57 protein-coding genes and 1 tRNA gene (2 of these 58 running past the window's edge) are annotated in these 55,472 nt (G+C 64.6%); 28 read left to right on the top strand and 30 right to left on the bottom strand.

Annotated features, from left to right (window positions below):
- From BMY30_RS00800 to BMY30_RS00810, 3 genes are all read left to right on the top strand, one after another.
- On the top strand, positions 1-324 hold the end of the coding sequence (locus BMY30_RS00800) for an inositol monophosphatase family protein (protein ID WP_089709745.1). 495 nt of this gene lie to the left of the window's left edge; the window shows 324 of its 819 coding nt (coding positions 496-819); its start codon lies beyond the left edge, outside the window; the stop codon is at positions 322-324.
- A gap of 133 nt (positions 325-457) precedes the next feature.
- Positions 458-727, top strand: coding sequence for a GrxA family glutaredoxin (locus tag BMY30_RS00805; protein ID WP_089709746.1), 270 nt, complete (start codon positions 458-460; stop codon positions 725-727).
- Positions 728-954: 227 nt separating this feature from the next.
- On the top strand, positions 955-1,722 hold the full coding sequence (locus BMY30_RS00810) for a VOC family protein (protein ID WP_089709747.1): 768 nt from the start codon (positions 955-957) through the stop codon (positions 1,720-1,722).
- Positions 1,723-1,905: 183 nt separating this feature from the next.
- Here BMY30_RS00810 and BMY30_RS00815 read toward each other — a convergent pair whose 3' ends face one another.
- Together BMY30_RS00815 and BMY30_RS00820 are read right to left on the bottom strand one after the other, a co-directional pair.
- Entirely contained in the window at positions 1,906-2,568 is a 663-nt protein-coding gene (locus BMY30_RS00815; protein WP_089709748.1) for a CoA transferase subunit B, read from the bottom strand.
- 52 nt (positions 2,569-2,620) lie between these two features.
- Positions 2,621-3,322 carry a CoA transferase subunit A gene (locus tag BMY30_RS00820; RefSeq protein WP_089709749.1) on the bottom strand — a complete coding sequence of 234 codons (702 nt, stop codon included), beginning with the start codon at positions 3,320-3,322 and terminating at the stop codon, positions 2,621-2,623.
- Between the two features lie 154 nt (positions 3,323-3,476).
- Here BMY30_RS00820 and BMY30_RS00825 point away from each other — a divergent pair, with 154 nt between their 5' ends.
- The 6 genes from BMY30_RS00825 (at position 3,477) to BMY30_RS00850 (ending at position 8,689) form a co-directional block, all read left to right on the top strand.
- Positions 3,477-4,382: a LysR family transcriptional regulator gene (locus BMY30_RS00825; RefSeq protein WP_089709750.1), complete on the top strand. Its 906-nt coding sequence runs from the start codon at positions 3,477-3,479 to the stop codon at positions 4,380-4,382.
- Positions 4,383-4,454: 72 nt separating this feature from the next.
- Entirely contained in the window at positions 4,455-5,327 is an 873-nt protein-coding gene (locus tag BMY30_RS00830) for an acyltransferase (RefSeq protein WP_089709751.1), read from the top strand.
- Complete coding sequence (locus BMY30_RS00835) at positions 5,273-6,193, top strand: LysM peptidoglycan-binding domain-containing protein (protein WP_089709752.1); 921 nt, start codon at positions 5,273-5,275, stop codon at positions 6,191-6,193. The genes BMY30_RS00830 and BMY30_RS00835 overlap by 55 nt, the downstream gene beginning before the upstream one ends.
- 145 nt (positions 6,194-6,338) lie before the next feature.
- Positions 6,339-7,499, top strand: a complete 1,161-nt coding sequence (locus tag BMY30_RS00840; RefSeq protein WP_089709753.1) for a glycosyltransferase family 4 protein — start codon at positions 6,339-6,341, stop codon at positions 7,497-7,499.
- Positions 7,471-8,013: a phosphatase PAP2 family protein gene (locus tag BMY30_RS00845; protein ID WP_089709754.1), complete on the top strand. Its 543-nt coding sequence runs from the start codon at positions 7,471-7,473 to the stop codon at positions 8,011-8,013. The genes BMY30_RS00840 and BMY30_RS00845 overlap by 29 nt, the downstream gene beginning before the upstream one ends.
- A gap of 46 nt (positions 8,014-8,059) precedes the next feature.
- The gene (locus BMY30_RS00850; RefSeq protein ID WP_089709755.1) at positions 8,060-8,689 is read left to right on the top strand and encodes an alpha-ketoglutarate-dependent dioxygenase AlkB family protein; all 630 of its coding nucleotides are present in this window, start codon (positions 8,060-8,062) and stop codon (positions 8,687-8,689) included.
- Between the two features lie 113 nt (positions 8,690-8,802).
- Here BMY30_RS00850 and gcvT read toward each other — a convergent pair whose 3' ends face one another.
- Both gcvT and BMY30_RS00860 read right to left on the bottom strand, forming a co-directional pair.
- A complete protein-coding gene (gene gcvT / locus BMY30_RS00855) occupies positions 8,803-9,912 on the bottom strand; it encodes a glycine cleavage system aminomethyltransferase GcvT (protein ID WP_089709756.1) in 1,110 nt (369 codons plus the stop codon).
- Between the two features lie 78 nt (positions 9,913-9,990).
- On the bottom strand, positions 9,991-11,397 hold the full coding sequence (locus BMY30_RS00860; RefSeq protein WP_089709757.1) for an alanine/glycine:cation symporter family protein: 1,407 nt from the start codon (positions 11,395-11,397) through the stop codon (positions 9,991-9,993).
- A gap of 530 nt (positions 11,398-11,927) precedes the next feature.
- Here BMY30_RS00860 and gcvH point away from each other — a divergent pair.
- The 3 genes from gcvH to ppnN all read left to right on the top strand — a co-directional run bounded on the left by gcvH (position 11,928) and on the right by ppnN (position 16,780).
- The gene (gcvH, locus tag BMY30_RS00865) at positions 11,928-12,320 is read left to right on the top strand and encodes a glycine cleavage system protein GcvH (RefSeq protein ID WP_089709758.1); all 393 of its coding nucleotides are present in this window, start codon (positions 11,928-11,930) and stop codon (positions 12,318-12,320) included.
- 148 nt (positions 12,321-12,468) lie between these two features.
- Positions 12,469-15,363, top strand: a complete 2,895-nt coding sequence (gcvP, locus tag BMY30_RS00870) for an aminomethyl-transferring glycine dehydrogenase (RefSeq protein WP_089709759.1) — start codon at positions 12,469-12,471, stop codon at positions 15,361-15,363.
- 55 nt (positions 15,364-15,418) lie between these two features.
- Positions 15,419-16,780, top strand: a complete 1,362-nt coding sequence (ppnN, locus tag BMY30_RS00875; RefSeq protein WP_089709760.1) for a nucleotide 5'-monophosphate nucleosidase PpnN — start codon at positions 15,419-15,421, stop codon at positions 16,778-16,780.
- Positions 16,781-16,945: 165 nt separating this feature from the next.
- Here ppnN and BMY30_RS00880 read toward each other — a convergent pair whose 3' ends face one another.
- Positions 16,946-17,314 carry a hypothetical protein gene (locus tag BMY30_RS00880; protein WP_089709761.1) on the bottom strand — a complete coding sequence of 123 codons (369 nt, stop codon included), beginning with the start codon at positions 17,312-17,314 and terminating at the stop codon, positions 16,946-16,948.
- Between the two features lies 1 nt (position 17,315).
- Positions 17,316-17,780: a flavodoxin gene (locus tag BMY30_RS00885; RefSeq protein ID WP_089709762.1), complete on the bottom strand. Its 465-nt coding sequence runs from the start codon at positions 17,778-17,780 to the stop codon at positions 17,316-17,318.
- A gap of 133 nt (positions 17,781-17,913) precedes the next feature.
- Here BMY30_RS00885 and BMY30_RS00890 point away from each other — a divergent pair, with 133 nt between their 5' ends.
- Positions 17,914-18,123 carry a DUF2788 domain-containing protein gene (locus tag BMY30_RS00890; RefSeq protein WP_089709763.1) on the top strand — a complete coding sequence of 70 codons (210 nt, stop codon included), beginning with the start codon at positions 17,914-17,916 and terminating at the stop codon, positions 18,121-18,123.
- A 95-nt stretch (positions 18,124-18,218) separates the two neighbouring features.
- On the opposite strand, the gene ihfA is transcribed toward BMY30_RS00890, so the two are convergent.
- The 13 genes from ihfA to BMY30_RS00955 form a co-directional block, all read right to left on the bottom strand.
- Positions 18,219-18,521 (bottom strand): integration host factor subunit alpha, encoded by a 303-nt coding sequence (gene ihfA, locus BMY30_RS00895; protein ID WP_089709861.1) that lies wholly within the window; start codon positions 18,519-18,521, stop codon positions 18,219-18,221.
- Positions 18,522-18,571: 50 nt separating this feature from the next.
- The gene (gene pheT / locus BMY30_RS00900; protein WP_089709764.1) at positions 18,572-20,950 is read right to left on the bottom strand and encodes a phenylalanine--tRNA ligase subunit beta; all 2,379 of its coding nucleotides are present in this window, start codon (positions 20,948-20,950) and stop codon (positions 18,572-18,574) included.
- 34 nt (positions 20,951-20,984) lie between these two features.
- The gene (gene pheS / locus BMY30_RS00905; RefSeq protein ID WP_089709765.1) at positions 20,985-22,004 is read right to left on the bottom strand and encodes a phenylalanine--tRNA ligase subunit alpha; all 1,020 of its coding nucleotides are present in this window, start codon (positions 22,002-22,004) and stop codon (positions 20,985-20,987) included.
- Between the two features lie 124 nt (positions 22,005-22,128).
- On the bottom strand, positions 22,129-22,482 hold the full coding sequence (gene rplT, locus BMY30_RS00910) for a 50S ribosomal protein L20 (protein WP_021817421.1): 354 nt from the start codon (positions 22,480-22,482) through the stop codon (positions 22,129-22,131).
- Positions 22,483-22,519: 37 nt separating this feature from the next.
- Complete coding sequence (gene rpmI, locus BMY30_RS00915) at positions 22,520-22,714, bottom strand: 50S ribosomal protein L35 (protein WP_089709766.1); 195 nt, start codon at positions 22,712-22,714, stop codon at positions 22,520-22,522.
- Between the two features lie 106 nt (positions 22,715-22,820).
- A complete protein-coding gene (gene infC / locus BMY30_RS00920; protein ID WP_089709767.1) occupies positions 22,821-23,363 on the bottom strand; it encodes a translation initiation factor IF-3 in 543 nt (180 codons plus the stop codon).
- 35 nt (positions 23,364-23,398) lie between these two features.
- A complete protein-coding gene (gene thrS, locus BMY30_RS00925) occupies positions 23,399-25,297 on the bottom strand; it encodes a threonine--tRNA ligase (RefSeq protein ID WP_089709768.1) in 1,899 nt (632 codons plus the stop codon).
- 216 nt (positions 25,298-25,513) lie between these two features.
- Entirely contained in the window at positions 25,514-26,320 is an 807-nt protein-coding gene (locus tag BMY30_RS00930; RefSeq protein WP_089709769.1) for an OmpA family protein, read from the bottom strand.
- Positions 26,321-26,621: 301 nt separating this feature from the next.
- The gene (locus BMY30_RS00935) at positions 26,622-27,089 is read right to left on the bottom strand and encodes a DUF2489 domain-containing protein (protein ID WP_089709862.1); all 468 of its coding nucleotides are present in this window, start codon (positions 27,087-27,089) and stop codon (positions 26,622-26,624) included.
- Positions 27,090-27,277: 188 nt separating this feature from the next.
- A complete protein-coding gene (locus BMY30_RS00940) occupies positions 27,278-28,198 on the bottom strand; it encodes a heme o synthase (protein ID WP_089709770.1) in 921 nt (306 codons plus the stop codon).
- The gene (locus tag BMY30_RS00945) at positions 28,191-29,276 is read right to left on the bottom strand and encodes a COX15/CtaA family protein (protein ID WP_089709771.1); all 1,086 of its coding nucleotides are present in this window, start codon (positions 29,274-29,276) and stop codon (positions 28,191-28,193) included. Before BMY30_RS00945 ends, BMY30_RS00940 begins: the two co-directional genes overlap by 8 nt.
- Positions 29,266-29,826, bottom strand: a complete 561-nt coding sequence (locus BMY30_RS00950) for a hypothetical protein (RefSeq protein WP_089709772.1) — start codon at positions 29,824-29,826, stop codon at positions 29,266-29,268. Before BMY30_RS00950 ends, BMY30_RS00945 begins: the two co-directional genes overlap by 11 nt.
- A complete protein-coding gene (locus BMY30_RS00955; protein WP_342027770.1) occupies positions 29,823-30,578 on the bottom strand; it encodes an SURF1 family protein in 756 nt (251 codons plus the stop codon). The genes BMY30_RS00950 and BMY30_RS00955 overlap by 4 nt, the downstream gene beginning before the upstream one ends.
- Here BMY30_RS00955 and BMY30_RS00960 point away from each other — a divergent pair.
- Positions 30,568-30,762 carry a DUF2909 family protein gene (locus BMY30_RS00960; RefSeq protein ID WP_089709863.1) on the top strand — a complete coding sequence of 65 codons (195 nt, stop codon included), beginning with the start codon at positions 30,568-30,570 and terminating at the stop codon, positions 30,760-30,762. The genes BMY30_RS00955 and BMY30_RS00960 overlap by 11 nt on opposite strands.
- A 25-nt stretch (positions 30,763-30,787) precedes the next feature.
- Here the strand turns inward: BMY30_RS00960 and BMY30_RS00965 are convergent, their stop codons facing one another.
- The 5 genes from BMY30_RS00965 to BMY30_RS00985 all read right to left on the bottom strand — a co-directional run bounded on the left by BMY30_RS00965 (position 30,788) and on the right by BMY30_RS00985 (position 35,372).
- The gene (locus BMY30_RS00965; protein ID WP_089709774.1) at positions 30,788-31,651 is read right to left on the bottom strand and encodes a cytochrome c oxidase subunit 3; all 864 of its coding nucleotides are present in this window, start codon (positions 31,649-31,651) and stop codon (positions 30,788-30,790) included.
- Entirely contained in the window at positions 31,648-32,244 is a 597-nt protein-coding gene (locus BMY30_RS00970) for a cytochrome c oxidase assembly protein (protein WP_089709775.1), read from the bottom strand. The genes BMY30_RS00965 and BMY30_RS00970 overlap by 4 nt, the downstream gene beginning before the upstream one ends.
- Before the next feature lie 30 nt (positions 32,245-32,274).
- A complete protein-coding gene (ctaD, locus tag BMY30_RS00975) occupies positions 32,275-33,906 on the bottom strand; it encodes a cytochrome c oxidase subunit I (protein ID WP_089709776.1) in 1,632 nt (543 codons plus the stop codon).
- A gap of 47 nt (positions 33,907-33,953) precedes the next feature.
- A complete protein-coding gene (gene coxB / locus BMY30_RS00980) occupies positions 33,954-35,078 on the bottom strand; it encodes a cytochrome c oxidase subunit II (protein WP_089709777.1) in 1,125 nt (374 codons plus the stop codon).
- Between the two features lie 120 nt (positions 35,079-35,198).
- Entirely contained in the window at positions 35,199-35,372 is a 174-nt protein-coding gene (locus tag BMY30_RS00985) for a DUF2970 domain-containing protein (RefSeq protein WP_089709778.1), read from the bottom strand.
- A 217-nt stretch (positions 35,373-35,589) separates the two neighbouring features.
- Between BMY30_RS00985 and BMY30_RS00990 the strand changes: the two genes are divergently transcribed.
- Entirely contained in the window at positions 35,590-35,946 is a 357-nt protein-coding gene (locus BMY30_RS00990) for a hypothetical protein (RefSeq protein ID WP_089709779.1), read from the top strand.
- A gap of 150 nt (positions 35,947-36,096) precedes the next feature.
- Here BMY30_RS00990 and BMY30_RS00995 read toward each other — a convergent pair whose 3' ends face one another.
- Both BMY30_RS00995 and BMY30_RS01000 read right to left on the bottom strand, forming a co-directional pair.
- On the bottom strand, positions 36,097-36,828 hold the full coding sequence (locus BMY30_RS00995) for an LrgB family protein (RefSeq protein ID WP_089709780.1): 732 nt from the start codon (positions 36,826-36,828) through the stop codon (positions 36,097-36,099).
- Positions 36,825-37,205: a CidA/LrgA family protein gene (locus BMY30_RS01000; RefSeq protein ID WP_089709781.1), complete on the bottom strand. Its 381-nt coding sequence runs from the start codon at positions 37,203-37,205 to the stop codon at positions 36,825-36,827. The genes BMY30_RS00995 and BMY30_RS01000 overlap by 4 nt, the downstream gene beginning before the upstream one ends.
- Before the next feature lie 199 nt (positions 37,206-37,404).
- Here BMY30_RS01000 and BMY30_RS01005 point away from each other — a divergent pair.
- The 8 genes from BMY30_RS01005 (at position 37,405) to BMY30_RS01040 (ending at position 41,933) form a co-directional block, all read left to right on the top strand.
- Positions 37,405-37,481 (top strand) — tRNA-Pro (locus BMY30_RS01005).
- Positions 37,482-37,638: 157 nt separating this feature from the next.
- Positions 37,639-37,887 (top strand): hypothetical protein, encoded by a 249-nt coding sequence (locus BMY30_RS01010; RefSeq protein WP_089709782.1) that lies wholly within the window; start codon positions 37,639-37,641, stop codon positions 37,885-37,887.
- Positions 37,888-38,052: 165 nt separating this feature from the next.
- Positions 38,053-38,256 (top strand): DUF2188 domain-containing protein, encoded by a 204-nt coding sequence (locus BMY30_RS01015; protein ID WP_089709783.1) that lies wholly within the window; start codon positions 38,053-38,055, stop codon positions 38,254-38,256.
- Positions 38,257-38,402: 146 nt separating this feature from the next.
- Positions 38,403-38,891, top strand: coding sequence for a GNAT family N-acetyltransferase (locus tag BMY30_RS01020; RefSeq protein WP_170840034.1), 489 nt, complete (start codon positions 38,403-38,405; stop codon positions 38,889-38,891).
- Between the two features lie 82 nt (positions 38,892-38,973).
- Positions 38,974-39,969 carry a TRAP transporter substrate-binding protein gene (locus BMY30_RS01025; protein ID WP_089709784.1) on the top strand — a complete coding sequence of 332 codons (996 nt, stop codon included), beginning with the start codon at positions 38,974-38,976 and terminating at the stop codon, positions 39,967-39,969.
- Positions 39,970-40,473 (top strand): TRAP transporter small permease, encoded by a 504-nt coding sequence (locus BMY30_RS01030; RefSeq protein WP_244516080.1) that lies wholly within the window; start codon positions 39,970-39,972, stop codon positions 40,471-40,473.
- Entirely contained in the window at positions 40,470-41,729 is a 1,260-nt protein-coding gene (locus BMY30_RS01035) for a TRAP transporter large permease (RefSeq protein WP_089709785.1), read from the top strand. The genes BMY30_RS01030 and BMY30_RS01035 overlap by 4 nt, the downstream gene beginning before the upstream one ends.
- 12 nt (positions 41,730-41,741) lie before the next feature.
- Positions 41,742-41,933 carry a hypothetical protein gene (locus BMY30_RS01040; RefSeq protein ID WP_089709786.1) on the top strand — a complete coding sequence of 64 codons (192 nt, stop codon included), beginning with the start codon at positions 41,742-41,744 and terminating at the stop codon, positions 41,931-41,933.
- Between the two features lie 21 nt (positions 41,934-41,954).
- Here the strand turns inward: BMY30_RS01040 and BMY30_RS01045 are convergent, their stop codons facing one another.
- Together BMY30_RS01045 and rluF are read right to left on the bottom strand one after the other, a co-directional pair.
- Positions 41,955-42,560, bottom strand: coding sequence for a DUF938 domain-containing protein (locus BMY30_RS01045; protein ID WP_089709787.1), 606 nt, complete (start codon positions 42,558-42,560; stop codon positions 41,955-41,957).
- A gap of 33 nt (positions 42,561-42,593) precedes the next feature.
- Positions 42,594-43,616, bottom strand: a complete 1,023-nt coding sequence (gene rluF / locus BMY30_RS01050) for a 23S rRNA pseudouridine(2604) synthase RluF (RefSeq protein ID WP_089709788.1) — start codon at positions 43,614-43,616, stop codon at positions 42,594-42,596.
- A gap of 224 nt (positions 43,617-43,840) precedes the next feature.
- Between rluF and BMY30_RS01055 the strand changes: the two genes are divergently transcribed.
- Positions 43,841-46,609 (top strand): cation-translocating P-type ATPase, encoded by a 2,769-nt coding sequence (locus BMY30_RS01055; RefSeq protein ID WP_089709789.1) that lies wholly within the window; start codon positions 43,841-43,843, stop codon positions 46,607-46,609.
- Between the two features lie 15 nt (positions 46,610-46,624).
- Here BMY30_RS01055 and hrpB read toward each other — a convergent pair whose 3' ends face one another.
- Positions 46,625-49,057, bottom strand: a complete 2,433-nt coding sequence (hrpB, locus tag BMY30_RS01060; protein WP_244516081.1) for an ATP-dependent helicase HrpB — start codon at positions 49,055-49,057, stop codon at positions 46,625-46,627.
- 7 nt (positions 49,058-49,064) lie between these two features.
- Positions 49,065-49,748 carry a TetR/AcrR family transcriptional regulator gene (locus BMY30_RS01065; protein WP_089709791.1) on the bottom strand — a complete coding sequence of 228 codons (684 nt, stop codon included), beginning with the start codon at positions 49,746-49,748 and terminating at the stop codon, positions 49,065-49,067.
- Between the two features lie 206 nt (positions 49,749-49,954).
- On the opposite strand from BMY30_RS01065, the gene xdhA reads away from it, so the two are divergent.
- From xdhA to guaD, 4 genes are all read left to right on the top strand, one after another.
- On the top strand, positions 49,955-51,412 hold the full coding sequence (gene xdhA, locus BMY30_RS01070) for a xanthine dehydrogenase small subunit (RefSeq protein ID WP_089709866.1): 1,458 nt from the start codon (positions 49,955-49,957) through the stop codon (positions 51,410-51,412).
- The gene (gene xdhB, locus BMY30_RS01075; RefSeq protein ID WP_089709792.1) at positions 51,396-53,972 is read left to right on the top strand and encodes a xanthine dehydrogenase molybdopterin binding subunit; all 2,577 of its coding nucleotides are present in this window, start codon (positions 51,396-51,398) and stop codon (positions 53,970-53,972) included. Before xdhA ends, xdhB begins: the two co-directional genes overlap by 17 nt.
- The gene (gene xdhC, locus BMY30_RS01080; protein ID WP_089709793.1) at positions 53,969-54,859 is read left to right on the top strand and encodes a xanthine dehydrogenase accessory protein XdhC; all 891 of its coding nucleotides are present in this window, start codon (positions 53,969-53,971) and stop codon (positions 54,857-54,859) included. The genes xdhB and xdhC overlap by 4 nt, the downstream gene beginning before the upstream one ends.
- An 83-nt stretch (positions 54,860-54,942) precedes the next feature.
- Positions 54,943-55,472, top strand: partial view of a guanine deaminase gene (gene guaD, locus BMY30_RS01085; RefSeq protein ID WP_089709794.1) — the 5' end (the start) only. Its footprint extends 787 nt past the window's final position; the window shows 530 of its 1,317 coding nt (coding positions 1-530); its start codon is at positions 54,943-54,945; its stop codon lies off the right edge, out of view.

Below are 55,472 nucleotides of genomic sequence, written 5' to 3' on the forward strand. Positions count from 1 at the left end.
AGTCGTCTGCCGCTGATGCGTCGCCTCACCGCCGTGCTGGCCCACTGTCAGGACGTGCGCCGCAACGGCTCTGCAGCCCTGGACCTGTGCGATGTGGCCTGTGGTCGGCTGGATGCCTACTACGAGAGTGTCTCTCCTTGGGATTGTGCCGCGGGCTGGCTGATTGCCCGGGAAGCAGGCGCCCGTACCGGTCACCTCTATCGCGGCCCGGCGGGAATTCCCGAAGACCTCTACGGAGAGAACCTGCTGGTGACCAGCCCCGATCTTCATGTCGAGCTCGGCGATCTGCTGCGCCGGGCCGATGCCGGGGATATCGACACCTGAACGCCCCGATAGTGGATTGCCATCACCTTGCAAGGGGACGACTATTGGCGAAACGTCGCATGCTCCGTCACACTAGCGGCCGTTTTTACCCCGGATCCCTCTTCACGCACCCTGCCGTGCAAGGAGTCGCTGCATGTTCGTCGTCATCTTCGGTCGTCCCGCCTGCCCCTTCTGCGACCGTGCCAAGGCCCTAGCTGCCCAGCTCGAAAGTGCCGGTACCATCGAGGGTCACCGCTACGTCGATATCCATGCCGAAGGTATCACCAAGGCCGACCTGGAGAAGACTATCGGCAAGCCGGTTCACACCGTGCCGCAGATCTTCATCGACCAGACGCATGTCGGCGGTTTCACCGAATTCGACCGCTACGTACGTGATCAGGCGCTGTTGACTGTCCCCACCTGAACCAACGTACGTGATCAGGCGCTGTTGACTGTCCCCACCTGAACCACAAGCCTTCTACCGCTACTGATACCGGCGCGCTGGCCTCATCATCCCCGACACCTGCCGCGCCCCGAGGTGCCCCCGCTACGACGAACGTCTTCCCCGCGTTGAATGCCGCTCCCGACCCGCTGCCTATACTGGCGGCGTGCAGGCGCGCACAGGGCATCACGACAGAGGGACAAGGCACGATGCAACGGGAAGAGTTCGTCCAGCAGCTGTGGCTGGACTATATCCACCAGCATCCGGACGTGGGCGGACTGCGGCTATGGCCCGTAGAGGCGCCGGCAGAATACCTGGCGATCCTTACGCTAAACCACGGACCCTGGGCCATGGATGCCCTGCTGCCGACCCTGGCGCGATTCGGGTATCGCCCTCAGCAACGTTACGGCATGGCCGATCGCGGCCTGCTTGCTACCCTGCTCTCTGCACCGGACGACGGGGCTTGGGTACTGCTCGCCGAGCTCCAGCTCGGCACTCTGTCGCGACGCCCCCGTGAGCGCCTCCAGCGGCTGGTCGGCAATGCCGACCCCCACGAGGCCCGCAGCCAGGCTCTGCTCTGTCATGGCCGCCCCTGGCCGATGCCCGACTGGAGCACTTATCAGGCCCTGCATCAAGCCCATCCGTTGGCCGGCTGGCTCTCGGTGATGGGGCCGCGGGTCCATCACGCCGGCTTCGACTGCCAGCGCCTGGATCACGATATCACTGAGCTTGACGACCAGCTCCAGCAGGCTGGTCTCACCGGCAGTAGCGACCGCCATCACGGCCTCTTCCCCGTCTCGCCGCTGCTTGACTACCGCTTCTATGCCACCAGTTCGCGTCGCCTGGCCTTTGCCGATGGCGACGAGCACCGTGTCGGCCTCGGCGGGCTATCCCTCGTCCAGAAACAGGTCAGCGCCAACCAGGAGCGTGCCGCCGAGCTCCTGTTGCCACACCATACCCGCTGCGAGATATCCTGACCCGATCATCCACAGAATCTGTGGATAACGCTGTGAATCATCTCAGCGGGAGGGCGAGCCGGGCGGGACGCCAAAGGGCCTGCCCTGGAATGATCAGTTTTTCGGCAGATCCGCAGCCGATGCCGCGAACGACAGCGGCCCGGACACTGGTCCGGGCCGCATGCCTTGTCGCCATAGAGAAGATCAATTCTCGAAGGTCATCTCCGGGACATGGTCGGGCACCACAAGCTTGCCGGCGGTCAGCGACTTGATCTCCTCCACGGAGACGCCCGGCGCCCGCTCCTTGAGGTGGAAGGCACCATCCTTGATCTCCAGATAAGCGAGGTCGGTCAGCACCCGGTTGATGCAGCCCGCGCCGGTCAGCGGCAGGTTGCAGCTCTCGAGCAGCTTGGACTCGCCATGCTTGGAGGCATGGGTCATGGTGCAGATGATATTCTCGGCGCCGGCCACCAGGTCCATGGCACCACCCATGCCCTTGATCAGCTTGCCGGGAACCATCCAGGACGCGATGTTGCCGTTCTGGTCGACCTCGAAGGCGCCGAGGACTGTCAGGTCGACGTGACCGCCGCGGATCATGGCGAAGGATTCCGCGGAGCTGAAGATCGCCGCGCCTGGCCGAGCGGTGACGGTCTGCTTGCCGGCGTTGATCATGTCGGGGTCGAGCTCTTCCTCGGTGGGAAAACGCCCCATGCCCAGCAGGCCGTTCTCGGACTGCAGCATGACGTCGATGCCGTCGGGGATGTAGTTGGCCACCAGGGTTGGGATGCCGATGCCCAGGTTGACGTAGAAACCGTCTTCGAGTTCGCGCGCCACGCGCATTGCCATCTGTTCGCGAGTCAGTGCCATCTTCTTGCCTCTTGTGTTCGGTGGAGAAGCGGTCGTAAGGAAGCAGCGGGGCTCAGCCCTGGTGTACGGTGCGCTTCTCGATGCGCTTCTCGAAGGTGCCCTGGATGATGCGGTCGACGTAGATGCCGGGGGTGTGGATCTGGTCGGGCTTGAGCTCGCCGGGCTCGACGATCTCCTCCACTTCGACCACGGTGATCCTGCCGGCGGTGGCCGCCATGGGGTTGAAGTTCTGGGCGGTGTCGCGGTAGACGACGTTGCCGTAGCGGTCGGCCTTCCAGCCCTTGATGATGGCGAAGTCCCCCACCACCGACTCCTCGAGGATGTAATGGCGGCCGTTGAACTCGCGGACCTCCTTGCCCTCGCCAATCGGCGTGCCGTAACCGGTGGCGGTATAGAAGGCGGGGATCCCGGCACCACCGGCGCGCATCTTCTCGGCCAGGGTGCCCTGAGGGGTGAGGATGACCTCGATCTCCTCGTCGAGCATCTGTCGTTCGAAGAGCGCGTTCTCGCCGACATAGGAGGCATAGAAACGACGAATCTGCTTATCCTCCAGCAGCAGGCCCAGGCCGAAGCCGTCGACGCCGCAGTTATTGGAGTACACCGTCAGGTCCTTGACGCCGCGGCGCTTGACCTCGGCGATCAGGTTCTCGGGAATGCCGCAGAGTCCGAAGCCGCCGGCGATCACGGTCATGCCGCTCTCGATACCGTCCATTGCCTCTTCGTAGGAGTACACACGCTTGTCGAATCCGGCCATAGTGGCGCCTCGCGTTGTTGTGGAGTGAATAAATCGTTGTGGAGCGAATGAGCAGAATGTCAGTCCAGTGTTGCCGCTGCCAATATATTTGTTAAGTTTGTTTTATTTATTGATTGATTTACTCAGCTCATGAATTTGACCTTGGTAGCATGCCATGACCGTCAAGCAACTGCGCGCCTTCCTCGCCGTGGCCCGGACCCTGAGCTTCACTCAGGCCTGCGAACACCTTCACCTCTCCCAGCCGGCATTGAGCCTGGCGATCAAGGGGCTCGAGGAGAGCCTGGGCGGCCGCCTGCTGATCCGCAGCACCCGCAGCGTTCGGCTTACCCCGGAGGGCGAGTCACTGGTGCCTCTGGCCAAGCGGCTGATCGCCGAATGGGACAATACCGAGGAGTTGCTGCGCCAGCGCTTCACCCTCCAGCTCGGCCGCCTGGCGGTGGCTACTATGCCCTCCTTTGCCAGCAACCTGCTGCCACCGGCCCTGCGGGTGTTCCGCCAGCGCCATCCGCGCGTCAATGTCACGGTCCATGATGTGATCAACGAGCAGGTAATCGAGATGGTGCGTGCTCGCCAGGTCGAGCTGGGGCTGGTGTTCGAGCCGGAAGCCACCGGCAGCCTCTCCTTCACGCCGCTGTTCCGCGATCGCTTCGTCGCCGTGGTGCCGGCCGAGTCACGCCTGGCCGAGCGCTCCCGACTGGGCTGGCCGACGCTGATGACCCGCGACTTCATCACCCTGCAACGCCCCTCCATGGTGCGCCGACTGCTGGAGCAGCAGTTGGAGAGTCGCGGCCTGACCTTGCCCGCCGCCTTCGAGTGCCACCAGCTGGCCACCGTGGGACGCATGGTTGCCAGCGGCCTGGGCGTCAGCGCGGTCCCGTCGCTGTGTATCGCCCAGATGCAGGAGCTCGGCGCCGTCTGCGTACCCCTGGATGACCCAATCATCGAACGCGACGTCGGCGTGCTGACCTGGAACAACCATGAGCTCTCAGTGGCTGCCCTGGCGCTGCAGGAGGTACTCGCCGAGACCATTCGCACGCCTGGTCTGGCACCGGGACGTTGACCCCGGCCGCTGGGCAGCCCGCGGTCGATCCATTAGCATGGACGGCACATGAAACCGGCCGAGGAGACAGGCATGCCGACCCTCAGGGGGCTCGTCAGCATCCTGCTGCTGACATTCACTACCCTCGCCTGGGGGATCCCGCTGATCCTGCTCACCCTGGTCAAGCTGATGACGCCGGGGCGCCGGCTGCGGCGACGAGTACTGACGGCGCTCAACTGGGTGGCCCTCAACTGGGTGGGCAGCAACCTCTGGTGGATGCGCCACTGGCTGAGGCCACGGCTGGAAATAACACTGCCCGAAGGATTGTCCTGCGACCAGTGGTGGCTGGTCATCTCGAACCATCGCAGCTGGACCGATATCTTCCTGCTGTTCTTCGCCCTGCATCGGCGAATTCCCATGCCCCACTTCTTCGTCAAGCGCCAACTGATCTGGATCCCCATTGTCGGCCTGGCCTTCTGGGCCATGGAATTCCCCATGCTGCGCCGCCTGACTCGCGCGCAACGCGAGCGCAACCCGCAGCTGGCACGGCGCGACCGCGAGGCCACCGAGCGCATGTGCCGTCACGCCCGCGAGCGTCCTATCGCCATCTACAACTTTGTCGAGGGCACCCGCTTCACCACTGCCAAGCAGGCCGCTCAGGGCGCCCCCTACCGCCATCTGCTGAGGCCCCGCGCCGGTGGCATCGCCCAGGTGATGGGCCTGCTCGGTGATCGCCTCGGCGGTATACTGGACGTCACCTTGGACTACGAGAATCCCGCCCCCAGTTTCTGGGGCTTCCTCTGTGGCCGTGAGGGACTGGTGCGGCTGAAAGCTCGACACTTAGCGGTTCCTGCCTGGATGCTCGAAGGCGACTATCACGACGACACGGACTACAAGGAACGCTTCCAGTCATGGCTAAACGCCCTGTGGCAGGACAAGGATCGCCGGCTCGACGCCTCGCGCTGACCCTTATGCTGGTCAGTACGCTGCTGGTCGGCTGCGCCGGAGGCGCAGGAGATAGCCGCCCGGACAGGCAAATCGCCGGCCAGTGGATCACCATCCAGCGCGGCGATACCCTAGGCGAGATCGCCAACCGCGCCGACGTGCCCTTGGTGCGCCTGGAACGCTTCAACCCCGGCGTCGATGCTAGGCGTCTGGCCGTCGGCCAGCGCGTGATGGTCCCCGACCGTGACGAGCGCGCCCCTTCCGGCGGCCCCTACCGCTATCGGGTGCGCCCTGGGGACACCTACACTGCCATCGCCCGACGCTTCGGCGGCCGCGCCGACCGGATCCAGGCGGCGAACCCAGGGATTGAGCCCACCAGCCTGAGGGTCGGTCAGTTGATCCAGGTGCCGCTGGGGGGCCGGCAGGCGGCGTCCACGGACGCCAGTGGGGGCAACACCGCGAGCAAGGCTAGCCGGCCGGCAAGCAAGCGCCTGCCAGATCCGGGAAACCTGCCCGCCTCCGCGCGTGGCTGGCCCTGGCCGCTGGACGACTACCGGATCGAGCGTCCCTTTGGCGCCGACGGCCGCGGCACTCTGCAGCCCATGCTGCTGGCCACCAGCCGGGGAAACCGGGCCCGCGTCGTGGCCGACGGCGAGGTGCGCTTTGCCGACAGCATGCGACAGCTGGGCCAAGTGGTCATCGTCCACCATGCTAATAACCTGCAGAGCGTGTATGCCCTCTGTGCGAGGCCGCTGGTGGGCAGCGGGGAGTCGGTCAAGCGTGGGACTCCGGTCTGCGAGGTCGGCCAGCAGGATGGCAGCCCACGGCTGCTCTTCGACATGCGCCATGGTGGCAAGCCCATCGACCCTGCCCGAGTGCTGCGCTGAGGGTGTAGCCGGGCCCCTGTGCCGAGCCTGCCAACCCGACTCGCCGTCATGCGTTGTTCATCGCTGTGTCGCGCGACTGTCATTGCCCCTCGGCATCCTTGCTGGTGTCAGCCCTCTCCGGGCCTGCCACCGCAAGAGGAACCGCATGCGCATCTGCCTGGTCAGCGAAACCTGGTCCCCCGACATCAATGGTGTCGCCCATACCCTCGGTCAGCTCAGTACTGAACTGCACAGGCGAGGTGTGGCCCTTCAATTGATTCGCCCGCGACCGGCTGACAAGACTGTGCCGCGGGCCGAAGGCATGGAAGCGGAACTCAGGGTGCCGGGTCTGGGCCTGCCGGGCTATCGCCAGGTACGCATCGGGCTGCCTGCCACGGCGGCCATCGAATGCCTGTGGAGGCAACAGCGCCCGTCGGCCGTCTACCTGGCCACCCAGGGACCGTTGGGCTGGTCGGCCCTGCGCGCCGCCGAAAGGCTGGGTATTCCGGTGGTCAGCGGCTGGCATACCAACTTCGACCACTACTGCCGTGACTATGGCCTGGCCTGGCTGGCACCGTTTGTACTGCGCCGCTTGCGCCACTTCCATAACCGTACGGCCGCCACCCTGGTACCGACCCACGCCCAGACCGGGGAACTTAGCTACCAGGGCTTCGCCAACGTGCGGGTCATGGCCCGTGGTATCGATGGTGAGCGCTTCTCGCCGGCCCATCGTGACCCGGATCTGCGCACCCGCTGGGGCAGCGACGCTCACCGGCCGGTGGCGCTGCATGTGGGACGCCTGGCCGCAGAGAAGAACCTCGACCTGCTGCGCGACACCTTCACGACGATGCTCGCTGCCCACCCCGATCTCATCCTGGTCGTGGTCGGCGACGGTCCAGGGCGGGACACATTGCAACGCGCCCTGCCCCAGGCCCACTTCACCGGCTTCATCGACCGGGATGCGCTGATTCGCCACTACGCCAGTGCCGATCTCTTCGTCTTCCCCTCGATCTCGGAGACATGGGGCAATGTAGTGCTCGAGGCCATGGCCAGTGGTCTTGCCGTCGTGGCCTTCCGCCATGCTGCCGGCGCAGAGCTGATCGACGACGACCTCAACGGTGTCAGCCTGGCAGTGGGTGACGAAGCCGGCTTCCGGGAGGCTGCCGCGGCCCTCTGCCAACAGCCTGCCCGCTATGCCCGTCTGGGTCGTGCCGCCAGGGAGCGCGCCTTGACATACCGCTGGTCATCGATTGCCGATACCTTCCTCGCCACCCTGGCTCAACCCCGGGAGCATCACGATGAAGCCGCATCCGCCTGCCGTGTTTGAACGTCTCGACCTCATCGAATGGCAGCTCTGCCAACGCCTGGCCGGCTTCAACGTTCACGCGCCTTGGCTGGCCCTGCTGCGCCTTTCCAGCAAGCTGGGGGACTGGCCCCTCTGGGTCGGACTGATCCTCGTCCAGCCGCTGCTCCATACCGCCGGTAGCGGTCAGCGGATGGCCCAGTACACCGCCACGGCCCTGGTGGCAATCGGCATCTACCGGTGGCTCAAGACCCGGCTATGTCGCGAGCGCCCCTTCATCACCTTCAGCGGCATCATCCACTGCAACGAGCCCGCCCGGGACCGCTACAGCTTTCCCAGCGGCCATACCATGCATGCGGTGATGTTCTGCACGCTGACCGCTGCCCATGCCCCCTGGCTGCTACCTTGGTTGGTCCCTGTCTCGCTGCTGATTGCCGTGTCGCGGGTGGGCCTTGGGCTTCACTACATCAGCGATGTCGCGGCCGGGGCCCTGCTCGGCCTGGTCTTTGCCCTGATCAGCCTGCAATTGGCCGGCTGACTGCATACCGTTGGCCGCCACCTGGTCGGGCTGGCATCCTGACCCCATGCGCCCTGGATACGACCCGCAAGGCGAGCCCCTGCTCGACTCGCCTGCCCTGACCCTGTTCAACGGCCTGCTCGGCGAGCCCACCGCGACCCGACTGCTGACGCAACTCGACCAGGCGCTGGCCTGGCAACGGCCGACCCTGCGCCTTTATGGACGCGAGCATCCGATCCCGCGACGCCAGCTGTGGATGGGCGATCCCGATGCCCGTTACCGCTATTCGGGCCGGGACTTCCTGCCCGAGCCGTGGCATCCCGCGGTCTCGACTATTCGTGCAGCCGTCAACCGACGCCTGGCCGATGCCGGCCTCTCGGCCCGTTTCAACAGCGTGCTGCTCAATCGATATGCCGACGGCGAGGAGCGTATGGGCTGGCATAGCGACGACGAGCCGGAGCTTGGCCCGGACCCGCTGATCGCCGCGGTGAGCCTGGGGGCCGAACGCCCGCTGCGCTTCCGCTGGAAGGACCGTTCGGCTGAGGCCTTCAATGTCTGGCTGCCCCACGACAGCCTGCTGGTGATGGGGGCCGGCGTGCAGGACAGGTTGCAACATGCCCTACAGCCCCGTCGACTGCCCGGGATGCGCATCAGCCTGACCTTCCGCCTGGTAAACCCGGGGTCGCCTGTTGCCTGACACGTTATTTCTCGATTTCTCTTCTTGCTATGGGTGACCCAATGACCAACTTGGTCCGGAATAGATGCAAAGCATTAGAAGAGGTGATAACGGTATAAAAAGGAGTATACGTCTCAACCTCGATGGTAGCCGGGGGTGACGAAGGGCATCTTGCTCACCGTCATCGGCAGGCGTTTGCCGCGCACCTCGGCATACACCGTGGTGCCGACCTCGCTGGCCTCGATAGCCACGTAACCCATCGCCACCGGCTGGCCGACACTGGGGGCGAAGCCGCCCGAAGTCACGCGGCCCACATGGTGACCCTCGGTATCATAGAGTTCGGCCCCTTCACGCACCGGGGCACGGCCCTCACCGAGCAGCCCCACCCGCTTGCGGCGATGGTCCTTCTCGGCTACCTGGTGCAGTATCAGGTCGGCACCCGGGAAGCCGCCGGCACGCTCGCCGCCGCGACGACGTGGTTTGCCGATGGCCCATATCAGCCCCGCTTCCACCGGCGTCGTCTCGGTATCGATATCGTGACCATAGAGGCAGAGCCCTGCCTCGAGGCGCAGCGAGTCACGAGCGCCCAGGCCGATCGCCTCGACCTCGTCTTCTTTTAACAGGCGGCGCGCCAGCGCTTCGGTATCTTCGGCAGCCACCGAGATCTCGAAGCCGTCCTCGCCGGTATAACCGCTGCGGCTGACCCAGACGTCGATGCCCTCGAGGGTAAAATGGCCATGCTGCATGAAGACCATCTCGCAGGCCTCGGGGCACAGTCGCTGCATCACCTCGGCTGCCTTCGGGCCCTGCAGCGCCAGCAGGCCTCGGTCGACCACTTCCACCTCGTAGTCGAGCAGGCCACGGCGCAAGTGGGCGGCATCCTGTTCCCGGCAGGCGGCGTTGACTACCAGATAGAGGTGATCCCCGGCATTGACCACCATCAGGTCGTCGAGGATGCCGCCTTCCTCGGCAGTGAACAGCGCATAGCGCTGCATGCCCTCGGGGAGCCCGACGATGTCCGCCGGCACCAGGGTTTCCAGTGCCTCGGCGGGATTCGGGCCGCTCAGCAGGATCTGTCCCATATGGGAGACATCGAAAAGCCCGCAGGCGCGACGGGTATGCTCGTGCTCGCGCTTGACCCCCAGCGGGTACTGCACCGGCATCTCATAGCCGGCGAAGGGCACCATCTTGGCCCCCAGCTCCACGTGCAGGGTGTGCAAGGGGGTATGCTTGAGTTCACTCATGTCGTCATCTCCCATGAATTGGGGACCAACGCAAGAGAGGTGCCCTGCAGGGCACCTCTCGTCGGCCTGAATCATCGATCAATGCTGATCGTGGTCGAGTTCTTCACCCGGCAGGATATCCTTGCCGTCAAAGTAGTCACGGGCCAGCTTGAAGACCACCGGCGACAGCAGCGCCAGGGCGATCAGATTGGGAATGGCCATCATGGCATTGAAGGTATCGGCCATCAGCCAGATGAAGCCCAGTTGTGCCATGGCACCCAGCGGGATCGCCAGCACGAACAGCACCCGGTAGAGCGTGATAGAGCGGGTACCGAACAGGAACTGGAAGCATTTCTCGCCGTAGAAGGACCAACCCAGGATGGTAGTAAAGGCGAACACCGCCAGCGCCAGCGATACGATCTCGTTACCCATGCCCGGCAGGGCCGCATCGAAGGAGAGCGCGGTCAGTGACGCTCCCGCTTCGCCGGTCTCCCAGACGCCTGACGTCAGGATGACCAAGGCAGTAATGGAGCAGACGATGATGGTATCGATGAAGGTGCCCAGCATGGCGATCAGACCCTGACGAACCGGGTTCTTGGTCTGTGCTGCCGCATGGGCAATAGGCGCGCTACCCAGGCCAGCCTCGTTCGAGAAGATGCCGCGCGCCACGCCGAAGCGGATCGCCGCCATCACCGCCGCACCGGCGAAGCCACCCATCGCCGCATGGGGGTTGAAGGCATAGTAGAAGATCATGCTGAACGCCGCACCGATCTGATCGGCGTTGATAACAAGTACGACCAGGCCGGCCAGCACGTAGAGGATGCCCATGATCGGCACCAGTTTGCCCGCCACCTTGGCGATACGCTTGATGCCCCCGAGGATCACGGCACCGGCCAGCACCATGATCACCACCCCGGTGATCCAATGAGGAAAGCCGAAGGTGGAGTCCAGGGCATCCGCCACGGAGTTCGACTGCACCGTGTTACCGATACCGAAGGCGGCCACTGCGCCGAAGAAGGCGAAGGCACCGCCCAGCCACAGCCACTTCTTGCCCAGGCCGTTCTTGATGTAGAACATCGGGCCACCGACATGGTAGCCGGTACTGTCGGTTTCGCGGTACCGCACTGCCAGCACTGCCTCGGCGAACTTTGTCGCCATCCCCACCAGGGCCGTGATCCACATCCAGAACACTGCACCCGGGCCACCCAGGGCGATTGCCGTGGCCACGCCGGCAATGTTGCCGGTGCCGATGGTGGCGGACAGTGCCGTCATCAGGGCATTGAAGGGCGAGATCTCGCCATCTTCTTCCTTCGTCTTCTTCTCGCCCGGCGCCAGTTTGCGATCACGCCCCTGCCACATCAGCTTGAAGCCGGTGCCGAGCTTGCGGATCGGCATCAGCTTCAGGCCGAGCTGAAGGTAAAGGCCCACCCCCAGCAGCAGGATCAGCATCAAAGGCCCCCACACCACGCCATTGATGGCACCGAAGATACTGTTCAAGGTTTCCACGAGAATCTCCCTTATTCACGCTTGTGGTTGAGACCCGGTATGCGCTCACAATGTCGCCTTACTTTCAGAAAGGCGAAATGGCATGGGCGGGCCAGGCTTCGACGAAAGATCGGCAGGCCGAACGCCTTAACGATAGCGGATCCTGCCATGGATGCACCAGCCCGATGCGCCAGCCGACACACCACTGCGGCACCTCGGGCGGTGTCGCTCCCTATTTACGATCGGAAACGCGGCAAGCCTACTGTCGACAACGCTAGGGAGCAAGGATGGGTAACGCCAGGTATCGCGACCACCTGCGCCGCCGGGGCCCGACCGTGATATGCCACGCTGCCCGTCGACAAAAGGACCGCTACAGAGAGCAGCACATACCCTGCAAGGCGGGCACTGGACGAACCGGACACGGCGAACCACCCTGTGAACGGGCCGAGGAGCGCCATGTGCGCCCTCGGCCCGCCGGGAAGACTCGCCAAATGCCGCCAATGGCGTTAGCATCCGCGAATCTGAAAACCTTTTTCGTATAGGAAATCACGATGAGCTCTATCCCCGCCAACCTGCGCTATGCCGAAAGCCATGAATGGGTCCTCGACAATGGCGACGGCACCGTGACCATCGGCATCACCGATCATGCCCAGGAAGCGTTGGGCGACGTGGTCTTCGTCGAGCTTCCCGAGGTGGGTCGTACCCTGGCCGTGGGCGACGAGTTCGGCGTCATCGAGTCGGTCAAGGCCGCTTCCGACCTCTACGCACCGGTGGCCGGCGAGATCCTAGAGGTCAACGAGACCCTCGAGGACGCCCCCGAAACCGTCAACGAGTCGCCCTACGAGGATGGTTGGCTCATGAAGGTTCGCCTGGAAGAAGCCAGCGCCCTCGATGATTTGCTCGACGCGGATGCCTATCAGGCAGTGGCCGCCGCTGAAGAGTGATCCTCACCCGTGACGTCCTCGTCGAGACCGGCCAGGTCGAGCCAGGCCGTTGATGCGACGAGGCAACACGCCCGGCCCCGCCCATGACGGGGCCGTCCTCTTTCAACGATCCCCGGGGCGAGGCCCCGTCACGCACACAGGGTGTTCAATGGCTTTCGACAACCGCCGCCTGGCCGATCTGGCCGCTCATGATGCCTTCCTTAAACGCCACAACGGACTGGCCGGCACCGACGTGGACGACATGCTCGCCACCCTGGGCATGGAGAGCCTGCCTGCGCTGATCGAAGCCACCGTCCCCGCCGGCATCCGGCTGGGTCGAGAGCTGGACCTCGACCCGCCGAAGAGTGAGGCCGAGGCCCTGGACTACCTGCAGCGCCTGGCCCGCCAGAACCGGGTCGTCAAGAGCTACATCGGTCAGGGCTACTATGACACCCACCTGCCGACGGTGATCCAACGTAACGTGCTGGAGAACCCCGGCTGGTACACCGCTTATACGCCCTATCAACCGGAGATCTCCCAGGGTCGCCTGGAGGGCCTGCTCAACTTCCAGCAGACGGTCATGGACCTCACCGGCATGGAGCTGGCCAACGCCTCGCTGCTCGACGAGGCGACAGCCGCCGCCGAGGCCATGGCGCTCTGCAAGCGCGCCAACAAGAAGGCCAGCAGCGACACCTTCTTCGTCGCCGAGGATGTCTTCCCCCAGACCCTCGATGTGGTGCGCACCCGCGCCGCCTGGTTCGGCTTCGAGCTGGTGGTAGGCCCGGCTGAGGAACTCGCCAAGCATGAGGTTTTTGGCGCCCTGCTGCAGTACCCGGGCGACAGCGGACGAGTCGGCGACCTGGCGCCGCTGCTCGCTATGGCTCGAGAGCGCGGCGTGATGACCTGCGTGGCTGCCGATCTCATGGGCCTGGTGCTGCTCAAGGAGCCGGGGGCCCTCGGGGCCGACATGGTGGTGGGCTCCTCGCAGCGCTTCGGCGTGCCCATGGGCTACGGCGGCCCGCATGCCGCCTTCTTCGCCACCACCGAAAAGCTCAAGCGCTCGATTCCCGGGCGCATCATCGGCGTCTCGAAGGACAGCCGCGGCAACACGGCGCTGCGCATGGCCATGCAGACCCGCGAGCAGCACATCCGTCGCGAGAAGGCCACCTCCAACATCTGCACCGCCCAGGCGCTGCTGGCCAACATCGCCGGCTTCTACGCCGTCTACCATGGCGCCGAGGGCTTGCGCACCATCGCCTCGCGCATCCACCGCCTGACCACGATCCTCGCCGAGGGGCTCAAGGCCAAGGGTGTCGCCATGGTCCACGACAGCTGGTTCGACACCCTGCGCCTGACTGGCGTGGATGCCGGCAAGCTCCACGGCCGGGCCATGACCCACGACCTCAACCTGCGCTACTTTGAGGGTGGCGACGTGGGCCTGAGCCTCGACGAGACCACCACCGCCCATGATGTGGACGTGCTGTTCGATGTGCTGCTCGGCGAGGAACACGGCCTCTCGGTTCGCGAGCTCGACGAGAGCGTGATCGCGGCCGGCACCAGCGGCATCCCGGCAGCCTGCCGGCGCGAGTCGGACTTCCTGACCCATCCGACCTTCAGCCGCTACCACAGCGAAACGGAGATGCTGCGTTACCTAAAGCGCCTCGAGAACAAGGACCTGTCGCTGGTCCACGCGATGATCCCGCTAGGCTCGTGCACCATGAAGCTAAACGCCACCAGCGAGATGATCCCCATCTCATGGCCGGAGTTCGCACGCATCCACCCCTTCGCGCCCCGCGACCAGGTGGCCGGCTACCGGCAGATGATCGACGAGCTGGCCGCCTTCCTGGTGGAAGTCACCGGCTACGACCACATCTCCATGCAGCCCAACTCTGGCGCCCAGGGCGAGTATGCCGGCCTGGTGGCGATCCGTCGTTATCAGGCCGCCGAGGGCGAGGGGCACCGCGACGTCTGCCTGATCCCCAGCTCGGCCCACGGCACCAACCCGGCTTCCGCCGCCATGGCGCGGATGAAGGTCGTAGTGGTGGAGTGTGACAGCGACGGCAACATCGACCTCGGCGACCTGCGTGCCAAGTCCGAGAAGCACAGCGACGCCCTCTCGGCGATCATGATCACCTACCCCTCTACCCACGGGGTCTTCGAGGAGAGTGTGCGCGAGGTGTGCGACATCGTGCATGAGCACGGCGGCCAGGTGTATATCGACGGCGCCAACATGAATGCCAAGGTGGGCCTGACCCGCCCCGGCGATTTCGGCGGCGATGTATCGCATCTCAACCTGCACAAGACTTTCTGTATTCCCCACGGCGGCGGCGGCCCGGGCATGGGACCGATCGGCGTCAAGGCTCATCTGGCACCTTTCGTCGCCAACCACGTGGTGATCCCCTTGGACGGTGTCGAGGCGAGCAGTGGTGCGGTCTCGGCGGCGCCCTTCGGCTCGGCATCGATCCTGCCGATCTCCTGGGCCTACATCAAGATGATGGGTGCGCGCGGACTGCGCGAGGCCACCGAGCTGGCGATCCTCAACGCCAACTACATCGCTCGCCGGCTCGAGGAACACTACCCGGTTCTCTTCAAGGGCAGGAACGGCACCGTGGCCCACGAGTGCATCATTGACATCCGCCCGCTCAAGGCCGAGTCCGGCGTCAGCGAGGAGGACATCGCCAAGCGCCTGATGGACTACGGCTTCCACGCCCCGACCATGTCCTTCCCGGTACCCGGCACGCTGATGATCGAGCCTACGGAGTCGGAATCGCGCTACGAGATCGACCGCTTCTGCGACGCCATGATCCGTATCCGCGAGGAGGTCGCGTGCGTACAGCGCGGCGACTGGCCAGCGGACGACAACCCGCTGGTCAATGCCCCGCACACCATGGCCGACCTGAGGGACGACAGCTGGGCGCGTCCCTATAGCCGCGAGCTCGGCGCCTTCCCCTCCGAGGCGGTCAAGTCCGCCAAGGTCTGGCCGGCGGTGAACCGGGTCGACAACGTCTTCGGCGACCGCCAGCTGATCTGCTCCTGCCCGAGCATCGACGAGTATCGTGACTGATGGGCACGCCGCATCGCCAGCGTGCGCAGAGGCAATACAACAGGGAACCCCAAGGATGCCCGATACCATTTCCACCACCATCTCGCCGGAAGGCAGCCTCGAGATCCTCTCGCAGCAGGAGGTCGAGCGTCTCCACGACACATCGAGGAGCGGCCTGCACGACCTGCTGCGCAACTGCTCGCTGGCGGTACTCAACTGCGGCAACCTAACCGATGATGGCCTGGCCCTGCTCGAGACCTATCCGGACTTCGACATCGAGGTGCTGCAACAGGACCGCGGCGTGCGTCTCAAGATCACCAATGCCCCCGCCGAGGCCTTCGTCGACGGCAAGATGATTCGCGGCATCCGCGAGCACCTCTCCGCGGTGCTGCGCGACATCGTCTACGTCTACAACGAGATCCAGACCCGCCATCGCTTCGACCTACAGACCGCAGAAGGCACCACCAACGCGGTCTTCCATATCCTGCGCAAGGCCGGGACCCTAAAACCGGGACGCGACCCCAGCCTGGTCGTCTGCTGGGGCGGCCACTCGATCTCCCGCGAGGAGTACGACTATACCAAGTCCGTCGGCTACCACATGGGGCTTCGCGAGCTGGATATCTGCACCGGCTGCGGGCCCGGCGCCATGAAGGGGCCCATGAAGGGCGCCAATGTGGCCCATGCCAAGCAGCGCCGAACCCAAGGGCGCTACCTGGGGGTCTCGGAACCCGGGATCATCGCGGCCGAAGCACCCAATCCCATCGTCAACGAACTGGTGGTGATGCCCGACATCGAAAAGCGCCTGGAGGCATTTGTAAGACTGGGACACGGTATCCTGGTATTCCCGGGCGGTGTGGGTACCGCCGAGGAAATCCTCTACCTGCTGGGAATCCTGCTGCACCCCGACAATGCCGACATGGAGCTGCCGGTGATCTTCACCGGACCCGCCGACTCGGCTGACTACTTCAAGCGCATCGACGAGTTCCTGGTCTACACCCTTGGCGAGGAGGTACGCCAGCTCTACCGCATCATCGTCGACGACGCCGTTGAGGTCGCGCGTACCATGCGCAAGAACATCGATACGGTGACCGAGTATCGCCGCAACCGTCAGGACGCCTTCTACTACAACTGGCGCCTGACCGTGGCCCGGAATTTCCAGGAGCCCTTCGAGCCCACTCATGAGGCCATGGCCGGCCTGGCACTGCACCGTGACCAGCCGGTCCACGAACTGGCCGCCAATCTGCGCCGGGCCTTCTCGGGCATCGTCGCGGGTAACGTCAAGGAAAGGGGCATCCGCGCGATCGAGGCCCATGGCCCCTTCCGGCTGCATGCCGAACCGGAGCTGATGGCCCGCCTCGACGAGCTGCTGGCCTCTTTCGTGGTCCAGGGGCGTATGAAGCTCGCCGGGGACTACGTGCCCTGCTATACGCTGGGATAGCGCCGAGCGCCGAGCGCCGAGCGCCGAGCGCCGAGCGCCGAGCGCCGCAGGATGATGGCGCTTTCATGCCCGGTAGCGAAAAGAAACCCGCCAATTGGCGGGTTTCTGCGTCTCACCCGCGGCATCATCCGCGCGACCGCCGGAGGTGGCTCCGGGCACTTTCCGCTAGGCGCTAGGTGTCTTTTTCCATAGCCAGAGCGCATGCAGCAGCAACCCCAGGGTGGCGCCATGGGAGACCAGCAGCTCCCAGCCGAAGAAGTCGCTGGTCAGGGTGTGCCAGACTGCCATCATGACCAGTCCCGCGCCCAGGCTGACTCCCAGCAGACGCAGCAGCCCGGGCAGGCGCGACCGCGCCTCGTCGGAGAGCAGTCGCCACTGCAGCACGATCACCACGGCCACTACCGCCAGCGCCATGAGCATCACCGACAGGCGTGTCTCGTGCCCCCCCACCAGGTAGCGTGGCAGGGTCGCCAGCATTAGCAACCCGAGCCCCAGCAGCAGGCTGAGGCGCTCCGGTGTCGGCGTTGCCCCCACGTCAGGCTACCTTCAGTTGCTGGGCATCGATCCACTGCTCGACCCAGGGCAGGGCCTCGTCATCCGCCATGAAGGTCTCCATGGCATCCACCTCGAGGCGTTCACCAAGTCGCTGAGCTCCCTGCCCCTCGAGCAAGGCGTCAAGGTGGCGCCCGGCACCACAGAAGGTATCGCCGTAGGAGCTGTCGCCCAGGGCAATGAGACCATAGCGAAGCCCGTCGAGGCCGGGGCTCTTCTCCTCGAGATCACGGGCGAAGGGCACGATGTTGCCAGGCAGGTCGCCGCTGCCGGTGGTCGAGACGCAGAACAGCGCCAGATCGGTAGGCGAGCCGATGAGGTCGTCGAGGATCGGCTGATCGAAGATGGCGACCTCATAGCCGGCCTCCTCGAACAGCGGCTTGACCTGCTCGGCGACATCCAGAGCACCGCCATACATGGTACCTACAAAAATCTTGAGCATGGGCATGTCATGGAATTACCTGGAAATTTCGGTCGAATATTAGCATGGGGGTGCGGCATGGGGCCACGCCCTTACGCCTGCAGCATCCCCAAGGCCTGAGTATAATGTCGGCTTTCCCCGAGGCGTGCACGGAGGCATCATGCAGCAGACCTTCGAGACTTGGATCACTCCGATCATGATCGGCGGCCTGATCCTCTTCATGGGCTTCATCATCTGGGACCTGGCGAAGAAGTCCCAGGCCGGCCGCTTCGGCACCATCATGCTGTTCGTAGTGCTGGGCGCCGGGATGCTAGGCTATATCCTGAAGGTGGTCATCACCTGGATACTCGAGAGCGGCAACGGCGTCTGACGACACCTCGAATTCCGACGATAGACTATCGAAGACCGAAAAACGCCACTCATTGGAGTGGCGTTTTGCATGGTCGACAACAGAATCCAGCAGGATCAGTGTACTTCGCCAGGGTATTCTTCAACCTGGCTCTTGAGCTTCTGACCGGGTCGGAATGTCACCACTCGCCGCGCGGAGATCGGGATCTCCTCGCCGGTCTTGGGGTTGCGTCCGGGTCGTTCACGCTTGTCACGCAGGTCGAAATTGCCGAAGCCCGAGAGCTTGACCTGCTCGTTCTCGCGCAGGCAGCCGCGTATCTCCTCGAAGAAGGCCTCCACCATGGACTTGGCCTCGCGCTTGGAGAGGCCAAGTTCGGCGTGCAGATGTTCGGCCAGTTCCGCCTTGGTCAACGCACCCATGTTGTCGTCCTCATGGCGCTGGTCCTGCCGATCGACGAGACAATCGGGCCTCATGCACGCAACTCCGCCCCCAGGTGCTGACGTGACTCCGTGACGATGGCATCAACCAACTGATTGATTTCCTCGTCATTAAGCGTGCGCGATGGATGCTGCCAGGTCAAGCCCAGGGCCACGCTCTTGAAACCTTCCGGCACCCCCCTGCCCTGGTAGACATCGAACAGGTGGGATTCCACCAGCCACTCGCCGGCCTGGGCCCGGATGGTGTCGAGCAGCGACTGCACCGGCAGCTCCTCGTCGACCAAAAAGGCCAGATCACGGCGCACCTCGGGATGGCGCGACAGCGGCGTAAAAGCCGGAACCCGGCCCTGAGTCAACGCATCGAGGCGCACCTCGAAGAGCAGCGCGTCGACCTTGAGACCGAGCCTGGCGCGCACTGCCGGGTGCAGGGTGCCGATCCAGCCCGCTTCCTCGCCACGATGCAGGATGCGGGCGCACTGCCCGGGATGCAGGGCCGAATGCTCACCGGGTTCGAAGCGCCAGGCCTGCGGCTCGCCGAGTGCCAGCAGGCTCTCCAGGTCGCCCTTGAGGTCAAAGAAGTCGACCGGCTCACGGACGCCTGCCCAGCCCTCCGGTTCGCGAGGCCCGCAGACCAGGGCCCCGAGCATCGGGGTCTGGTGCAGGTGGTCGAGTTCGCCACGGAAGGTGAGGCCCGTTTCGAACAGGCGCACACGGCTCTGCTGGCGATTGAGGTTATGCTGCAGGGCGCGCACAAGGCCGGGAAAGAGACTCGCGCGCATCACAGAAAGATCGCTGGAGATGGGGTTGGCCAGCGTCGGCGACAGCGCTTCGGGATGCAGTACCTGCTGCAACTCGGGGGCGACGAAGCTGTAGGTCACGGCCTCCTGATAGCCACGCGCGACCATCTGCTGACGCAGCCGTGCCAGGGGCGTATGTGCTTCATGGGACGGCCGCAAGGCGAGGCGAACCTGGGGACGGCGCACCGGCAGGCGATTGTAGCCGTGGATGCGCGCCACCTCCTCGATCAGGTCCTCCTCGATGGAGATATCGAAGCGCCAACTGGGGACCTGCACATGCCAGCCCTGAGCGGAGGACTCGACCACCAGGCCCAGGCGTTCGAGGATCTCGGTCACCTCGTCACGAGGCAACGACTTGCCCAGCGCCTGTTCCAGACGCGACGACCGCAGGCTCGCCTCGCGGCCGTGCGGCAGGTGCGGCTCGCTTGCCACTTCTAGCAGCGGCCCGGGTTCGCCGCCGGTGATCTCCAGCAGCAGGGCGGTGGCCCGTTCGGCGGCCTCACGGGGCAGCCTAGGGTCGACACCACGCTCGAAGCGGTGCGAGGCGTCGGTATGCAAGCCATAGGAGCGCGCCTGGCCGGCGACCGCCAGCGGGGAGAAGAAGGCCGACTCGAGGAAGATGTCACGGGTCTCGGCGCTCACGCCGGAGTGCTCGCCACCCATGACGCCGGCGATGGCTAGCGGGCCTCGCTCGTCGGCAATGACCAGGGTGGCGCCGTCCAGAGTAATCTCCTGGCCGTCAAGCAGCACCAGGCACTCGCCCTCTCGTGCCAGCCGCACGACCACGCTGCCATGCAGGTTGGCGAGATCGAAGGCGTGTAGTGGCTGGCCGAGCTCGAGCATCACGTAGTTGGTGACATCCACCACCGGATCGATGGAGCGGATGCCGCCACGCCGCAAGCGCTCGACCATCCACAGCGGTGTTTTGGCGGTGACGTCGACGCCCTTGATGAGGCGTCCGATGTAGCGCGGACAGCGCTCACCATCCTCGACGCGCACCGGGAAGGTCTCGTCGTGAGTGGGGCCCACGGGAACCAGATCGGGCCCCTCGATGGTCAGGCGGTTGAGTACTCCGACCTCGCGTGCCAACCCCTTGAGGCTCAAGCAGTCGCCGCGGTTCGGTGTCAGATCCACCTCAATGGTGTGGTCGTCCAAGCCCATGAAGTCACGAAACCCCTCGCCGACCGGCGCGCTGGCCGGCAGCACGAGGATCCCCGTGGAGGTCTCCTCCTCGAGGCCCAACTCGGACGCCGAGCAGATCATTCCGCGAGACTCGACGCCACGCAGCCGAGCCTGCTTGATCGTGAAGTCACCGGGCAGCACCGCCCCGACTCGGGCGAAGGGCACCTTCTGTCCCACGGCCACATTGGGCGCTCCACACACCACCGGGACGGGCTCGCCACTGCCATCATCGACCCGACAGACGTTGAGCTTATCGGCATCGGGATGGGGCTCCTTGCCGACCACCTCAGCCACCACGACATCGCTGAAGGCGGCGGCCACCGCTTCCACGCCATCGACTTCCAGGCCTGCCATGGTGATCTGGTCGGCCAGCGCCTGGGTAGATAGCGCCGGCGACACCCAGTCACGCAGCCACTGTTCGGAAAATTTCATGACAAATCCTGTGTTCTGCTTATCCGGTGGTCAATCAGGCGAACTGCCGCAAGAAGCGCAGGTCGTTGTCAAAGAACAGCCGCAGATCGTTGACGCCGTAGCGCAGCATGGCGAGGCGCTCGGCGCCCATGCCGAAAGCAAAGCCCGTGTAGCGCTCGGCATCGATGCCGGAGTGGCGAAACACTTCGGGATGCACCATCCCGCAGCCCATCACTTCCAGCCAGCCACTATGGGAGCAGACCCGGCAGCCATCGCCGCTACACATCACGCACTGGATGTCGACCTCCGCCGAGGGCTCGGTGAAGGGGAAGTAGGAGGGCCGAAAGCGCACCGAGAGGTCATCACGCTCGAAGAAGGCGTGCAGGAAGTCCTGGATGGTGCCCTTGAGGTCGGCGAAGCTGACGTCCTCGTCGACCAATAACCCTTCGACCTGATGAAACATGGGGGTATGAGTCAGGTCGGAATCGCTGCGGTAGACGCGCCCGGGACAGACGATGCGGATCGGCGGATCGGCCTCCTTCATGGTCCGCACCTGCACCGGCGAGGTATGGGTCCTCAGCAGCCGGGTGGCATCGAAATAGAAGGTATCGGCCATGCCCCGTGCTGGATGGTGGGCGGGGATATTGAGGGCCTCGAAGTTGTGGTAGTCGTCCTCGATCTCGGGGCCGACCGCTACGTCATAGCCAATGCGGGTGAAGAGTCCCTCGATGCGCTCCAGCGTCAGGGTCACCGGGTGCAGGCCACCGCTGGGCTGCCCGCGCCCCGGCAGGGTCACGTCGAGCCGCTCGGCGGCCAGGCGCGCCTCGAGGACCGCCTTTTCCAGCGCCTGACGCCGCTCGTCCAGCTCCTGGCCCAGGGCCTGCTTGGCCTGGTTGATGCGCTCGCCCGCGGCAGGGCGCTCCTCGGCGGGCAGCTTACCGAGCCCCTTGAGCAGCGCGGTGATCTCGCCCTTCTTGCCGAGATAGCGAACGCGCAGTTCGTCCAATGCGGCCAGACTGTCGGCAGCGTGGATGGCGTCGCGGGCCTCGGCAACCAGAGTGGGAAGATGGTCCATCCGTTGAACTCCGAAGTCTTTCAAAAAGCGGTCATAAAAAAAACAGGGGAAGAGCGGCTGCTCTTCCCCTGCGACGATCATGGTCCGGCGACGTATACCGCGGCCGAACAAGGGTCGACGTCCCTTACTGGGCAGCCTTGGCCTTCTCGACGATGGCGGCAAACGCCGCCTTCTCGTGAACGGCCAGATCGGCCAGCACCTTGCGGTCGATCTCGATGCCGGCCTTCTTCAGGCCACCGACGAAGCGGCTGTAGGACAGGCCGTGCTGACGGGCACCGGCATTGATGCGCTGGATCCACAGGGCACGGAACTGGCGCTTGCGTTGGCGGCGGTCACGGTAAGCGTACTGACCGGCCTTGATGACGGCCTGCTTGGCCACGCGGAAGACGCGTGAACGGGCACCGTAGTAACCCTTGGCCTGCTTGAGAATCTTCTTGTGACGACGACGTGCGACGACACCACGCTTGACGCGAGTCATGGCTTTCTCCTGACGTTAGAGGGGTTCACCCGGGGCGTTACAGATTCGGCAGCATGCGCTGCACGAGCTGCTTGTCGGCGTCGTGGACCTGCTTCATCCCACGCAGATGACGCTTACGCTTGGTGGACTTCTTGGTCAGGATGTGACTGCGAAACGACTGCTTGTGCTTGAAGCCGTTGGCCGTCTTCTTGAAGCGCTTGGCAGCGCCGCTGTTGCTCTTGATTTTCGGCATGAGGTCAACTCCGCTCGAGGTTTCTTCAGAAAACCCGTGGCCGACGGAAGACATTGCAGCCTCCCGACCGTTGGACTGGCCGTCGGATCACTTCTTCTATTGCTGCTTACTGCTTCTTCTTGGGGGCAATGATCATGGTCATCTGGCGTCCTTCCATCTTGGGGAAGGACTCCACGGTCCCGATCTCCTCGAGATCGGAGGCGATCCGCTCCATCAGCTTGCGACCGATGTCCTGGTGTGCCATTTCACGACCGCGGAAACGCAGCGTGACCTTGCCCTTGTCGCCACCTTCGAGAAAACGGATCAGGTTCTTCATCTTGACCTGATAGTCGCCCTCGTCGGTGCCAGGCCGGAACTTCACTTCCTTGACCTGGATCTGCTTCGTCTTCTTCTTCTGAGCAGCTTTCTGCTTCTTCTGCTCGAAGACGAACTTGCCGTAATCCATGATCTTGCAGACGATCGGATCGGCATTTGAGATCTGCACAAGGTCCATACCGGCCGATTCGGCTCGCTCCAGCGCTTCGCTGGTGGGCACGATGCCCAACTGCTCGCCGTCGCTGTCGATCAGGCGAACCTGATCCTCGGTAATCCGCTCGTTCATGGGGGGGCGCTTGTCTTGAACGCGCCCTCTTGGGTTGCTTCGCTTGATGGTTCCGTCTCCACTTCAGCTTTGGGAAGATGTCGCTATTGCCGCTCGGCCCGAACACGGTCGATGAAGGCATCCACCCCCATCGTACCAAGATTCTCGCCACTGCGTGTACGCACGGCCACCGAGTCGGACTCGACTTCCTTATCTCCCACCACCAGGAGATAGGGGACCTTCTGCAACGTATGCTCGCGGATTTTAAAGCCGATCTTCTCGTTCCTCAAGTCCGACTTGACGCGCAGACCGACTTTCTGCAGCCGCTTCACCAATGACACGGCATAGTCGCGCTGTGCATCGGTGATGGTCATGACTACCATCTGCTGGGGAGCCAGCCAGAGTGGCATGGCCCCGGCATAGTGCTCGATGAGGATGCCGAGGAAGCGCTCGAAGGATCCGAGGATCGCCCGATGCAGCATTACCGGCGTCTTGCGGACACCATCCTCGTCGACGAACTGAGCTCCCAGCCGCCCTGGCAGGTTGAAGTCGAGCTGCAGGGTACCGCACTGCCAGACCCGGTTAAGACAGTCGCGCAGCGAAAACTCGATCTTGGGCCCATAGAAGGCACCCTCGCCCGGCTGCAAATCCCAATCCAGGCCGGTAGCATCAAGCGCGGCCTCGAGGCCTGCCTCGGCGCGGTCCCAGAGCTCCGGCTCGCCCATAAATCCTTCGGGGCGAGTGGAGAGCTTGAGTTCCACGTCTTCGAAGCCGAGCTCCCGATAGACCTCGAGGGTAAGGGCAATGAAGGCCTCGGCCTCGGACTGGATCTGCCCCTCGGTGCAGAAGATATGCGCATCGTCCTGGGTGAAACCGCGCACCCGCATCAGTCCATGCAGGGAGCCGGAGGGCTCGTTGCGGTGGCAGCTGCCAAACTCGGCCAGGCGCAGCGGCAGGTCGCGGTAACTCTTCAGGCCCTGGTTGAACACCTGCACGTGACAGGGACAGTTCATCGGCTTGACAGCATACTCGCGCTTTTCCGACTCGGTGGTGAACATCAGGTCGCTGTAGTGCCCCCAGTGGCCGGAGGCCTTCCACAGCGAGAGGTCTACCACCTGGGGCGTCTTGATCTCCTGGTAGCCGTTCTCGACCTGAACCCGGCGCATGTACTGCTCCAGGGTCTGATAGATGGTCCAGCCATTGGGGTGCCAGAAGACCATGCCCGGCGCCTCCTCCTGGAGGTGGAAGAGATCCATCTTCTTCGCCAGCTTGCGATGGTCGCGCTTCTCGGCCTCTTCGAGACGCTTCAGATAGGCCTTGAGCTGCTTCCTGTCGGGCCAGGCCGTGCCGTAGATGCGTGTCAGCATCGGGTTCTCGGCGTTGCCACGCCAGTAGGCACCGGCCAGCTTGGTCAGCTTGAAGGCTTTCAGGTGCCGGGTGTTGGGCACATGCGGCCCCCGGCACATGTCCACGTACTCCTCGTGGTGGTAGAGACGGATGGTCTCGCCCTCGGGGATCTCGCGCACGATCTCCTGCTTGTAGGGCTCCTCGCGGTGCAGGAAGGCCAGCATCGCCTGGTCGCGGTCCACGTACTCGCGCACCACATCGTACTCGTGGTCGATCAGCGCCTTCATGCGAGCCTCGATTATCTCGAGGTCATCGGGGGTCACCGAACGCCCGAAATCGACGTCGTAGTAGAAGCCATCCTCGATCACCGGTCCGATGGCCATCTTGGCCTCGGGATAGAGTTGCTTGACGGCGTGGCCGATAAGGTGGGCGCAGGAATGCCGGATGACCTCCAGCCCTTCTGAATCACGGGCGGTGAGGATTGCCACTTCGGCGTCGCGGTCGATGACATCGGCGGCGTCCACCGCTACGCCGTCGATCTTGCCGGCCACGCAGGCCTTGGCGAGACCGGGGCCGATGCTCTCGGCCAGTTGCATCACGGTGAGGGGGGCGTCGAAGGATCTCTGACTGCCGTCGGGCAGGGTCACGATGGGCATGAAGGGTCCCTTGTGCGCAGTGGTGATCCATACCAGGGATCACGTGTCGCCAGAAGAATGGTCGTGGAAAAATCGACGCCTAGACTAGCAGAAGCACACCCTGCGGCGCCATGGCGGGCGAGGCCCCCACACGACAGAAGGCGCCCGAAGGCGCCTTCTGTCGTTCTACCGTCAGCCCCGGAACTCTTCCGGGGCCATGGTTGAGTCAGGTGAGGATCACTCCCACTCGCCCAGTTCCACGCGACGGTTCATGGCACGACCCGCTTCGGTGTCGTTGGTGGCCACCGGCTGAGATTCACCGTAGCCGATAGTGCGCATGCGCTCCATGTCGACACCCTGGCGGGCCAGGAAGTCAGCCACAGAGTCAGCGCGACGCTGGGACAGATCCTGGTTGTAGGCCTCGCTGCCCCTGGAGTCGGTATGACCCTCGATGCGCACGCGAACGTTCTCGTTGGAACGCAGCTTCTGGGCCACGTCGGCGAGGATCTGCTCGGCACCCATGGTCAGGGTCGCGGAGTCGAACTCGAAGTTGACGTCACGCAGCACCAGGTCCTCTTCGCAACCCAGAGCGTTGACCTCGACACCGGCCGGCGTCCCCGGACACTGGTCCTGGAAGTCCGGCACGCCGTCGTTATCGGAGTCCAGCGGGCAGCCCACGGCGTCCACTGCAACACCGGCCGGCGTGCCCGGGCACTGGTCATTGGCATCGTTGACGCCATCACCATCGGTGTCACGCGGCGCCGGCTCGACAGGTGCCGGTGAGGTGTCGGCGCACAGCATAGCACCGATGGTGGCACCCGCCGTGGTGCCGATAGCAGCACCGGTATCCTCATCGGAATCACCGCCAGCTGCGTACCCTAGGCCACCACCGATCAAGCCGCCGGCCAGACCGCAAACGAACGGGTGCATGGAACTATCGGACGTCGCACCACCGCCACCGGATTGAGAAGCAGAGCTGGCACAGCCTGAAAGGCCAACTACCAGCGCGGAACCGAGCAACAAGCCAGTCGTGGATGTTTTCATGTAAAACTCCTTCTTATTGACTACATCCCGGTGTGACAGGTCAACGCCTTGATCACCCAGGGTTCCGAGGAATGACCCGAGGGAAGCGGTCCCCGATCCGCTTCCTGCACCTATCAAGAAAGCACGAAAGTGCCTTCTAGGCCAGTGCGGTCCTCTAATGGCCATGGACTCAAGCCATAAATCAGCCATCTACGAGACTCGACAAGCTTGCAGTACAGACCGGGAGGTTGCAATCAAAGGGTGGTGCCAATCGCAAGAAACATCGTCACACCATGGAGCAAAGCACGTGTCAGCGTAGCGTTCAGTGCAGACTGCCCGGCCAACCACGGCGAAATTCCATCACCGCCGCCGCTGCCTTGAGCACAGGCTCGCGGAACTCCTCCTCCACGGCCAGGCGCTCGCGATCCTCGCGAATGCGGTCGCGAGGGGTCAGCGCCTGTCGAGCGGAATGGGTATGCAGGTGGCGGGTGCGACGGTGCACCTCATCGAAAGCCTTAAAATCGGGTCGCTCGGTGAGTGTCTCATCGAGTATCTCCAGCAGCACCTTGCAGCGCCAGCTGCCTTCGGTGATATCAACCTGATCCTGCGCCAGTGCCGAAGCAACTATCTCAAGGTTCTCCAGACAGTTGCGATGAGCGCGGTATAGCTCCTCCTCGCGGAAGCCCTTGCGCCGCTGTACCTCCTTCCAGAGGGTGTAGGCATAGGCCCCTAGGCCGGCGATGATGGCCAGGGCAAGGCCGAGAAGTATCAGTGCCAGGGTATTGGTCATGGGGATGTCCCAGCGGGTTCGTGGCATGTATAGCCATTGTACACATTGCCACCTCCCTCTCGAAATGGCCTATTTTCTGATCATCACGCTGTAGTGAGCGGTCGACAACGACCATGACGCAAGGAGCCCGGCCACTCAGCGGGGCTCCTTGCCTGTAAAGAAAATGGTACAGCGTCTTCAGCAAGGCCTCAGGCAACCAGCATCCAGGCAGTGCCATAATGGTCCAGCAGCAATACGCCGAACACGCCCAGGATGTAGCGGATGGAGAACCAGAAGGCCGCCAGGGGGGCCGACGGATCATGGCCTCTCCAGACTCGCCAGTTCCATACCATGAAGCGCAGATTGAGCGCCATCACCCCCAGCAGGTAAAGTTCCCCGCTCATGCCGATGGTGAAGGGCAACAGGGTCACCGCTACGGTCAGCCAGCCATATAGCCACACCTGCAGTCGCGTGAAGGCCTCGCCGTGTGTGACTGGCAGCATCGGCACCCCGGCGCGTGCATATTCGTCGCGCTTGTGGATCGCCAGCGCCCAGAAGTGCGGCGGCGTCCAGGCGAAGATGATCAGCATCAGCAGCAGAGGTTCAGGGCCCAGCTGACCCGTGACCGCCGTCCAGCCCAGCAGTGGCGGCGCGGCCCCCGCCACCCCACCAATGACGATGTTCTGTGGCGTGGCATGCTTGAGGAAGGCGGTATAGATCAGCGCGTAGCCGATCAGCGACCCCAGGGTCAACCAGGCCGTCAGCGTGTTGACCTGCCAGGCCAGCAGCCCGATGCCACAAACCGAGAGCAGCGTAGCCCAGACCAGGGCCAGCGGTGTGGGCATGCGCTGGGTGGCCAAAGGGCGGCGAGCAGTACGCAGCATCAGCGCATCCAGACGGCGGTCGACCACATGGTTGAAGGCCGCGGCGCCACCCGCGGCCAGGCCGATGCCGATCAGGCCGAATATCACGGCCCCAGGGTCCGGCAGTGGCGCCGCCAGCAGCATGCCAACCAGGGTACAGACCAGCATCACCGCCACGACCCGGGGCTTGCACAGCGTATAGAGGTCTCGCCAACCCCAGCCGGCGAGGTGACCGACCGTCACACGCTCCATCATGGCGTCAGACATTAGCTAACTCCCCTTTCATCCTATTATTCCCCGAGCTCGGCAGCGCGAAAGCTGCCGGAATCTTCGACCAGCGCCAGTGCCAAAGGGCAAGAGTCATGGCAACCACCAGCAACACCGCCCCGGCAGTATGCAGCAGGGCCAGCCACAGGGGCAGCCAGGCCAGCACGTTGGCGATGCCGATCACCACCTGAAACGCATAGGTTCCGACCAACAGCGCCAGCCAGGAGCGCATGCCAGCTTCCCGCAGGTAGCGAATGGCAAGCACTAGCAGACTCAAGCCCAGGGCCAAGGCACCTAGCCGATGCCCGACCTGGATGGCGCTGCGCGCCTCGGCATGCAATTGGCCGTGAAGATAATTGGGACCCACCGTTTGAGTCAGGTGGAAGCCCTCACTCCAGTCCAATGTCGGCCACCACTGGCCGTTGCAGGTGGGAAAGCCCTGACAGGCGATTCCTGCATAGTTGCTCGACGTCCAGCCACCCAGCGCCAGTTGCCCCACCAGCAACAATATAGCCCCCCCCCATAGCGGGGTCAGGCGCCGAGGGGGTGGTGCCGCCCTGCCCGCACCGGATGAAAATCGACGCAGCCGCAGATGTAGCCAGAGGAACAGCACCATCACCGTCAAGCCACCCAGCAAATGCAGGGTCACCACCTGGGGCCATAGCTTCAGAGTCACCGTGAAGGCCCCGAAAGCGCCCTGCAAGAGGATCACCGCCAGCAGTGCCAGGCTGGTGACCCAGGGATACCCCACTTCCCGCCGCCAGCGAGCGCCTAATACCACCAGAGCGATGACCACCAGTCCCAGGGTCGAGGCCAGATAGCGGTGAATCATCTCCACCCAGGCCTTGGCAGACTCCAGCGGCACTTCAGGGGAGTGCGCCAGGGCGCGGTCGGCATCCGGCACCACCAAGGCACCGTAGCAACCTGGCCAGTCGGGACATCCCAGGCCGGCATCCACCAGCCGTGTCCAGGCCCCCACCAGCACCACTACGGCGGTGAAGACGACCCCAGCCAGACTGAGCCTCACCAGCCAGCGAAGGCGACTATCCTCGCCTGCTGCCAACGCGCTACTCGCCATCGCCAGTGCCCCCTACCACGGTCGAGGGGCTTTCGTACCGCGCCGAAGGTGGCTCGGGGTTCATGCGCAGCAGGCGCCGCAGGTCATCGAGCACGTCAGCGGTCGCAACATTCGGAGCATAGCCGAGCACGGGACGCCCCTCGGGATCTAGGATCCAGAGGCGGTGGGGGGAGCGCCAGTCGGCTTCACCCGTCCACTGTGCCAGGGACGCACCGGGAAGTGGCTCGCCACCACCGCCAATGCGCAAGCGGCTGACACGGTCAGCCTCGCGACCCAGGGCGCGATGCAGGCGCCACCAGCGATCGGCATTGGCACCACATGCCTCGGGGCAATCGAATGCCAGCAGCCAGTCGCCTTCCCCCTGCTTCTCCACGTCCGTCAACGGCCACTGCGAAAGCTCGGGAAGCGAGGGTTGCAACTCGCCATGGGCGGTGCGTCCCTCGGGAATCCCGATGCGCCATTCCACCATGCCCCAGGCAACGGCCACCGGCAGGGCAAAGATCGCAAAGAATGCCAATAGCTTGAGGCGTTGACGTCCAGCATGCGTCATCGGGGAGTCTCCTTGCTCGGGAGGGACATAGGGTTGGAGCGGTGCGTCTGGCGCCGTGCGCCCACCAGCATGATCACCAGAGCCGCCAGGGCCAACCCCCACCACTGAAAGGCATAGCCCAGATGACGTTCCGGCAACACCACGCTGGGCTGCCACCAGGAGTCAAGATGGCCTGGCCCTTGCTCGAGGTGCAACCAGCCGGGGTAGGCAAATGTCGGCTCGAGACCCCAGGCCGAGAGGTCGATGCGCTGCAGGCGCGTACCCTCCCGGTTGGGACCGAACAGCGGCGCTGCCTCGCCGGACGTTTGCCAGCGACCTTCCAGGGTCACCACCCCGGTGGGCGTCTCGACCGTTGGGGCCGCTCGGCTGGGGCCGGTCGCCAGGAAGCCACGCTGCACCAGCCACAGGCGTCCGTTGACGTCGAGAAACGGTGTCAATGGCGCTACCCCGAGGCGACCCTCATGAGTGCGATTGTCGAGGAACAGGGTCTGTTCGGCGAGATACTCACCCTGCACGACCAGCTGCGCACCGGCTGGCGGGGCGGTCGCCGGCGCCTCGATCCGCGGTGCGGCCGCCAGGCGAGCCAGATAGTCGCGCTTGTCGGCAGCACGCTCCCACTGCCATAGTCCCAGTGCGAGGCCAAGCACCACCAGGCAGGACCAGAACCCCCACCAGCCGATCCGACGTGCCGCTGAAAAACCGCGACGCCCACCGGACGTCGCGCCATTCTTGGAGCCGTGAATGTTACTCAAGATATTGATTGCCCTTGTCTTCCTGGCCATGGTCACGAGCCTGGCAATGGGTGCCGGTTTCCTGATCCGGGACGGCAGCCGCTCACGGCGCGTGCTGGTTTCCCTCAAGGTCCGCGTGGCCCTGGCCGCCCTGTTGCTCGCCCTGCTTGGCTACGGGTTTACCCTGGGTGGCCTCGGCAGCTGACAGGAGTTGGCGCTGATCGCAGCGCTCAGAACACATAGACGAAAATGAACAGCCCGATCCATACCACGTCGACGAAGTGCCAGTACCAGGCCGCCGCTTCAAAGCCGAAGTGGTCGTCGGCCGTGAAGTGCCCACGAAACACCCGCCACAACATGACCGCCAGGATGATGGTACCAATGATCACGTGCAGCCCGTGGAAACCGGTGAGCAGGAAGAAGGTGGCACCATAGATGCCTGCCTGCAACGTGATGCCGTAATGGGCATAGGCCTCGTAGTACTCGACCCCCTGAATGGTGATGAAGCACAAACCCAGCAAGACGGTTACCGTTAGCCAGAAGCGGGCACTGTCGCGAAACCCCTCCTTCAGACCCTCGTGGGCGATGGTCAGGGTGATGCTCGATGACACCAGGATCAGGGTATTGACCAGCGGCAGGTGCCAGGGACTGAGGGTCTCACTAGGCCCTTCGATGGAAGCTCCCGGCGGGTTGAGCAGCGGCCAGCTGGCGGTGAAGTCCGGCCACAGCAGGGACGCCACTCCCTTGGCGCCCTCCCCGTCGAGCCAAGGCAGCGCAAAGGTCCGTACGTAGAAGAGCGCCCCGAAGAACGCAGCGAAGAACATCACCTCCGAGAAGATGAACCAGGCCATCCCCCAGCGGAAGGAGCGGTCCATCTGGTCATCGTAGAGGCCGCCCCGCGACTCGAGCACCACATCGCGGAACCACAGGGCCATCACCGCCAGCACGCCGACCAGGCCGAGCGCCATGACCGGCATGCCCGCCGAGCCATGCACCAGCACAGTGCCAGTGCCGATCATCATCGCCCCCAGCGCCAGCGACGCCAGGATGGGCCACTTGCTGGACTCGGGAACATAGTAGCTGCCACCGCTCATGCGCTATCTCCTTCTTCGATCGGCCCGCGTGGCGACACTGCTGCCTGCGCCGGCTGCACGGGATAGAGGGTGTAGACCAGGGTAACTGTCTTGATGTCGGCCGGCAGATCCCGGGTCAGTTGAAAGACCAGCGGGGCCTCCAGGCGCTCGCCACCCGCCAGACGCTGCTCCTGAAAACAGAAGCAGCTGAGCTTGCGCAGATGCACCGAAGCCTCAGAGGGGGAAACACTGGGCACTGCCTTGGCGTGGCTGGCCTCGCCACCCCGGTTACGGAAGGTGAAGGACACCTCGTTGCTCTGCCCCGGATGAACCCGGACCTGGCGTGTCTCCACATCCAGTTCCCAGGGCAGGCCTGCGCTGGCACGGGTAATGAACTGCACCGTCACCATCCGCGAGGTGTCGACTTCCTCATGCACCAGCATCTGGGCTGTGTTGCTGGTCTTGCCGTTTAGACCGGTAACTTCGCAGAAGACGTCGTAGAGCGGCACCAGCGCGAAGGCGAAGGCGAACATCCCCGCCAGCACCACCAGGGTACGGGTCACGGTCCGTCGCACGCCGTCCCTGTTGGTTGCCTGCTCGTCATGGTGGGACATCCCTGCCTCCCGCGTCTCTGCCGACGTCACTCAGTGCTGATGGGGATGAAAGTCCGGGGGCGTTTCGAAGGTGTGAAGCGGTGCCGGGCTAGGCACGCTCCACTCCAGATCCTCGGCCCCCTCCCAGGCCTTGGCCGGCGCCTTTTCGCCACCGCGCACACACTTGATGATCACCAGCACGAAGAGCAGCTGGGAGGCGCCGAACAGGAAGGCGCCCATGCTCGCGGCCAGGTTGAAGTCGGCGAACTGCAGGGCATAGTCGGGGATGCGTCGCGGCATGCCGGCGAGCCCCGAGAAGTGCATCGGGAAGAAGGTCAGGTTGACGCCGATCACGGATAGCCAGAAGTGCCATTGGGACAGCCGCAGGTTTGGATAATGGCCGGTCCACTTGGGTAGCCAGTAGTAGGCCCCGGCCAGGATCGCGAAGAGCGCACCGGGCACGAGCACATAGTGGAAGTGCGCCACCACGAAGTAGGTGTCGTGATACTGGAAATCGGCCGGCGAGATAGCCAGCATCAGCCCCGAGAAGCCACCGACAGTAAACTGCACCACGAAGGCCAACGCGAAAAGCATCGGTGGCTCGAAGCTGATCGAGCCACGGAACATCGTCGCCACCCAGTTGAAGATCTTCACCCCTGTGGGGACCGCGATCAGCATGGTGGTGTACATGAAGAACAGCTCGGCCACCAGCGGCAGGCCCACCACGAACATGTGATGCGCCCAGACCAGGAAAGAAAGGAGGGCGATGGCCGCCGTGGCGTAGACCATGGAGGCGTAGCCGAACAGCCGCTTGCGGGAGAAGGTCGGGATGATCGCCGAGACGATGCCGAAGGCCGGCAGGATCATGATGTAGACCTCGGGGTGCCCGAAGAACCAGAACAGATGCTGGAACAGTACCGGATCACCGCCGCCGGCCGCATTGAAGAAGCTGGTGCCGAAATTGATGTCCATCAGCATCATGGTGATCACCCCGGCAAGCACCGGCATCACCGCGATCAACAGGAAGGCGGTGATGAGCCAGGTCCAGACGAACAGCGGCATGTCCATCATACGCATCCCCGGGGCGCGCAGGTTGAGGATGGTGGCAATGATGTTGATGGCACCGAGGATCGAACTGATACCCGCGATGTGCAGCGAGAGGATGAAGAAGGTGGTGGACGGCGGCGCATAGGTGGTCGAGAGCGGCGCATAGAAAGTCCAGCCGAAATTGGGCCCGCCACCCGGCATCAGCAGGGTGCTGAGCAGCAGGGCGAAGGCCACCGGCAGCAGCCAGAAGCTGAAGTTGTTCAAGCGCGGCAAGGCCATGTCCGGGGCACCGATCTGCAGCGGTACCATCCAGTTGGCGAGCCCCACGAAGGCAGGCATGATCGCCCCGAACACCATGATAAGGCCATGCATGGTGGTCATCTGGTTGAAGAATTCGGGCCGCACCAGTTGCAAGCCGGGTTGGAACAGCTCGGCGCGCACCACCAGGGCGAAGATCCCCCCGATGAAGAACATCGTCAGCGAGAAGATCAGGTAAAGGCTACCGATCTCCTTGTGGTTGGTGGTCAACAGCCAGCGCATCAGCCCACGGGGCCGGGCATGTCCGGCCTCGGCCATGCCACCGGCGGTGGCCGTGCTGTGCTGCGGTGTCGGCTTGGGTGGCAGGTGGGAAGCCATCGGAAATCTCCCTGTTGGGCATCACGAAAGAGAAACGGAAAGGCCGGTCACTCACCCTGATCGGCGAGACGCTCGGCGATTTCCGACGGTTGTACGCTATCGCCGGACTCATTGCCCCAGGCGTTGCGTTCGTAGGTGACCACGGCAGCGATCTCCACCGCACTGAGGGTGTTGCGGAAGGACGCCATGGCGGTCCCCGACACGCCATTCACGACGCGATCGATGTGCCAGTCCACGTCGTCGAGCATGGCCTCATTGCCGGCCAGTGCCGGAAAATTGCCAATCCCTTGACCATCCTCCTGATGGCAGGAGGCGCAAAGAGAGCCATAGACCTGCTGGCCACGCTCCATCAGCTCGTCCATTGCCCACTCGCGATCGGCACTGGATGCCTCCTGTGCGGCGGCTTCCTTGCGCTCGGCCAGCCACTCGTCGAAGCGCTCCGGTTTCACGGCCTCGACCACCACCGGCATGAAGGCGTGGTCCTTGCCACAAAGCTCGGTGCACTGGCCACGATAGATGCCGGGCTCCTCGATGCGTACCCAGTTCTCGTTGACGAAACCGGGAATGGCGTCCTGCTTGACCGCCAGATCGGGAACCCACCAGGAATGGATGACGTCATCGGATGTCAGCAGCAGACGGACTTTTTGTCCCACCGGCAGCACCAGCGGCTCGTCTACCTCGAGCAGGTAGTACTCCCCTTTCTCGCCAGTGCCGTTGATCTGCTCGCGAGGCGTACCAAGGTTGGAGGTGAAGGCGACATCCTCCCCGAGATACTCGTATCGCCAGCGCCACTGCTGGCCGGTGACCATGATGTCGAGATCGGCTTCGGAGGTGTCATACATGTTCTTGAGGGTGGCGGTGGCAGGCACTGCCATACCGACCAGGATCAGCAACGGAATCGCCGTCCAGATCACCTCCACGCTGGTATGTTCGTGAAAGGTAGCGGCCTTGGCACCACGGGAATGGCGATAGCGGAAGAGCGAATAGAACATCGCCCCGAAGACGATGACGCCGATGACCACGCAGATCCAGAAAATGATCATGTGCAGGGAATAGATATCACGGCTGATTGCGGTGACCCCGACAGGCATGTTCCAGCCATCGGCCAGCGCAACCGGGGTCAAGACTACGGAGGTCAGCCCTCCCGCTATCCACGCGAGCAACGTGCGCATCGGCTCCTCCTCAGGATCAACGTTGTATTAGCTAGCGCCTGCAGCAGTATAGGGTAGTGCGACAGTTCGTCACCTCTGTCACCGCCGGCCAGGTAAACGGGATAGTCAACGCAGGGGCGGTCATCGAGCGGCGAGCACCGCCACGAATGCCACCAGCAACACGAATACCAGTCCCACAAGCAACCCCGCCGCGATGAAGGTACCAGGGCGGTTGGAAGCGAAGTCCTCGCGCCTTCGTGCATCCTTCTGCACGCCCAGAAAGGCCGCCAGCACCGATTTGATTGCCTGCCACATCCCTGCCAACCTCCATGCATTACCGTAGACTTGCGTCGACTCTAGACCATATCGTCAGTGCCGACCCGTGAACGCATTCCACGCCTGGGCAGGAATGGCATACCACTTTCGCTGCAACGCGTTAAGCCGCATCCATCTTCTATACTCAAGGTGACAGCTGAAAAGGATCCAGCATATTGCCTGAGCCTATGACATGAGACCATGAAGGAGACCGACCATGAGCAACCAAAAAGACTCCAAGACCAATCCCGCCATGAGTGCGACTGAGCCGATGATGGAGTGGTGGCAGAAACAGTTCACTCAGGGGGCCACCCCAATGACTCGGATGCAACTGGCCTGGATGCAGAGCATCGCCGATACCATGCAGTTCGAGGCCCAGTTCCTCCGGACGTTGGCCGAGAGTGGCCAGAGGATTGCTCAGACCCTGGGTGGCGATACACCGCAGACACCAGCTGAAATGCAGGAACGTTACCAGAAGCTCATCTCCGAAGTCACAGAAGCCCAGATGGAACGGATGAAGAAGGCTACCGAGCTCTCCAATGATTTCCGGCGCCGCGTCTGGGAAGAAGTATGAAACGTCCTGTAGGTGTGGGGAAACCAGCCCGCTAAGGAGAACCCATAAGAGGAGCAAGGGCCGGCAGGTGCGGTGCGCACCTGCCGGCCCTTCTGTCATATCGTGTAACCCACGCCTCGTACCGCCTCGGAGCATTCGTGACCGCGAGGCTCAGCCAAAACCGAAGAGTCGGGTAATCAGGGGCAACAGGAAGGCGGTCAGCAGGCCCGTCAACCCCATGGCCAGCCCGGAAAAGGCACCGGCCACGGCTCCCAGTCGAGCAAAGGCGTGCGCGGTGCCGAAGCCATGGGCCGCCAGCCCCAGGGTGAAGCCCTGTACCTCCGGATCCCTGATCCTCAACAAGCGGAAGATCCAGGGACCCAAGGCGCAGCCGATCGAGCCGGTCAGCAACACCAGGCCGGCGGCCAGCGAGGGTATGCCGCCGATCTGCTCGGCGATACCCATGGCGATCGGTGAGGTGACAGAGCGCGGCGCCAGGGAAAGCAGTGTCTCAGTGCGTGCGCCGAGCAGCATGGCTAGCCCCAGGGTGGAGGCTACCGCGGTGAAGATCCCCACTCCGCACGCCAGCAGCAGCGGCCAAAGCAGCCGACGCACCCGCTCTCGATGATCATAAAGGGGTATGGCCAGAGCCACTGTGGCCGGCCCCAGCAGGAAGTGGATGAACTGGGCCCCCTCGAAGTAGGTACGGTACTCCATGTCCGCCAGCAACAGCAGGGCAATCAGCATGGCGATGGAGAGCGTAACCGGATGCAGCAACGGCGTACCGCCCAAGGTGCGGTTGATCCTCACCGCCAGAGTAAAGACCAGCAGGGTCACCAGCAGCGATAGCAGCGGATTGCCCGAGAGATAGACCCACAGCTGGTCGAGAGTGGCGACATTCATGCCTTGCCTCCCGACGACCGGCCGTTGCGCCGAGCATGGCCACGTTGCAGGCGTTGCAGCACCCAGGCCGTCGCCCCCAGCGTCACTGCCGTGGACGCCACCAGGGTCACCACGATCGGCCAGAGGTCGGCACCGATCAACTCGAAGTGCACCATCAGCCCTACTCCGGCTGGCACGAACAGCAGCGTCAGGTAGCGCAGCAGCCCTTCACCTGTCAGGCGCAGGCTCGATGGAACCTTGCCGCGGATCATCAACGCCACCAGCAGGATCACCATGCCGATCACCGGCCCCGGGATCGGCAGCGTGAGTCCCTTGGCCACCAGCTCACCGGCAAACTGGCAGACCAGTAACATGCTCATTCCCATGATCAACGGCATATCCGCCCTCCTCTCGGCAAGCAAGTTCTCAATGCAGACAGTGTGACAGAAGCAGCAGGATCCTGGGCCTCGCCGAGACAACCGGCCAAGCAATTGAAACGGAAGCGCAAAAGGGACTTTTCATTTACCCCGCTACGCGCTAGTATACGCCTCGTTCTCGGGGCCAGGATCAACAAGCCAGGTATCCCGAAAGCCGCATCGGAGCGTGGCGCAGCTTGGTAGCGCGTTGCAATGGGGTTGCAAAGGTCGCAGGTTCGAATCCTGTCGCTCCGACCAGAAACATCAAGAAAAACCGCCACTTACGGATCATGCCGGGTGGCGGTTTTTCATTGTATTCCCGTCAGAGCTGTCACGGCCATGGCCGAAGATGTTGGAAGACACGCAACGGCGACGGCTAGAATGTCACGAAGCTTCCCTAACCAAGGTGTCTCCTGTGTCCCGCAACGAGAGAACCATCCTGGCCTTCGACTCGGCCGGCAACGAGTACTTCATTGACATGTTCGTCAGCGTCCGGGACCTCAGCGACCTGCAGCACACCGGCCCTGTCAGCGACGGCCCCTCCTCCTTTCGGACCCGAGAGGGCCACTCGGTCACCCACCTCGGGGGTGGCGAATTCGCCGTGACGGTACCCGGCGAGGAAGAGGCGATTACCGTCAGGACGGATGACCCGGAGTTCGTGTGAGGTTTCCCCTACCCCGACATGGCCAGATCCCCCTTGGGTATCGCCCTTGCATGACCATGACTTGAGTCATGCAAGGGCAGCGAAATCACCTGCCCTTTAGGCGAGAGCGCTATAATGCAGAAAGCGCCATCCGGCAGCGCCCACCGCAGATGAGGGACAACGACCATGAACCGCACGACGCATCACGTAGTGCCGAATGCCAAGGGTGGCTGGGACGTACATAGAGGCGGCTCCCGAAGAGCCAGCCGGCATTTCGCCACCAAGACGGCTGCCGAGGCCTACGGCCGGCAGGTCAGCTTCAACCAGAAGACCGTCCTCGTCGTCCACCGCGAAGATGGGACATCCCCCGCCTCCAACGCTCAGGACTAGGCCTCCAATCACCGACAGAGGGAATCTGGATCTGGCTCGATAGCGCCGCTGATGAGATCATCAGGCCGGATCATGACCTCGCCATGTTTTTGCGCGCGCAGCAGGCCGCGCAACGCCTGATTCCGCTTTCGGCAAGGAGCCACCGAATGATCCGCATCAGACCCTATCAGCCCGAGGACTGGCCGGCCCTGTGGGCCATTCTCGTACCGGTCTTCCGCGCCGGCGAGACCTATGCGCTACCCCGCGACATCAGCGAGCAGGACGCTCACCGCACCTGGATCGAACTGCCCCGGGCCGTGCGCGTGGCCATCGATGACAACGGCGAGTTGCAGGGCACCTACTTTCTCAAGGCCAACCAGGCGGGCCCCGGAGACCATGTGGCGAACTGCGGCTATATCGTCGCCCCTGCGGCCCGCGGCCACGGCGTAGCCGGGCAGATGTGCCAGCACTCCCTGGCCCTGGCGCGTGAGCTGGGATTCGTCGCCATGCAGTACAACCTGGTGGTGGCCAGCAACGAAGTGGCTATCCGGCTGTGGCAGATGCACGACTTCACGATCATCGGCACCCTACCCCGGGCCTTCCGTCATCCTGCGCTGGGCATGACGGATGCCCATGTGATGTACCGGTTGCTATGAGCCACGCCCATGCTCCAATTGACCGCCGGCACCGGCCTCGGGCATGCTCACCAAGTGACTGACTCACCGAAGGAAAATTACAATGAAACGTTTCACACGCAGCACGCTGGCACTCTCCGTCTCCCTTGCAGTGGTCGCCGGCGCCCAGGCCAGTGACTTCGCCGACATGGACCCCGTGACGCTGCGTCTGGCCCACGTGGTCAACGAGCAAGATGGCTTCCATATCGCCGCCGAGAAGTTCGAGGAACTAGTCGAGGAGCGCACCGAGGGCAAGGTGGATATCGAGATCTACCCCAACGCCAGCCTCGGCGACGAGCGCACCCTGCTCGAGGGCATGCAGATCGGCACCGTGGACATGGGTGTGATCACCAATGGTCCTGTGGCCAATTTTCTGGAAGAGATGGCGGTCTTCGAACTGCCCTTCCTGTTCCCCTCTCCCGAGGCGGCCTACGCGGTGCTCGATGGCGAGATCGGCCAGGAACTGCTCGACCGCCTGTCCGAGGTCAACCTCAAGGGCCTGGCCTACGCCGAGCGCGGCTTTCGCAACCTGACCAACAGCGAACGCCCGGTGGAAAGCCCAGCGGACATCGACGGCCTGCGTATTCGCGTGATGGAGAACCCGGTCTACGTGGATACCTTCCGCGAACTGGGTGCCAACGCCGTGCCCATGGCCTGGACAGAGGCGCTGACGGCCATGCAGCAGGGCACCATCGATGGCCAGGAGAACCCGGTCAACGTCATCCACTCCTTCAAGCTCTACGAGACCCAGGATCACATGACGCTGTCGCGGCATACCTATGCGCCGGCGATCTTCGTGATGGGCATGCCGGTCTGGAATGATCTGCCTGAAGCCGCCCAACAGGTAATGGAGGAGGCCGCCCAGGAAGCCGCCGAGCACGAGCGCCAGGTCAACGCCGAGATGCAGGCCAAGCAGTTGGCGGAGCTGCGCGAGGCCGGCATGCAGATCGTCGAGGAACCCGACATTGCCGCCTTCCAGAGCGCCGTGGCCCCGGTCTACGAGAAATATGGTGAGCAATTCGGCGACTACCTACCGCGCATCCAGGAGGCGCTGGAGTAAGTGACCTCTATCGCCCATTCCCTGCTGCGACCGCTGCGGTGGAGTGAGCGCGCCCTCGACGTCGTCATCGCCCCCGTCGTCTTCACGGCGATGGCGGCGTTGATCGGAGTGATAACCCTGCAGGTCGTCTCGCGGGTGTTCTTCACTGCGGTGGGCTGGACCGAGGAGGTGGCCCGCTTCCTGCTGGTGTGGATCACCTTCCTCGGCGCCACCCTGGCCTTCCGCCGAAGCCGGCATATCGCCGTAACCTTCGTCGTCGACGCCCTGCCCGACCTGCCCCGCCGCCTGGTGCGCATCGCCGCGCTGATGGTGGCCCTGGGTTTCCTGGCCGCCCTGGTCGCGATCGGCATCGAATACATGCAGGTGCAGAGCTTCCAGAAGTCGGCCTCGCTGCGCATCTCCATGACCTGGATCTACCTGGTAATCCCGTTCTCCGCGGCGATCATGGCCTGGTGTGCGCTGGTCGACCTACTGGAGCTGATCATCGAGGAACCTCCCCCGTGACGGCCTTGCTGTTCGTGCTGTTTTTTATCTTCATGCTGCTGGGAGTACCCATCGCCCTGGCCATCGGCGCCAGCACCCTGCTGGCCCTCAATGCCCAGGGCGTCCCGCTGATGGTAGTCACCCAGCAGATGTTCCAGGGCATCAATTCCTTCGCCCTGGTGGCGGTTCCCATGTTCATCCTGGCAGGCGACCTGATGGCCCAGGGCAAGGTGAGCGAGAAACTGGTCGACTTCGCCGATTCGCTGTTCGGCTTCCTCAAGGGCGGTCTCTCCATCGTCTCGGTGGGCGCCGGCATGTTCTTCGCTGCCATCTCCGGCTCAGGTGCCGCGACCACCGCCGCAGTGGGCTCGAGCCTGGTGCCGGAGCTGCGCAAGAAGGGCTACGAGCCGGCCTCGGCGGCGAGCCTGATCGCCGCCAGCGGCACCATCGGCGTGGTGATCCCACCCTCGGTGCCGATGATCATCTACGCGGTGATCGCCCAGCAGTCGGTCTCGAAGCTCTTCCTCAGCGGCATCATCCCCGGTATCGCCATGGGCCTGGGGCTTGCCTCCATCGCCATCGTCCAGGCCTATCGGCGCAACTACCCCCGTGGCACGGCCTTATCGCCGGCCACCATCTGGCGGACCTTCAGGAGCGCGAGCTGGGGCCTGGCGACGCCGGTGATCATCCTCGGCGGCATCTTCTCGGGCGTGTTTACCCCTAGCGAAGCGGCCGTGGTGGCCGTCAACTATGCACTGCTGGTGTCGCTGTTCGTCTACCGTGATCTAAGCCTCGCCGACATCTACCGCGTCCTGATCCGCTCGGCGATCACTACCTCGGTGATCATGCTGGTGATCGCCACCTCGGCGGTACTGAGCTGGACGCTCTCCAGTTGGCAGGTGCCCGGCGCCATCGCCCAGGCGGTACTGTCACTGTCCACCAATCCCTTTGTGATCATGCTGCTGGTGGTGGCGGTGATCCTGCTCACCGGGGTGTTCATCGAGACGGCCAGTGCCCTGATCATCCTGACACCGGTGCTGCTGCCGCTGGTGACCCAGTTGGGCATCGATCCGATCCACTTCGGTCTGATCATCGTGGTGGGGCTGGCCATCGGCATGATCACCCCGCCGGTGGCGATCAACCTCTACGTGGCATCCTCGGTCACCCAATTACCGCTGGAGCAGATCACTCGTGCCATCATTCCCTACCTATTGGGACTGATCGCGGTACTGCTGCTGGTGGTCTATGTCCCGATACTGCTGGGTCTTTCCGGCTAGGAGAATTTCCCGATGCATCGATTGATAATACCTGTCGCCGGCTTGCTCGCCATGGCCCTGCTGGCCAGTTGCACCACCTACACCTGGGAGGACGGCCGCCGTGAAACCGTGTGGGGTGTGCCTGCCGAGGACGAGACCAAGACACGCGAGGAACGCCAGGCCGAGGGTGTCGAATACCGCAAGCCCGGCGAGCTCCCCGAGTGACGACCATGGCCTGTTTCGATTCTATGCCCTGCGAAACACCACGCTGAGGTTATTGGCCGGCATGGCCACCACCCGTTCGAGGCCGAGACCGCATCGCTCTGCCTCGGCCGTTACTGCCGTCAGGTCACGGATCCCCCAACGCGGGTCGCGGGCCCGGAGATCAGCATCGAAGGCTTCATTACTGGGCGCGGTGTGTTGTCCGTCGCGGCGAAAGGGACCGTAGAGATAGAGCACCCCGCCCGGTACCAGAGAGTCTCCGGCGCTCGCCATCAGTGCCTCGCTGACCGCCCAGGGCGAGATATGGATCAGGTTGATGGCCACGATCGCCTCGAAGGAGCCCTTGGGCCAGCTGTCGTGATCGGTGACATCGAGCCGGATCGGCGCGGCCAGGTTGGGTTGCCCGGTTCCCTCGCGCCATGCGTCGATGGAAGCCAACGCCCGGGGGTTGGGGTCGCTGGGCTGCCAAGCCCAGCCGGGCCTGGCACCGGCAAGGTACACGGCATGTTCTCCACTACCGCTGGCCACCTCCAGCACTCGCGCCCTCACAGGCAGGACGTTCTGCAGCACCTCGAGGATCGGCTGGCGGTTACGCGCCACGGCAGGGCTCTTCAAGCGTGGGTCGTTCATGGTACTCCTCATGGCTGATGTTTCGGGAGATGGCTATTTCCGGCCCCTGGGCTTGCGGGACGGACCTGCGGTCGGGCGGCGTGGTCCTTTTCCCGGCTTACTCCCCGGCTTTCGTGAGCCGGACGTCTTGCCATCCGGCGGTGGCTTCCCTGCTTGAGCCTTTGCGCCATGAGTCTTGCCGGCTGCCTTGCGTCTTGCCGGCTTGCCGGCGGCGGGCTTGCCACCATCGCCCCGCCGAGGCGTGCCCCGCTTCTGCGTACCCTGCTTGCCGATATCGGCCTTGCGGCCCTTGTTCCTGGCGGATCGGCGGCCATTGCCCTGAACCTCGGAGGAGGAGTGCTCGGTCAGGGAGAGAATCTTTGCCACTTCGGCCGGCGTCAGGTCCCGCCACTCACCCGGCGCCAGCCCCTTGAGCGAGACGTTCATGATGCGGATCCGCTCGAGCTTCACCACGTCATAGCCGAACACCTCGCACATGCGGCGGATCTGGCGGTTGAGCCCCTGGACCAGGGTGATGTTGAAGACGAAACGGGACTCCTTGACCACTCGGCACTTGCGGGTGACCTCGCCGAGGATCGGTACGCCCCTGCCCATGCCGGTGATGAACTCATCGGTGATCGGCTTGTTGACGGTGACCCGATACTCTTTCTCGTGCTGATTGCTCGCCCGCAGGATGCGATTGACCAGATCGCCGTTGTTAGTCAGGAAGATCAATCCCTGGGAATCCTTGTCCAGACGACCGACGGGAAAGATCCTGGCACCATGCTTCACGAAGTCGACGATATTGGCCTTCTCGCCGGGATCCGTGGTGCTGACGATACCCACCGGCTTGTTGAGGGCAATGAATACCAGGTCCTCTTCTTCCAGCGCCAGGGGCTCGACGACCTGGCCATTGACCTTCACCACGCTACCCGGGAAGACCTGGTCACCGGGGGTGGCGCGCCGGCCGTCGATATGGACACTGCCCTGCTCGATGTAACGGTCCGCCTCTCGACGAGAGCAAAGGCCGCTCTCGCTGATGTACTTGTTGATCCGTTTCGAGAGGGTCTGAGACATGTAACGCGTCCGGGACGAAGACAAGGAAGAGCCGCGATGACACGGCACGATGCCGGGCAGTGTAAGGGGTGATCTGCCAGACGGCCAGCCGTCCCGTCTGGCCATTTTTGCGACCTGCCGATCCCGCTGGACAAGGCTTGTCGGGAAACCCTTGCGCTGGATCACTGCGGTGCAACAGGCTGTATGATAAATCGTGGATACTGGCTCCCCAACGGAGGAAACGGATGACCGATCGCCCCCACAACGGGCCCGTCGACTGGCACGCCCTCTCGACCGAGGAGGCCCTGCAGCGCCTCGAGGGTCGCGCCGAAGGATTGGACAGCACGGAGGCCGAGCGTCGACTTGCCGAACATGGCCCCAATCAGCTCAAGCAGGCCCAGGCACGCCCCTGGTGGAAGCGCCTGCTGGAGCAGTTCAACAATATCCTGATGCTGGTGCTGATCGTCGCGGCCATTGCCAGCCTAGGACTCGGCCATACGCTGGACGCCACGGCCATCTTCGGCGTGGTGCTGATCATCGCCCTGATCGGCTTCATTCAGGAGGGCAAGGCCGAACAGGCGCTGGAGAGCATTCGCCAGATGCTCTCGCCACAGGCCAATGTACTGCGCGATGGCCGTCGCGAAACAATCCCCGCCGAGGAACTGGTGCCGGGCGATATCGTGCTGGTGGAGAGCGGCGACCGGGTGCCGGCCGACCTGCGCCTGCTGGAGGCCCGGCGCTTTCGCACCGAGGAGGCCTCACTGACCGGCGAGTCGACCCCGGTGGACAAGGACACGACGGCCGTGGACGACGAGGCGGATTTGGGCGATCGCACCAGTATGGCCTATGCGAGCACTATCGTGGTCCAGGGCAACGCCCGAGGCCTGGTGGTAGAGACCGGCGCCCATACTCAGATCGGGCGCATCTCGGAGATGCTGCGTGGGGTCGAGCAGTTGAAGACCCCGCTGCTGCGCCAGATCGACCGCGCCGGCCAGGTGCTGGCTTTCTTCATTCTGGTGGCCGCCGCCCTCACCGGTGCCTTTGGTGCCCTGGTACACGGTCAGCCGCTAGGCGAGATGTTCATGGCCGCGGTGGGCCTGGCGGTGGCCGCCATCCCCGAGGGCCTGCCCGCCATCGTCACCATCGGCCTGGCGCTGGGCGTGCAGGCCATGGCCAGCCGTAATGCCATCATCCGCCGCCTGCCAGCAGTGGAGACCCTGGGCTCCATTTCCACCATCTTCTCCGACAAGACCGGCACCCTGACCCGCAACGAGATGACCGCCCAGGCAATCTGGCTGCCGCACGGCGAGGTGCATATCGAGGGCATCGGCTTCTCCCCGGAAGGCAGCTTCCATCGCATCAGCGACGGCAAGCCCGAGGGGGCGGCACTCGACCTGGACGAAGACCACGCCCTGCGCCACTTCCTCAAGGTGGGGGTGCTGTGCAATGACGCCGAACTAGCGGAAGAGGAGGGCCGCTGGAAGATTCACGGCGATCCCACGGAGGGCGCTTTGGTGGTGGCCGCCGCCAAGGCCGGACTGACCGCCGAGAAACTGCGCGGCGACCACTCTCGCCGTGACGCCATCCCCTTCGAATCCGAACGTAAATATATGGCCACCCTCCACGAGGTGGATGGAGAACAACTTCTGCTGGTCAAGGGCGCCCCGGACCGGCTACTGGAAATGTGCCACCGGGTCCGCCACGGCAGTGAGGTAAGCGAGCTGGACGTCGAGCTCTGGGAAGAGCGCATCCATGCCCTCTCCGAGCGCGGTCTGCGGGTGCTGGCGCTGGCCGAGAAGCGGGTGAGCGACATCCATGAGCTGGTCGACGAACACGCCGAAGAGGAACTGGTGCTGCTGGGGCTGGTTGGCCTGCTCGACCCGCCCCGGGACGAGGCGATCGAGGCAGTGAAGGACTGCCTTGCCGCCGGTATCCGCCCGGTGATGATCACCGGTGATCATGCGGTCACGGCCCTGGCCATCGCCAAGCAGCTGGGCTTCGCCCACACCGAGCGGGGCATCAGCGGCCGCGAGATCGAGGCACTGTCGGACGCCGAGCTCGAGGCGATCATCCTCGAGGTGGACGTCTTTGCCCGTGCAGCACCGGAGCACAAACTGCGCCTGGTACAGGCCATGCAGGCCAAGGGCGGGATATGCGCCATGACCGGCGACGGGGTCAACGACGGCCCGGCCCTCAAGCGCGCCGACGTCGGCGTCGCCATGGGAATTCAGGGCACCGAGGCCGCCAAGGAAGCCGCCGAAATGGTGCTGGCCGACGATAACTTCGCCACCATCGTCGGCGCCATCCGCGAAGGCCGCAAGGTCTACGACAACATTCGCAAGACCATCACCTTCCTGCTGCCCACCAACGGCGGCCAGGGCCTGGCCATCATGCTCGCCGTGCTGGCCGGCACCACCCTGCCGGTGACCCCGCTTCAGGCGCTGTGGGTCAACATGGTGGTGGCGGTCACCCTTGGCCTGGCACTGGCCTTCGAGGACGCCGAGCAAGACATCATGGTCCGACCACCTCGGGATCCCGACGCCTCGCTGCTGGACCTCTTCCTGCTGTGGCGGGTGGTGTTCGTCTCCATGTTGCTGCTGGTCGGTGTCTTCGGCATGTTCAGCTGGATCCTCCAGCACGGCGGAAGCGAGATGCTGGCCCGCACCGGTGCGGTCAACATGCTGGTGATGGGCAGCGCCGCCTACCTGATCAACAGCCGTTACCTGCTGCTCAGCACCCTTTCCATGGCAGGCATCTTCGGCAGCCGCCCGGTCTGGGCTTCCATCGGGATCATCGTGATGCTGCAGCTGGGCTGGACCTATCTGCCCTTCATGCAAGTGATCTTCGGTAGCGAGGGACTGGGCCTCGGCCACTGGGGCGTGATACTGGCCGGCAGCCTGGCGATCTATCTGGTCGTGGAGGCGGAGAAGAGGGTGCTTCGCCATCACCAGGGCGGGGATGCTACGACCGAAAATGCCAGCGAAAATCCGCAGGATCGCGCCCAGCCGCGCTGAGGCCAGCTCAACCTGTCACACTCGGCGCTTGGTCCGCGCGGTGGCTACCGCGTTGAGCGGATCCTCGGGCCAGGGATGGTTCGGATAGCGGCCACGCATCTCGCGGCGCACTTCCTGATAGCCATTGGCCCAGAAACTTGCCAGGTCGGCGGTGACCTGCAGCGGGCGACGCGCCGGCGAGAGCAGGTGCAACAGCACCGCCACCCGACCGTCGACGACGCGTGGCGAGGCCTGCCAACCGAAGCACTCCTGCAGCTTCACCGCCAGCACCGGCGGCTTGTCCGCCAGGCACGGCGTATAGTCCAGCCGATGGGTCGAGCCGCTGGGCACCGCCAGGCGCAACGGCGCCAGCTCATCGAGGCGTGAGCGCAATGACCAATCGAGGCTGTCGAGCAGGATACGCGCCAGCGGCAGGCGCTCGATCGCGTCCAGCCGGTTGACGCCGTCGAGATGTGGGCCCAGCCAGTCGTCCAGTGACTCGAGCAGTGTCGCCTCGGACCAGTCGGGCCACTCACTGCCCAGCGCCCGGCGCAGCAGCGCCACCCTGCCCTGCAACTGACTCAGGTCGTCGTCTTGCGGCAGGCCACGCCGACATAGCGCCTCCAGCAGCGCCGCCCTGACCGCCTCCGGTGGCAGCTTAGCGAGAGGCTTGCGCGCCAGCACCACGGCGCCCAGGCCGCGCACTTGCTCGCCCACCAGCCGGCCTTGGTCATCGGACCACTCGAGGCTCACCCGCCACTCACGGGCCTGCGGATAGAGCGCTTCCAGGCGTTCCGCATCCAATGCCACGGCACGGAAGATTCGCGCTCCGCTGGCCTCGCCGGAAAGCTCCACGGCAACCAGCAACTCGACGTGTGCCAGGGAGTGGCTCTCGGGAAGGGTTGCCAGGCCACCACCGGCCAGACGAAAGCGCCCCGGTTCCAGCCGTTGCGCCACTCGCTCCGGATAAGCCAGTGCCAGCAGCTCACCCAGCGGGGCCAGGCTCGGCACCTGGAGCTTCACGCCAGCGATGCGCGTGAGTCGTTCGGCATCGCGCTGCCACTGTCGATGCTCTCGTGGAGAGCCGAGCCGCGCCTGCATGGCCTGCTCAATATCGCGCTCTTCATCGAGGCCACTCCCTTCCAACAGCGCCACCAGGGCGCATGCTAGGGGAGCGACATCGAGATCGGCGGCACGCTCCAGCATCGCCGCCAGGCGTGGGTGGGTCGGCCAACGCACGGTGGCACGGCCCAGCCCGCTCAGCAGGAACGCCTCATCCAGCAGGCCCAGGCGACGCAGCAGATCACGACCAGCCGCCAAGGCCGCCCCGGGTGGCAGCGTCACCCAAGGCAACTGGTCGGCATCGGCGATACCCCAGCGCGCCAGCTCGAAGGCCAGGGGCGCCAGATCCGCCTGACGGATCTCCGGCTCGCCGTGGGAAACGAGCGGCTGCTCCTCCGCCCACAGCCGCACGCAGAGGCCGGGGCCCTGGCGACCGGCTCGACCACGGCGCTGGTCGGCGCTGGCGCGGTTGACCCGGCGCGTCTCCAGCCGGGTGAGCCCGGTACGCGGCTGGAAGACCGGCACCCGCTCTTGACCGGCGTCCACCACAAGGCTTACTCCGTCCACCGTGACACTCGACTCGGCAATGGCCGTGGCCAGTACCACACGGCGGCGCCCGTCCGGGTCGGGACGTAGGGCCCGGCGCTGGGCTTCCAGCGGCAGCCGGCCATGCAGCTCCATGACAGCAAGCGCCGGCGCCCTTGCTGCCAGTTCACGGGCTAGCCGCCGGATCTCCGAAACGCCGGGCAGGATCATCAAGGCGTCGCCTGCCTGCTGTTCCATGGCCTCAAGCAACGATCGCGCCTGCTGGGCTGCCGTGTCTTCTCGGCTATTGAGCGCCTGGTAGTGGGTCTCGACGGGAAAGGTGCGACCCGGGCAGTCGATCACCGGGGTGTCGTCGCCCAGCACACCGAGCAAAGCATCGACATCCAGGGTCGCCGACATCACCAGCAGGCGAAGGTCCTCGCGCAGGCCCTGCTGGGCATCGAGCGCCAGTGCCAGGCCCAGGTCCGCCTCCAGGCTTCGCTCGTGGAACTCGTCGAAAATCACCCCGGCCACGTCCTCTAGCATGGGGTCGTCCTGAAGCATTCGCGTCAGCACCCCCTGGGTGACGACCTCCAGGCGGGTAGAGGGCCCCACCCGGCTCTCGCCACGCATGCGATAGCCCACGGTCTCGCCGACCCTCTCCCCTAGCTTCTCGGCCATGTAGCCGGCGGCCAGGCGCGCCGCCACCCGCCGTGGCTCGAGCAGCAGCAATTTACCGCCCCGAGCCCAGGGAGCATCGAGCAGCGCCAGGGGGACACGGGTGGTCTTGCCGGCCCCGGGCTCGGCGACCAGCAAGGTGCGAGAGTGATCGGCCAGGGCCGACCTGATGGCGTCGAGACGGGAATCGATGGGAAGCGTCATGGAGCGCTCAGTCGGTGGACCCGTCATCCCGGGAGCGCACGCCACAGCCCTTGAGGATCACCCGGGTGAGGAAGGTGGTGATCTCCTCGACATCGGCATCGCTTAGTTCGTCACGACCGGTAATGCCCAGTACCTGGGCCTCGAAATCGGCATAGTGCTGGGTGGCCGACCAAATCAGGAAGATCAGCCACACCGGATCGACGGGATCCATCAGCCCACGTTCGGCCCACTGCTCGAAAATCTTCGCCCGGGCCTGGACCCAGGCACGCAGTTCGCCGCGCAGGTACTCCTGCAGGAAAGGGGCGCCCGCGAGGATCTCGGCAGCGAACAGCCGCGAGCCCTCGGGGTGACGCCGTGACAGCTGCATCTTGCTGCGGATGAAGGCCTCCAAGACATCGGCGGGATCATCTTCCACCGAGATGTCATCGAGCAGCGCATTCCAGCGCGCCATCATCCGCTCCAGCAGCCGCACATAGAGGCCACGCTTGCTACCCATGTAGTACAGCACGTTGGACTTGGGCAGGCCTGCCTGCTCGGCAATGGCCTGGAGACTCGCTCCCCGATAGCCGTGGCGGGCAAAGACTCGCTCGGCCGCGGCCAGGATCTCGCGCTCGTTACGCTGGCGAGTCACCCCATTGGCCTCGCCCGGCTCTCGCACCCCCCGCTCGGCGGGCACACTCCCCTGTGTCATCGGCCACCTCACTGCCCCTTGGCGGATCAAAGCCAAGGATAGTGCCCCACGCCCAGGCGAGGTGCAATCGAGCTTGCAAAGCGCAAGAACCTGGACCAAGCTGAAGTTATTCTGACCGAATGGTCAGCTTCCGGACTCATGAACACGAGCGCTTCCGCGCCGAGACGTTCACATCAACACTCCACGCCAACAACAGAGACAAGGCGATGATCGACTTTCTGCTCAACGGGCAGCCCCGCCAATGCGCGGCGTCGCCCGACACCAGCGTGCTCGAGCTGCTGCGCGACTCGCTCGGCCAGACCGGCACCAAGGAGGGCTGCGCCACCGGCGACTGCGGCGCCTGCACGGTGGCCATCGGCGAGACCGGCCCCGACGGCAGCGTTCACTACCACAGCGCCAACGCCTGCATCACTCCGGCCCACCAGCTCCAGGGTCGAGCGCTGATCACCGTGGAGGGCCTGGCCCAGGGTGACGCCCTGCACCCCGCCCAGGCGGCCATGGTCGAATGTCACGGCAGCCAATGCGGCTTCTGTACCCCGGGTATCGTGATGTCGCTGTTCACCCTGCACGAGGAACAGCAACGGGCACCGGCGCCGCTGACGCAACAGCGTCTCGAAGCAGCGCTGGGCGGCAATCTATGCCGCTGCACGGGCTACCGGCCGATCCGCGACGCTGCCCTTTCCATGGGCGATCACCCCGAAAAGCGCCCAATGTGGCTGGATGCCGCAGCACCCGAGGCCAGGGCCACCACGGAGGCGCCGTTCGTCCAGCCGGAAAGCCTGACCGAACTGATTGATGAACGCACCCGCCATCCCGAAGCCCCCATCGTCGCTGGCGGTACCGACCTCTGGCTCGAGGTGACCCAGCGCCTCGAACGCTTCGCGCGGCTTGTCGATGTCACGCGGGTCGCCGAACTCAATGCCATCGAGGAAACGACCCTGGACGATGGCCGCGAGGGCTGGTGGGTCGGCGGCGCGGTCACCTATGCCAGGCTCGAGCCGCTGCTGGAGGAATATCATGAGGCCTTCGCCCACCTGCTGCACCGCCTGGGTTCGGCGCAGATCCGCAACCGCGGCACCCTGGGCGGCAACATCGCCAACGCTTCACCCATCGGCGACACCCCACCGGTGCTGCTGGCACTGGGTTCTCGACTGTGGCTGGCCGGACCGGAGGGCGAGCGGGAAATGGCTCTCGCCGACTTCTTCCTCGACTACAAGCAGACTGCCCTGCGAGAGGGGGAGGTGATCCGGGCGATCTTCCTGCCCCGCCCCGAGACCGACCGACACCTCAAGGTCTGGAAGCTGTCCAAGCGTCGCGAGGACGACATTTCCGCCGTGCTAGGGGCCTTCAGCTGGCGCCAGGAGGACGGCGTACTGCGCGACGTTCGCCTGGCCTTCGGAGGCATGGCCGCGACACCCAAACGGGCCTCCGCGGCCGAGGCCGCCCTCGAGGGCCAGTCACCTTTCCCGGCTGCCTTCCAGGCCGCCAGGCTCGCTCTCGCGCAAGACTTCCAGCCGATGAGCGACGTGCGCGGCAGTGCCCACTATCGCCAGCTCTCCGCCGCCAACCTGCTCGAGCGGATGCGCCTGGTCCTGCTTCGTGACAACCCGATGCAGGAAGCCAACACTGACCGGGAGGTGATGCTCCATGCGTACGCTCACTAGGCTTTCAAACACACCCGACCCTGCGCAATCCAACGCGCCCGACGATACGCAACCTACCGCGCCCGACGATGCGCGAGACACGCCACCGGGATCCAAACCGGATGTCTCCGCCGAGTCCGCAAGGGCGCGCCAGGCCCAGCAGGGCCGCATCAAGGGCGATGGTCCCCTGGCTCGAGATAGCGAGGCCACCGCGACGCGCGGCAGTGCCGGCAGCGCGAGCGCCCACGAGAGTGCCGTCAAGCATGTCACCGGGCGCGCCGCCTATATCGACGATCTCAAGGCGCCGGCAGACTGCCTGCACCTGGCGCTTGGGCTCTCGCCGGTGGCCCACGGCCGCCTGACCCGTCTCGATCTCGACAAGGTGCGGGCCATGCCAGGGGTGATCGACGCGGTCGGCTTCCACGACGTGCCAGGGCACACCGATATCGGCCCGGTCTTCCCCGGTGATCCGATCTTCGTCAACGACACGATCAGCTATGCCGGCCAGGTACTCTTCGCCGTGGCAGCCGAGACCCATCGCGCTGCCCGGGAGGCCGTGAGCGCCGCCTGGGCCGAGGGAATAGCCGAGATCGACGAGCAGCCCGCCAGTCTCGACCCGGTAGCTGCCGCAGAGCACGGCGAGTTCGTGCGCCCGACCCATGTCCAGCAAAGCGGCGACTGGGAACGCTCGCTCGCGGCGGCGGCCCATGTCATCGAGGGCGAGCAGTTCGTCGGTGGCCAGGAGCATTTCTACCTGGAGGGACAAGCCTGCCTGGTCCAGCCCACCGAGGACGAGGGGGTGATCGTGCATACCTCCAACCAGCACCCCAGCGAGACCCAGAAGCTGGTTGCCGAGGTGCTGGGCATTCCCTTCCACGCGGTGACCGTGGAGGTACGCCGCATGGGCGGCGGCTTCGGCGGCAAGGAGACCCAGGCCTCGCCCTGGGCCTGCATTGCGGCGCTGGTGGCCCGGCGCACCGGCCGCACCGTCCGCCTGCGCCTGCCCCGTGCCGAGGACATGCACGTGACCGGCAAGCGCCATCCCTTCCACAACCGCTACCGGCTGGGCGTGGATGTTGCCGGCGTGATCCAGGGCGGCGAGCTGACCCTGATCGGCGACTGCGGCTACTCCCCGGACCTGTCCGACGCCATCGTCGATCGTGCAATGTTCCATTCCGACAACGCCTACTCGCTCGGCGAGGCGCGGGTCACCGGCCACCGGGCACGTACCCACACCGCCTCCAACACCGCCTTCCGCGGCTTCGGCGGCCCCCAGGGCATGATGGTGATCGAGGCGGCAATGGACGATATCGCCAGGCGGATCGGCGAGGATCCGCTGACGATCCGCAAGCGCAATCTCTACCGGACAGGACAGGACGACACCCGCCGGGATATCACCCACTATGGCCAGACCGTGGAGCAGGTCGCCCTGCTGCACCACATTGTCGAGCGACTCGAGGCCGACAGCGACTACTGGGCCCGCCGCAAGGCTATCGTCGCCTTCAATGCACAGAGCCCGGTGATTCGCCGCGGCCTGGCGCTGACCCCGGTGAAGTTCGGCATCTCCTTCACCGCCAAGCATCTCAACCAGGCCGGCGCCCTGCTGCAGGTCTATACCGACGGCAGCGTGATGATCAACCATGGCGGCACCGAGATGGGCCAGGGTCTGCACACCAAGATCTGCCAGGTGGTGGCCCGCGAGCTCGCCCTCGACCTCGACACGGTGCGCATCACCGCCACCCGTACCGACAAGGTGCCCAACACCTCGCCCACGGCGGCCTCCAGCGGAGCCGACCTCAACGGCATGGCCGCCCGCGACGCCTGCCTGAGCCTCAAGACGCGGCTATTCGACTTCGCCAGCGAGCACTACGCTCTCGATCGCGAGGGCATGCGCCTGGAGGCCGGCAACCTGGTGGCCGGCCAAGGCGAGAGCGAGCGACGCATTCCCTGGGGCGAACTGGTGCAGGCCGCCTACCTGGGCCGGGTATCGCTCTCCGAGAAAGGGTTCTACGCCACCCCGCTGATCCACTACGACCGCACCACCGGCCAGGGGCGCCCCTTCTACTATTTTGCCTATGGAGCGGCGGTCAGCGAGGTCAGCGTCGATACCCTGACCGGCGAGTATCAGGTGGACCGGGTCGACATCCTGCATGACGTGGGCGACTCCCTGAACCCGGCCATCGACATCGGCCAGGTCGAGGGCGGCTTCATCCAGGGTATGGGCTGGCTGACCGGCGAGGAGCTCAAGTGGAACGACGCCGGCCGGTTGATCTCCGATGGGCCGGCCACCTACAAGATTCCCACCTACGGCGACCTGCCGCCGGTGTTCAACGTCGAACTGCTCCAGGGCCACCCCAACTCCATGGCCAGCATCTACCGTTCCAAGGCGGTGGGCGAGCCGCCCTTCATGCTCGGCATCTCGGTGTGGACGGCGCTGCGCGATGCCCTTTCGAGCCTGGCCGACTACCGCGAGGCCCCACGGCTCGATACCCCGGCCACGCCGGAGCGGGTGCTGATGGCCGCCGAGGCGCTGCGCTCGCGTCACGCTCCCCAGCCAACGGGCACGGGTAAGCCCGAATGACGACCGTGGATAACGGGGGTACGCGTCCCGAGAGCTGGCATGCCGCCCTGCACCGCCTGCAGCGCGAGGGCCTCCCCCATGTGCTGGCCACCCAGGTCACCAGCGCCGGTTCCACGCCCCGGGAACCCGGAGCACGCATGGTGATCACCGACGATGCGGTCTACGACACCCTGGGTGGCGGCACCTTCGAATGGCAGACCATCGCGGCGGCCCGCCAGCGCCTGGCCAACCACGGAGCGCGCGCCGAGGCCGGCATGAGCCTGGAGGCCTTCAGCCTCGGCGGTCGCAGTGGCCAGTGCTGCGGCGGCTTCGTCAAGGTGCTGCTCGAGGTCTTCCCCGGCAGTACCGCGACGCTGGCGATCTTCGGTGCCGGCCACGTGGGCCGAGAACTGGTGCGCCTGGCCGCGCCACTGCCCTGGCAGTTGATCTGGCACGACAGTCGGGCAGGCAGCTTTCCCGACTGGGCGGCCGACCAGCCACGGCTCGCCTGTCGCCATGCCCCCGACCCCACCGCTTCAGTGGCTACCCTGCCCTCTGGCGCCCACACCCTGGTGCTGACCCATGACCACGCCGAGGACCGCGCCCTGGTGGATGCCCTGCTCGCCCGTGGTGATACGGCTTCGCTGGGCCTGATCGGCTCGCGCAGCAAGTGGGCCAGCTTCCGTCGCCGACTTCACGACGCCGGTCACGACGAAGAGGCCCTGGCCCACGTGCGCTGCCCCATCGGCACCGCCGCCGGTGGCACCGGAGGCGACAAGACCCCCTACGCCATCGCCCTCGCCGCCATCGCCGAGCTGCTGCCGCTGGTCGAGTCACCAAAGCGAGGAGAGCAGCGAGGCCTGGATCCGGCCGAGCTGCGACACATCTTCACCGACAACGCCATGTAGGAGCTTTGCTTGCAAAGCGATAGATCTGGCGTAAATCGCGCTGCAAGCAGCGCTCCTACAAAAATTCGATGAGCCCTGACGAGATGACCCATAACGACTCGCGCGTGCTGCGCGCCGAACTGCTGAGCTTCGATGCCGACCCCGGCGAGGACGATACCCCCGCCGAGGGCAGTGTCCGCCACTACCGGGACGGCGCCCTGTGGATCGAGAATGGCCGCATCCGCGCGCTGGACGACTATGCGCGCCTGGCCCCCGCGCTGCCCAAGGGCATCGAGGTGATCGACCATCGCGGCAAGCTGATCACTCCCGGCTTCATCGACAGCCATGTGCACTATGTGCAACTGGAGATCATGGCCTCCTACGGCCGCCAATTGCTCGACTGGCTCAACGACTACACCTTCCCGGAGGAGTGTCGCTTCGCGGTCCGGGAACATGCCGAGACGTTATCGGAAGCCTTCCTCGACGAGATGCTGCGGGTCGGCACCACCACGGCCCAGGTGTTCTGCTCGAGCCATCCGGCCTCGGCCGACGCCTTCTTCTCCGCCAGCCAACGGCGCGACCTGCGCATGCTGGCCGGCAAGGTGCTGATGAACCGCCACGCCCCCGACGCCCT

Origin of the sequence: Halomonas daqiaonensis (assembly GCF_900109725.1) — a bacterium.
GTDB lineage: Bacteria > Pseudomonadota > Gammaproteobacteria > Pseudomonadales > Halomonadaceae > Halomonas > Halomonas daqiaonensis.

Bases quoted from the DNA above. Each gene is read 5' to 3' on its own strand.
- BMY30_RS01040 (WP_089709786.1), top strand. From the start codon at position 41,742: ATGCATCGATTGATAATACCTGTCGCCGGCTTGCTCGCCATGGCCCTG.
- BMY30_RS00840 (WP_089709753.1), top strand. From the start codon at position 6,339: ATGCGCATCTGCCTGGTCAGCGAAACCTGGTCCCCCGACATCAATGGT.
- pheT (WP_089709764.1), bottom strand. From the start codon at position 20,950: ATGAAATTTTCCGAACAGTGGCTGCGTGACTGGGTGTCGCCGGCGCTA.
- BMY30_RS01055 (WP_089709789.1), top strand. From the start codon at position 43,841: ATGACCGATCGCCCCCACAACGGGCCCGTCGACTGGCACGCCCTCTCG.
- BMY30_RS00930 (WP_089709769.1), bottom strand. From the start codon at position 26,320: ATGAAAACATCCACGACTGGCTTGTTGCTCGGTTCCGCGCTGGTAGTT.
- BMY30_RS00845 (WP_089709754.1), top strand. From the start codon at position 7,471: ATGAAGCCGCATCCGCCTGCCGTGTTTGAACGTCTCGACCTCATCGAA.
- rplT (WP_021817421.1), bottom strand. From the start codon at position 22,482: ATGACTCGCGTCAAGCGTGGTGTCGTCGCACGTCGTCGTCACAAGAAG.
- BMY30_RS00990 (WP_089709779.1), top strand. From the start codon at position 35,590: ATGAGCAACCAAAAAGACTCCAAGACCAATCCCGCCATGAGTGCGACT.
- gcvP (WP_089709759.1), top strand. From the start codon at position 12,469: ATGGCTTTCGACAACCGCCGCCTGGCCGATCTGGCCGCTCATGATGCC.
- pheS (WP_089709765.1), bottom strand. From the start codon at position 22,004: ATGGACCATCTTCCCACTCTGGTTGCCGAGGCCCGCGACGCCATCCAC.
- BMY30_RS00965 (WP_089709774.1), bottom strand. From the start codon at position 31,651: ATGAGCGGTGGCAGCTACTATGTTCCCGAGTCCAGCAAGTGGCCCATC.
- BMY30_RS00805 (WP_089709746.1), top strand. From the start codon at position 458: ATGTTCGTCGTCATCTTCGGTCGTCCCGCCTGCCCCTTCTGCGACCGT.
- gcvT (WP_089709756.1), bottom strand. From the start codon at position 9,912: ATGAGTGAACTCAAGCATACCCCCTTGCACACCCTGCACGTGGAGCTG.
- BMY30_RS01020 (WP_170840034.1), top strand. From the start codon at position 38,403: ATGATCCGCATCAGACCCTATCAGCCCGAGGACTGGCCGGCCCTGTGG.
- BMY30_RS00935 (WP_089709862.1), bottom strand. From the start codon at position 27,089: ATGACCAATACCCTGGCACTGATACTTCTCGGCCTTGCCCTGGCCATC.
- BMY30_RS00940 (WP_089709770.1), bottom strand. From the start codon at position 28,198: ATGTCTGACGCCATGATGGAGCGTGTGACGGTCGGTCACCTCGCCGGC.
- BMY30_RS00950 (WP_089709772.1), bottom strand. From the start codon at position 29,826: ATGACGCATGCTGGACGTCAACGCCTCAAGCTATTGGCATTCTTTGCG.
- BMY30_RS00970 (WP_089709775.1), bottom strand. From the start codon at position 32,244: ATGTCCCACCATGACGAGCAGGCAACCAACAGGGACGGCGTGCGACGG.
- BMY30_RS00830 (WP_089709751.1), top strand. From the start codon at position 4,455: ATGCCGACCCTCAGGGGGCTCGTCAGCATCCTGCTGCTGACATTCACT.
- ihfA (WP_089709861.1), bottom strand. From the start codon at position 18,521: ATGGGTGCGTTGACCAAGGCGGAACTGGCCGAACATCTGCACGCCGAA.
- rpmI (WP_089709766.1), bottom strand. From the start codon at position 22,714: ATGCCGAAAATCAAGAGCAACAGCGGCGCTGCCAAGCGCTTCAAGAAG.
- BMY30_RS01065 (WP_089709791.1), bottom strand. From the start codon at position 49,748: ATGACACAGGGGAGTGTGCCCGCCGAGCGGGGGGTGCGAGAGCCGGGC.
- coxB (WP_089709777.1), bottom strand. From the start codon at position 35,078: ATGCGCACGTTGCTCGCGTGGATAGCGGGAGGGCTGACCTCCGTAGTC.
- gcvH (WP_089709758.1), top strand. From the start codon at position 11,928: ATGAGCTCTATCCCCGCCAACCTGCGCTATGCCGAAAGCCATGAATGG.
- BMY30_RS00820 (WP_089709749.1), bottom strand. From the start codon at position 3,322: ATGGCCGGATTCGACAAGCGTGTGTACTCCTACGAAGAGGCAATGGAC.
- BMY30_RS01025 (WP_089709784.1), top strand. From the start codon at position 38,974: ATGAAACGTTTCACACGCAGCACGCTGGCACTCTCCGTCTCCCTTGCA.
- ppnN (WP_089709760.1), top strand. From the start codon at position 15,419: ATGCCCGATACCATTTCCACCACCATCTCGCCGGAAGGCAGCCTCGAG.
- xdhA (WP_089709866.1), top strand. From the start codon at position 49,955: ATGATCGACTTTCTGCTCAACGGGCAGCCCCGCCAATGCGCGGCGTCG.
- thrS (WP_089709768.1), bottom strand. From the start codon at position 25,297: ATGCCCATCGTGACCCTGCCCGACGGCAGTCAGAGATCCTTCGACGCC.
- BMY30_RS00810 (WP_089709747.1), top strand. From the start codon at position 955: ATGCAACGGGAAGAGTTCGTCCAGCAGCTGTGGCTGGACTATATCCAC.
- xdhC (WP_089709793.1), top strand. From the start codon at position 53,969: ATGACGACCGTGGATAACGGGGGTACGCGTCCCGAGAGCTGGCATGCC.
- BMY30_RS00985 (WP_089709778.1), bottom strand. From the start codon at position 35,372: ATGTGGCAGGCAATCAAATCGGTGCTGGCGGCCTTTCTGGGCGTGCAG.
- BMY30_RS00885 (WP_089709762.1), bottom strand. From the start codon at position 17,780: ATGCCCATGCTCAAGATTTTTGTAGGTACCATGTATGGCGGTGCTCTG.
- hrpB (WP_244516081.1), bottom strand. From the start codon at position 49,057: ATGACGCTTCCCATCGATTCCCGTCTCGACGCCATCAGGTCGGCCCTG.
- xdhB (WP_089709792.1), top strand. From the start codon at position 51,396: ATGCGTACGCTCACTAGGCTTTCAAACACACCCGACCCTGCGCAATCC.
- BMY30_RS00890 (WP_089709763.1), top strand. From the start codon at position 17,914: ATGCAGCAGACCTTCGAGACTTGGATCACTCCGATCATGATCGGCGGC.
- BMY30_RS01015 (WP_089709783.1), top strand. From the start codon at position 38,053: ATGAACCGCACGACGCATCACGTAGTGCCGAATGCCAAGGGTGGCTGG.
- BMY30_RS00945 (WP_089709771.1), bottom strand. From the start codon at position 29,276: ATGGCGAGTAGCGCGTTGGCAGCAGGCGAGGATAGTCGCCTTCGCTGG.
- BMY30_RS00850 (WP_089709755.1), top strand. From the start codon at position 8,060: ATGCGCCCTGGATACGACCCGCAAGGCGAGCCCCTGCTCGACTCGCCT.
- BMY30_RS00825 (WP_089709750.1), top strand. From the start codon at position 3,477: ATGACCGTCAAGCAACTGCGCGCCTTCCTCGCCGTGGCCCGGACCCTG.
- ctaD (WP_089709776.1), bottom strand. From the start codon at position 33,906: ATGGCTTCCCACCTGCCACCCAAGCCGACACCGCAGCACAGCACGGCC.
- rluF (WP_089709788.1), bottom strand. From the start codon at position 43,616: ATGTCTCAGACCCTCTCGAAACGGATCAACAAGTACATCAGCGAGAGC.
- BMY30_RS01000 (WP_089709781.1), bottom strand. From the start codon at position 37,205: ATGCCGTTGATCATGGGAATGAGCATGTTACTGGTCTGCCAGTTTGCC.
- BMY30_RS01045 (WP_089709787.1), bottom strand. From the start codon at position 42,560: ATGAACGACCCACGCTTGAAGAGCCCTGCCGTGGCGCGTAACCGCCAG.
- BMY30_RS00815 (WP_089709748.1), bottom strand. From the start codon at position 2,568: ATGGCACTGACTCGCGAACAGATGGCAATGCGCGTGGCGCGCGAACTC.
- BMY30_RS00835 (WP_089709752.1), top strand. From the start codon at position 5,273: ATGGCTAAACGCCCTGTGGCAGGACAAGGATCGCCGGCTCGACGCCTC.
- BMY30_RS00995 (WP_089709780.1), bottom strand. From the start codon at position 36,828: ATGAATGTCGCCACTCTCGACCAGCTGTGGGTCTATCTCTCGGGCAAT.
- BMY30_RS00960 (WP_089709863.1), top strand. From the start codon at position 30,568: ATGTTACTCAAGATATTGATTGCCCTTGTCTTCCTGGCCATGGTCACG.